General features: G+C 60.6%; 54 protein-coding genes and 1 tRNA gene (2 of these 55 cut by a window edge). 24 read left to right on the top strand and 31 right to left on the bottom strand.

Translation table 11 applies throughout. The features are described from left to right. From BSU04_RS39665 to cysS, 6 genes are all read right to left on the bottom strand, one after another. Positions 1-64 (bottom strand) — tRNA-Ser (locus tag BSU04_RS39665) (it extends 30 nt beyond the left edge of the window). A gap of 191 nt (positions 65-255) precedes the next feature. Further along, positions 256-1506 (bottom strand): aspartate kinase, encoded by a 1251-nt coding sequence (locus BSU04_RS39660; RefSeq protein WP_089165664.1) that lies wholly within the window; start codon positions 1504-1506, stop codon positions 256-258. A gap of 476 nt (positions 1507-1982) precedes the next feature. Then, positions 1983-3419 carry a tRNA lysidine(34) synthetase TilS gene (gene tilS, locus BSU04_RS39655; RefSeq protein WP_089165663.1) on the bottom strand — a complete coding sequence of 479 codons (1437 nt, stop codon included), beginning with the start codon at positions 3417-3419 and terminating at the stop codon, positions 1983-1985. 91 nt (positions 3420-3510) lie between these two features. Then, the gene (locus tag BSU04_RS39650; RefSeq protein WP_089165662.1) at positions 3511-4482 is read right to left on the bottom strand and encodes an acetyl-CoA carboxylase carboxyltransferase subunit alpha; all 972 of its coding nucleotides are present in this window, start codon (positions 4480-4482) and stop codon (positions 3511-3513) included. A 118-nt stretch (positions 4483-4600) separates the two neighbouring features. After that, positions 4601-5689, bottom strand: a complete 1089-nt coding sequence (locus BSU04_RS39645; RefSeq protein WP_089165661.1) for a DNA-3-methyladenine glycosylase family protein — start codon at positions 5687-5689, stop codon at positions 4601-4603. Positions 5690-5733: 44 nt separating this feature from the next. Further along, positions 5734-7152, bottom strand: a complete 1419-nt coding sequence (gene cysS, locus BSU04_RS39640; RefSeq protein WP_089165660.1) for a cysteine--tRNA ligase — start codon at positions 7150-7152, stop codon at positions 5734-5736. A 453-nt stretch (positions 7153-7605) separates the two neighbouring features. On the opposite strand from cysS, the gene BSU04_RS39635 reads away from it, so the two are divergent. The 4 genes from BSU04_RS39635 (at position 7606) to BSU04_RS39620 (ending at position 10620) form a co-directional block, all read left to right on the top strand. Further along, positions 7606-8472 carry a tetratricopeptide repeat protein gene (locus BSU04_RS39635; protein WP_089165659.1) on the top strand — a complete coding sequence of 289 codons (867 nt, stop codon included), beginning with the start codon at positions 7606-7608 and terminating at the stop codon, positions 8470-8472. 106 nt (positions 8473-8578) lie between these two features. After that, positions 8579-9160: a peptidylprolyl isomerase gene (locus BSU04_RS39630; protein WP_031363942.1), complete on the top strand. Its 582-nt coding sequence runs from the start codon at positions 8579-8581 to the stop codon at positions 9158-9160. Between the two features lie 150 nt (positions 9161-9310). Beyond that, on the top strand, positions 9311-9808 hold the full coding sequence (locus tag BSU04_RS39625) for a peptidylprolyl isomerase (RefSeq protein ID WP_031363941.1): 498 nt from the start codon (positions 9311-9313) through the stop codon (positions 9806-9808). 8 nt (positions 9809-9816) lie between these two features. Beyond that, positions 9817-10620 carry a UDP-2,3-diacylglucosamine diphosphatase gene (locus BSU04_RS39620; RefSeq protein ID WP_089165701.1) on the top strand — a complete coding sequence of 268 codons (804 nt, stop codon included), beginning with the start codon at positions 9817-9819 and terminating at the stop codon, positions 10618-10620. Between the two features lie 55 nt (positions 10621-10675). Here BSU04_RS39620 and cysE read toward each other — a convergent pair whose 3' ends face one another. Further along, entirely contained in the window at positions 10676-11464 is a 789-nt protein-coding gene (gene cysE / locus BSU04_RS39615) for a serine O-acetyltransferase (RefSeq protein ID WP_089165658.1), read from the bottom strand. 274 nt (positions 11465-11738) lie between these two features. Further along, complete coding sequence (locus BSU04_RS39605; RefSeq protein WP_089165656.1) at positions 11739-12554, bottom strand: RNA methyltransferase; 816 nt, start codon at positions 12552-12554, stop codon at positions 11739-11741. 337 nt (positions 12555-12891) lie between these two features. Here BSU04_RS39605 and BSU04_RS39600 point away from each other — a divergent pair, with 337 nt between their 5' ends. The 3 genes from BSU04_RS39600 to BSU04_RS39590 all read left to right on the top strand — a co-directional run bounded on the left by BSU04_RS39600 (position 12892) and on the right by BSU04_RS39590 (position 15759). Then, complete coding sequence (locus BSU04_RS39600) at positions 12892-13692, top strand: inositol monophosphatase family protein (RefSeq protein WP_089165655.1); 801 nt, start codon at positions 12892-12894, stop codon at positions 13690-13692. A 260-nt stretch (positions 13693-13952) separates the two neighbouring features. Further along, the gene (gene lplT, locus BSU04_RS39595; protein WP_089165654.1) at positions 13953-15251 is read left to right on the top strand and encodes a lysophospholipid transporter LplT; all 1299 of its coding nucleotides are present in this window, start codon (positions 13953-13955) and stop codon (positions 15249-15251) included. A gap of 139 nt (positions 15252-15390) precedes the next feature. Continuing rightward, the gene (locus tag BSU04_RS39590; RefSeq protein WP_089165653.1) at positions 15391-15759 is read left to right on the top strand and encodes a DUF883 family protein; all 369 of its coding nucleotides are present in this window, start codon (positions 15391-15393) and stop codon (positions 15757-15759) included. Positions 15760-16551: 792 nt separating this feature from the next. Here BSU04_RS39590 and BSU04_RS39585 read toward each other — a convergent pair. Further along, the gene (locus BSU04_RS39585; RefSeq protein ID WP_089165652.1) at positions 16552-17703 is read right to left on the bottom strand and encodes an IS110 family transposase; all 1152 of its coding nucleotides are present in this window, start codon (positions 17701-17703) and stop codon (positions 16552-16554) included. Positions 17704-18231: 528 nt separating this feature from the next. Between BSU04_RS39585 and BSU04_RS39580 the strand changes: the two genes are divergently transcribed. The 5 genes from BSU04_RS39580 to BSU04_RS39560 all read left to right on the top strand — a co-directional run bounded on the left by BSU04_RS39580 (position 18232) and on the right by BSU04_RS39560 (position 23398). Then, complete coding sequence (locus BSU04_RS39580; RefSeq protein ID WP_089165651.1) at positions 18232-18558, top strand: hypothetical protein; 327 nt, start codon at positions 18232-18234, stop codon at positions 18556-18558. Beyond that, positions 18555-18743: a hypothetical protein gene (locus BSU04_RS39575; RefSeq protein WP_089165650.1), complete on the top strand. Its 189-nt coding sequence runs from the start codon at positions 18555-18557 to the stop codon at positions 18741-18743. The genes BSU04_RS39580 and BSU04_RS39575 overlap by 4 nt, the downstream gene beginning before the upstream one ends. Further along, positions 18740-18937 carry a hypothetical protein gene (locus BSU04_RS46030; RefSeq protein ID WP_144021498.1) on the top strand — a complete coding sequence of 66 codons (198 nt, stop codon included), beginning with the start codon at positions 18740-18742 and terminating at the stop codon, positions 18935-18937. Before BSU04_RS39575 ends, BSU04_RS46030 begins: the two co-directional genes overlap by 4 nt. A gap of 404 nt (positions 18938-19341) precedes the next feature. Then, positions 19342-21963 (top strand): DNA mismatch repair protein MutS, encoded by a 2622-nt coding sequence (gene mutS / locus BSU04_RS39565; protein ID WP_179258603.1) that lies wholly within the window; start codon positions 19342-19344, stop codon positions 21961-21963. Then, a complete protein-coding gene (locus BSU04_RS39560) occupies positions 21950-23398 on the top strand; it encodes a hypothetical protein (protein WP_256983815.1) in 1449 nt (482 codons plus the stop codon). The genes mutS and BSU04_RS39560 overlap by 14 nt, the downstream gene beginning before the upstream one ends. 95 nt (positions 23399-23493) lie before the next feature. Here BSU04_RS39560 and BSU04_RS39555 read toward each other — a convergent pair whose 3' ends face one another. Next, complete coding sequence (locus BSU04_RS39555; protein WP_031363930.1) at positions 23494-24033, bottom strand: FKBP-type peptidyl-prolyl cis-trans isomerase; 540 nt, start codon at positions 24031-24033, stop codon at positions 23494-23496. A gap of 33 nt (positions 24034-24066) precedes the next feature. Here BSU04_RS39555 and BSU04_RS39550 point away from each other — a divergent pair, with 33 nt between their 5' ends. Continuing rightward, complete coding sequence (locus BSU04_RS39550) at positions 24067-25296, top strand: JmjC domain-containing protein (RefSeq protein WP_373452918.1); 1230 nt, start codon at positions 24067-24069, stop codon at positions 25294-25296. Positions 25297-25524: 228 nt separating this feature from the next. Beyond that, entirely contained in the window at positions 25525-25788 is a 264-nt protein-coding gene (locus BSU04_RS48300) for a hypothetical protein (RefSeq protein ID WP_075583450.1), read from the top strand. Between the two features lie 230 nt (positions 25789-26018). Here the strand turns inward: BSU04_RS48300 and BSU04_RS39535 are convergent, their stop codons facing one another. The 10 genes from BSU04_RS39535 to BSU04_RS39490 form a co-directional block, all read right to left on the bottom strand. Next, positions 26019-26792 carry an MBL fold metallo-hydrolase gene (locus tag BSU04_RS39535; RefSeq protein ID WP_089165647.1) on the bottom strand — a complete coding sequence of 258 codons (774 nt, stop codon included), beginning with the start codon at positions 26790-26792 and terminating at the stop codon, positions 26019-26021. 10 nt (positions 26793-26802) lie between these two features. Beyond that, on the bottom strand, positions 26803-27945 hold the full coding sequence (bamC, locus tag BSU04_RS39530) for an outer membrane protein assembly factor BamC (RefSeq protein WP_089165646.1): 1143 nt from the start codon (positions 27943-27945) through the stop codon (positions 26803-26805). Positions 27946-28109: 164 nt separating this feature from the next. Further along, positions 28110-29015 carry a 4-hydroxy-tetrahydrodipicolinate synthase gene (gene dapA / locus BSU04_RS39525; protein ID WP_089165645.1) on the bottom strand — a complete coding sequence of 302 codons (906 nt, stop codon included), beginning with the start codon at positions 29013-29015 and terminating at the stop codon, positions 28110-28112. A gap of 42 nt (positions 29016-29057) precedes the next feature. Continuing rightward, entirely contained in the window at positions 29058-29690 is a 633-nt protein-coding gene (locus tag BSU04_RS39520) for a class I SAM-dependent methyltransferase (RefSeq protein ID WP_144021497.1), read from the bottom strand. Between the two features lie 9 nt (positions 29691-29699). Further along, on the bottom strand, positions 29700-30902 hold the full coding sequence (locus BSU04_RS39515) for a tryptophan--tRNA ligase (protein WP_089165644.1): 1203 nt from the start codon (positions 30900-30902) through the stop codon (positions 29700-29702). Positions 30903-30906: 4 nt separating this feature from the next. Next, complete coding sequence (locus tag BSU04_RS39510; protein ID WP_031363922.1) at positions 30907-31572, bottom strand: site-2 protease family protein; 666 nt, start codon at positions 31570-31572, stop codon at positions 30907-30909. 171 nt (positions 31573-31743) lie between these two features. Continuing rightward, positions 31744-32382, bottom strand: coding sequence for an L-threonylcarbamoyladenylate synthase (locus BSU04_RS39505; protein ID WP_089165643.1), 639 nt, complete (start codon positions 32380-32382; stop codon positions 31744-31746). A 320-nt stretch (positions 32383-32702) separates the two neighbouring features. Beyond that, positions 32703-33533: a 3',5'-nucleoside bisphosphate phosphatase gene (locus BSU04_RS39500; protein WP_089165698.1), complete on the bottom strand. Its 831-nt coding sequence runs from the start codon at positions 33531-33533 to the stop codon at positions 32703-32705. Between the two features lie 98 nt (positions 33534-33631). Further along, positions 33632-34537: an alpha/beta fold hydrolase gene (locus BSU04_RS39495; protein ID WP_089165642.1), complete on the bottom strand. Its 906-nt coding sequence runs from the start codon at positions 34535-34537 to the stop codon at positions 33632-33634. Continuing rightward, positions 34534-35397, bottom strand: a complete 864-nt coding sequence (locus BSU04_RS39490; RefSeq protein ID WP_089165641.1) for a ferritin-like domain-containing protein — start codon at positions 35395-35397, stop codon at positions 34534-34536. The genes BSU04_RS39495 and BSU04_RS39490 overlap by 4 nt, the downstream gene beginning before the upstream one ends. A 358-nt stretch (positions 35398-35755) precedes the next feature. Between BSU04_RS39490 and BSU04_RS39485 the strand changes: the two genes are divergently transcribed. The 3 genes from BSU04_RS39485 (at position 35756) to BSU04_RS39475 (ending at position 37761) form a co-directional block, all read left to right on the top strand. Then, complete coding sequence (locus BSU04_RS39485) at positions 35756-36280, top strand: gamma carbonic anhydrase family protein (protein WP_089165640.1); 525 nt, start codon at positions 35756-35758, stop codon at positions 36278-36280. Positions 36281-36324: 44 nt separating this feature from the next. Next, positions 36325-37296: an Hsp33 family molecular chaperone HslO gene (gene hslO, locus BSU04_RS39480; RefSeq protein ID WP_256983812.1), complete on the top strand. Its 972-nt coding sequence runs from the start codon at positions 36325-36327 to the stop codon at positions 37294-37296. Positions 37297-37401: 105 nt separating this feature from the next. Then, positions 37402-37761, top strand: a complete 360-nt coding sequence (locus BSU04_RS39475) for a hypothetical protein (RefSeq protein ID WP_089165696.1) — start codon at positions 37402-37404, stop codon at positions 37759-37761. 133 nt (positions 37762-37894) lie between these two features. Here BSU04_RS39475 and ftsB read toward each other — a convergent pair whose 3' ends face one another. The 11 genes from ftsB to BSU04_RS39425 form a co-directional block, all read right to left on the bottom strand. Further along, the gene (gene ftsB / locus BSU04_RS39470; protein WP_089165639.1) at positions 37895-38350 is read right to left on the bottom strand and encodes a cell division protein FtsB; all 456 of its coding nucleotides are present in this window, start codon (positions 38348-38350) and stop codon (positions 37895-37897) included. Between the two features lie 131 nt (positions 38351-38481). After that, on the bottom strand, positions 38482-39765 hold the full coding sequence (eno, locus tag BSU04_RS39465) for a phosphopyruvate hydratase (protein WP_031363913.1): 1284 nt from the start codon (positions 39763-39765) through the stop codon (positions 38482-38484). Positions 39766-39795: 30 nt separating this feature from the next. After that, positions 39796-39978 carry a DUF1330 domain-containing protein gene (locus BSU04_RS49050; protein ID WP_373452919.1) on the bottom strand — a complete coding sequence of 61 codons (183 nt, stop codon included), beginning with the start codon at positions 39976-39978 and terminating at the stop codon, positions 39796-39798. Further along, positions 39953-40150 (bottom strand): DUF1330 domain-containing protein, encoded by a 198-nt coding sequence (locus BSU04_RS49045; RefSeq protein WP_179258599.1) that lies wholly within the window; start codon positions 40148-40150, stop codon positions 39953-39955. The genes BSU04_RS49050 and BSU04_RS49045 overlap by 26 nt, the downstream gene beginning before the upstream one ends. Before the next feature lie 75 nt (positions 40151-40225). Then, entirely contained in the window at positions 40226-41080 is an 855-nt protein-coding gene (gene kdsA, locus BSU04_RS39455) for a 3-deoxy-8-phosphooctulonate synthase (protein ID WP_047896479.1), read from the bottom strand. After that, a complete protein-coding gene (locus BSU04_RS39450) occupies positions 41077-42801 on the bottom strand; it encodes a CTP synthase (RefSeq protein ID WP_089165637.1) in 1725 nt (574 codons plus the stop codon). Before BSU04_RS39450 ends, kdsA begins: the two co-directional genes overlap by 4 nt. Before the next feature lie 164 nt (positions 42802-42965). Further along, positions 42966-43823, bottom strand: coding sequence for an alpha/beta fold hydrolase (locus BSU04_RS39445; protein ID WP_089165636.1), 858 nt, complete (start codon positions 43821-43823; stop codon positions 42966-42968). A 59-nt stretch (positions 43824-43882) separates the two neighbouring features. After that, on the bottom strand, positions 43883-46507 hold the full coding sequence (locus tag BSU04_RS39440) for a DNA internalization-related competence protein ComEC/Rec2 (RefSeq protein ID WP_089165635.1): 2625 nt from the start codon (positions 46505-46507) through the stop codon (positions 43883-43885). A 92-nt stretch (positions 46508-46599) separates the two neighbouring features. Next, on the bottom strand, positions 46600-47388 hold the full coding sequence (locus BSU04_RS39435; RefSeq protein ID WP_089165634.1) for a TatD family hydrolase: 789 nt from the start codon (positions 47386-47388) through the stop codon (positions 46600-46602). A 35-nt stretch (positions 47389-47423) separates the two neighbouring features. After that, positions 47424-48131, bottom strand: coding sequence for a lipoprotein-releasing ABC transporter ATP-binding protein LolD (lolD, locus tag BSU04_RS39430; protein ID WP_089165633.1), 708 nt, complete (start codon positions 48129-48131; stop codon positions 47424-47426). Beyond that, entirely contained in the window at positions 48124-49377 is a 1254-nt protein-coding gene (locus tag BSU04_RS39425) for a lipoprotein-releasing ABC transporter permease subunit (RefSeq protein WP_089165632.1), read from the bottom strand. The genes lolD and BSU04_RS39425 overlap by 8 nt, the downstream gene beginning before the upstream one ends. 423 nt (positions 49378-49800) lie before the next feature. Here BSU04_RS39425 and BSU04_RS39420 point away from each other — a divergent pair, with 423 nt between their 5' ends. The 7 genes from BSU04_RS39420 to BSU04_RS39390 all read left to right on the top strand — a co-directional run. After that, a complete protein-coding gene (locus BSU04_RS39420; protein WP_089165631.1) occupies positions 49801-50088 on the top strand; it encodes a type II toxin-antitoxin system RelE/ParE family toxin in 288 nt (95 codons plus the stop codon). A gap of 12 nt (positions 50089-50100) precedes the next feature. After that, a complete protein-coding gene (locus BSU04_RS39415) occupies positions 50101-50403 on the top strand; it encodes a HigA family addiction module antitoxin (protein ID WP_089165630.1) in 303 nt (100 codons plus the stop codon). Between the two features lie 305 nt (positions 50404-50708). Continuing rightward, the gene (locus BSU04_RS39410) at positions 50709-51818 is read left to right on the top strand and encodes a regulator (protein WP_089165629.1); all 1110 of its coding nucleotides are present in this window, start codon (positions 50709-50711) and stop codon (positions 51816-51818) included. A gap of 63 nt (positions 51819-51881) precedes the next feature. Beyond that, positions 51882-53588, top strand: a complete 1707-nt coding sequence (gene recJ, locus BSU04_RS39405; RefSeq protein WP_089165628.1) for a single-stranded-DNA-specific exonuclease RecJ — start codon at positions 51882-51884, stop codon at positions 53586-53588. Positions 53589-53717: 129 nt separating this feature from the next. After that, a protein-coding gene (gene prfB, locus BSU04_RS39400) for a peptide chain release factor 2 (RefSeq protein WP_144021496.1) occupies positions 53718-54822 on the top strand; the annotation gives its coding sequence in 2 pieces (ribosomal slippage) (positions 53718-53798 and positions 53800-54822; 1104 coding nt in all). A 289-nt stretch (positions 54823-55111) separates the two neighbouring features. Beyond that, positions 55112-56638, top strand: coding sequence for a lysine--tRNA ligase (gene lysS / locus BSU04_RS39395; protein WP_089165695.1), 1527 nt, complete (start codon positions 55112-55114; stop codon positions 56636-56638). Between the two features lie 341 nt (positions 56639-56979). Beyond that, positions 56980-57671: the 5' portion of a glycine zipper 2TM domain-containing protein gene (locus tag BSU04_RS39390; protein ID WP_089165627.1), read on the top strand. The gene runs 64 nt beyond the window's last position; 692 of the gene's 756 nt are visible here — the first part of the coding sequence; it begins with the start codon at positions 56980-56982; the stop codon falls past the right edge of the window.

The following is a 57671-nucleotide window of genomic DNA, read 5'->3' as shown; positions in this document are numbered from 1 at the left end:
TCCAGGTTTTAGCCCAGATGCTCCCTTAGCAGGGGAGTACCTTCAACCTCTCGGCCACGTCTCCTGCACTTTCTGTCACGCGGGAGTCAGCGCGACGAAGCCAAGATGATAGCGGGTTAGCCGCCGCGGGTCAATTTCATGAGACAAAATTTTTCGTCTCGTGAATTGCATCGAACAACGCTTTGCAGCTTATTTCGATTACAGCCCAAAAACACACTGCAAGCTGTCACACCCACGCCGTTTCCCGCCTGTCGTTCAGCCGCGATCGAGTTCGAACACCTTATGCAACGCGCGCACGGCAAGCTCGGTATATTTTTCGTCGATAAGCACCGAGATCTTGATCTCCGATGTCGAGATCATCTGGATATTGATGCCCTCTTCTGCCAGCGTACGGAACATCGTGCTCGCGATACCCACATGCGAGCGCATGCCCACGCCAACCACGGACACCTTCGACACCTTCGGATCGCCCCGCACCTGCTCGGCCTTCACGTGGTCCTTGACCTGGTTCGTCAGGATCTCCATGGATTGCGCATAATCGCCGCGGCCAACCGTGAACGTGAAGTCGGTCTTACCGTCCACGCTCGTGTTCTGGATGATCATGTCGATGTCGATATTCGCATCGGCCACCGGCCCGAGGATCTGGTACGCAATGCCCGGCTTGTCGGGCACGCCCATCACGGCAATACGCGCTTCGTCGCGCTGAAATGCGATGCCCGAGATAACAGCTTTTTCCATGGTCTCGTCTTCTTCAAAAGTAATCAGGGTGCCCGAGCGCATTTCGGTTTCGAGCGGAATCAACGGGTCCGTCAGGCTCGACAACACGCGCGTCTTGACCTGATATTTACCGGCGAATTCCACCGAACGGATCTGCAGCACCTTCGACCCGAGGCTCGCCATTTCCAACATCTCTTCGAACGTCACGCGATCCAGTCGGCGCGCTTCTTCGACCACGCGCGGGTCCGTGGTGTAGACACCATCGACATCGGTATAAATCAGGCATTCGTCCGCTTTCAACGCCGCCGCAATCGCGACCGCCGACGTGTCCGAACCACCGCGTCCCAGCGTGGCAATATGCCCGTCGGGATCGACACCCTGGAAGCCCGTGACCACCACGACCTTGCCTGCGTCGAGATCGGCGAGCACGCGCGTGCCGTCAATGTCGCTGATGCGTGCTTTCGTGAACGCGCTGTCGGTCTTGATCGGCACTTGCCAGCCGGCATAGCTGACCGCTTCCAGACCTTCCGCTTGCAACGCAATCGCGAGCAGGCCGACGCTGACTTGCTCGCCGGTTGAGGCGATCATGTCGAGTTCGCGCGGATCGGGGTGTGCGGTGATTTCGCGCGCGAGGCCGAGCAGGCGGTTCGTTTCGCCGGACATGGCCGACGGGACGACGACCATCTTGTGGCCGGCCTTGTGCCATTTCGCGACGCGCTTGGCGACGTTCTTGATGCGCTCGACCGAGCCCATCGAAGTGCCGCCGTATTTATGTACGATGAGTGCCATTGTCGTTTTGAACAGGAGGAAAAGCCGCGCTGGCGCGCCGTTTGATGCGCCGCGTACTGCACGACTGCACGTGTTTCACGTATTGCATCAGAAGCCGGCTTGAAGAAACACAAGCAAACTCTGGATCGGTGCGATCGACGACTTAAGCGTGACGACGAAGCGCGGTAGCCGCACGCGCGAGGTTGGCTCACGCGCAAAAGGCAAAAAAGGCAATTCAGGCGGCTAAAAACGCGTCTTCTGGACGGAAAAGCTGCTTGAAAAGCGTTGCGGGAAACCGGTAAACGTACCCGATCGAGGCCCAAAACACAAGCCGGAACGGGCGATTCGACGCTTTTGCGGGCTGTTTTCAGGCCGTTCGCAAGAAAAGTTGACCGGGATTTTGTCGCCGCGCATGAACCACTGAAAAATCGGGGCAGACTGAGTTTCGCGTGCCAGGACCGCCGCATATACAGTGCGTGAGCGCATCGGCTAGTCGTTCAGGCAATCATTAGGTCCGGATGCCACTCGATCCGCCTATACGTAAGCTCGCCGCCCTCACCGCTGACTTCGACGCATGCCCGATTGACACCAATGGACGGCACGAACAGCAAGATTTCGCCAAGAAACACCAGCGGGACGTCGCGTTTCCAACCCGGCACGCCGCGCTCTTGAAACAGGTTTTTCAAAGTCCGGCCGGGCCCATCCGCACTCAAACGCAAGCGTTCGCCGCCCGCGCGCGAACGCGCGCAAAGCGGCGCGGCGCGCAGCGTGGCTTCGGACACCGCGTCCTCATCGCCCCGTGCAGCGGCTTTGAACACGAACGTCCCGCGCCAATGCGGCAGGCGCCAGATACTTTCGCCGTCCCAGTTCAACACGCTCGCCATACGCGCGGGATTTGCGCCATCGTCGAGATCGGCGGGGTCCGCGCTATCGCCCTTTTCCCAAAAGATCGCGTCGCGATACGCCCGCAGGCAAGACCCCGCGTGATCGATGCGCAACGCGTGGCCGTCCCGCGAAACCGCGGCGTCGCGCAATTGCCGCAGCACCTCCCCAATCCGCGCCGCCGATGCCGCTTGCAGCCCGAGCGAGCGCATCCAGTAACGCAGCAAGTTGATCGCCCGCTCATCGTCGAAAGCGAGTACCGCTGACAAGGCCAGCGCACCCTCATCGTCACCTTGCGCCGATGTCATATCAATGCGTGCGAGTTCATCGAGCAACCTTTGCGCCGATGCTGCATGCGACGCGGTCCGCGCAAGCGCATCGCGAAATCCGGGAAAATGCACAGCGAGTGCCGGCAGCACGTCATGACGCAGCGCGTTACGGGCATAGCGGGTATCGGCGTTGGATTCGTCGTCGATCCAGCGCAGATCGCGCTCATGCGCGTAATGCTCGAGTTGCGCACGCAACAGATGCAATAACGGCCGCACGCGCGGCGTGGAGGCACCGTCGGCGCGTTGCGGCGCCATTGCGGCAAGGCCGGCCACACCCGCCCCGCGCAGCAATTGCAGCAACACGGTTTCCGCCTGATCGTCGGCATGATGCGCAAGCCAAAGCGCGCTTGCGCCCTGCTCGGCGCACAGCGCGTCGAGCGCGCGATAACGCGCATCCCGTGCCGCCGCCTCCAGACTCTCGCCGCCTTCGCGCACCACGTCGACCTGACGCGACGCGAACCTGACACCCAGCGCTTGCGCGAACGCGTGACAATGCGCAGCCCAGGCATCGGCATTCGGACTCAATCCGTGATGAATATGCAGCGCAATCACGCGTGATGACCCCACGCATCGAACTGCTGCATCGAGCAGCGCGGTCGAATCGAGACCGCCACTGAGCGCGACGGCGATGCAAGTTTGAGCAGAGGCCGACACATCGACGAACGCCGCGCGCACCGCATCGATCACGAGGCGGCTGGCGGGAGTGTCAGTGTTGGAGGTCACGGGAGTCGGCTTGTTAAGTTGCCTTCGAGGCAGCCTGTCACGGCACACTGCACGGAGGAACCCCGGGAACCATGGTCGCGGCGGTCAAGCTTCACGCACCCGGCAGGTTTTCCTTGAATTTTCCGTACGCCATCAGCTTGTCGAAGCGGCGCGCGCGCACGTCTAGCGCATTCATGCCGTGGAATTGGCGCAGCGTATCGGATAGTGCACGGCGCAGCAATGCAGCCATGCCTTTCGGATCGCGATGCGCGCCGCCCAGCGGCTCGTTGACGATCTTGTCGATCAGTCCCAACGCCTTAAGACGGTGAGCCGTCAAACCCAGCGCTTCGGCTGCTTCCGGCGCCTTCGCCGCGCTCTTCCACAAAATGGATGCACAGCCCTCGGGCGAAATCACCGAATACGTTGAGAATTGCAGCATCAGCACGCTGTCAGCAACGGCAATAGCCAGCGCGCCGCCCGAACCGCCTTCGCCGATGATGGTTGCCACAATCGGCGTTTTCAGTTCGGCCATCACATACAGATTACGACCGATTGCTTCCGACTGCCCACGCTCCTCTGCCCCGATACCAGGGTACGCGCCCGGGGTGTCGATGAACGTGAAGATAGGCAAGCCGAATTTCTCCGCAAGCCGCATGAGCCGCTCAGCCTTGCGATACCCCTCCGGGCGCGGCATGCCGAAATTGCGCGCTGCGCGCTCTTTCGTGTCGCGGCCCTTCTGCTGGCCGATCACCATGCAGGGCTGGCCGTTGAATCGTGCCAGACCGCCGACAATAGCCAGGTCGTCCGCATAAGAGCGGTCGCCGTGGAGTTCGTGGAAGTCGGTGAAAAGCTCGTTCACGTAGTCGAGCGTATAGGGGCGCTGCGGATGGCGCGCGATCTGCGACACCTGCCAGGGAGTCAGGTTGGCATAGAGATCTTTGGTGAGTTGCTGGCTCTTCTTCGACAGCCGCTCGATTTCTTCCGAAATATCGACAGCGGAATCGTCCTGAACGAAGCGTAATTCTTCGATCTTCGCTTCGAGTTCAGCGATCGGCTGTTCGAAATCCAGAAACGTGGTCTTCATATGTTCGAATCCTAAAGCATCGGGCAGCGCGTATTCTAACCGCGCCGGCCTCACTAATTTTCGGGTCGCAACTATCAATTATAAGATATCGATAGTCCGCTGGCTGCGACCGGCAATTTTAGTGATCGGCGGGGACGGGGTAAAGGCTGCGCCACATGTACCAGGTCGCGACGGTGCGCCACGGTTCCCAGTTGGCCGCGACTTCGCGCGCTTCACTGCGCGTCACGGGTTCGCCGCTGAAATAGTTGACGCTGATGGCCTGGATCAGGCCGAGATCATCGAGCGGCAGAACGTCCGGGCGCGACAAGTTGAAGATCAGGAACATTTCCGCCGTCCACCGGCCGATGCCGCGAATCTGCGTCAACTCCGAGATCACGGCTTCATCTTCCATCGATGTCCAGCTGTCCACGTGCAACGCGCCCGAAACGAAATGCTGCGCGACGTCGAGGATGTATTCGGACTTGCGCTTCGATAACCCGCACGACTGCAGCTTCGCCGGCCCCACCTTGATGAACTGCTGCGGCGCGAGCGTCGGGCACGTGCCCTCAACGCGTTTCCAAATGGCCTGCGCGGCCGTCACGGAAATTTGCTGGCCGACCACCGAACGCGCAAGCGTGGTGAACGGATCGTCGCGATTGATCAGATGCACCGGGCCGAACTTCGGAATCAGTTTCTTGAGAATACGGTCGCGCTTGACCAGGTCAGCGCACGCCTTGTCCCAATACTCGGGGCGAGCCGCTTGCGCCGACAAGCCAGGCGTCTGCACCGGCACGGTTTTCTCGGCCGTGATCGCACGCGACTTGCGGACAATCTCGCCGTCGTTCTGCGGAGCACGGACGAGCGCCTGCGTTGCGTCGCCGCTGATCTCGGTCTCATCGGCTTTCACGTCGAGCACGCCATGGGCGCCGCTGCTCACCTTCTTCAGCGACACCTTGGCTGACCCTGAAGGCGCAGTTGCCCGCACCGTCTTGCGTGCATGAACGAGACCGTTCGTTTTAGCAACGCCGTCATGGACCACGCCATTGACCGCACGTTTCTTCGATGCCGTCTTGCGTTCTCCGTCGTGGCCAGCACCATTGGCGAGCTTCGCCTCGGGCGTCGACACCTTCGACGTTTTCACCTGCGCGCGCCGCGCGACCTTGCTTGGCGGCGCTGCGATACTACCGGACGCGGCTCGTTTAGCCGGCGCCTTTCTGGCCGTTGCCATCATGCCTCCTACCTGGCGAGTCGATCAAAGGGAACGAGAGGCGCTCAAGCGCGACGCCATTCGGTCAACCCACCCGGTTTGTCTTCAAGTGCAATCCCGGCTTCGAGCAATTCGGCGCGAATCCGGTCTGCTTCGGCATAGTTCTTTGCCTGCTTCGCAGCAACGCGAGCGGCGATCTTCATGTCTATATCGGCAGGCGTGAGGTTTTCTGCACCCTCTTGACCAACCATATCTCGAGCGCTGCGCGGTGTGTCCTGAAGAAACGCACGCGGCTCACGTTGCAACAACCCGAGCACAGCGGCCAGTCCCCTCAATTGACGTGCGAGCACTGTGTCCTGCGAACGATTCACTTCGCTCGCCAATTCAAACAACACGGCGATCGCAACCGGCGTGTTGAAATCATCGTTCATCGCCGCGCGAAAACGTTGCGCATGCGCTTCGTTCCAATCGAGCGGCGCAACATCCGGGCTCACGTCTTTCAACGCTGTATACAAACGCGTGAGCGCCCCACGCGCATCTTCTATATGAACGTCGCTGTAATTGAGCGGCGAACGATAGTGTGCCCTTGCAATAAAAAAACGCACGACTTCCGCATCGAATTTTTCGAGGACTTCGCGGATGGTAAAGAAGTTGCCCAGCGACTTCGACATCTTTTCGCTGTCGATCTGCACGAAGCCGTTATGCATCCAGTAGTTCACGAACTGAATGCCCGTTGCAGCCTCGCTCTGCGCAATTTCATTCTCATGGTGCGGAAACTGCAGGTCCTGACCGCCGCCGTGAATGTCAAAACGATCGCCCAGCAAGGTGCAGCCCATGGCCGAACATTCGATATGCCAGCCCGGCCGGCCGCGTCCCCATGCCGAGTCCCAGCCGGTGTCCGGCGGCTCCCCTTCCTTCGCGCGCTTCCATAATACGAAGTCGAGCGGATCTTGCTTGGCGTCGTTTGCAGCCACACGCTCGCCCGCGCGCAGGTCTTCGATCGACTTGCCCGACAGCTTGCCGTAGCCCTCGAACTTGCGCACCGCATAGTTCACGTCGCCGTCTTTCCCCTGGTACGCGTAACCGTTCTGCACGAGCGTCTGGATCATGCCCAGCATCTGCGGCACGAAGTCGGTCGCACGGGGTTCGAGGTCGGGACGGGCCACGCCGAGCGCATCGAGGTCGTCATACATGGCCTGGATGAATCGCCCCGTCAGCGCCTTGATCGACTCGCCGTTTTCCACCGCGCGACGAATGATCTTGTCGTCGATGTCTGTGATGTTGCGCACATAAGTCACGTTGTATCCGAGCGTGCGAAGCCAGCGCTGGACAATATCGAACACGATCATCATGCGTGCGTGCCCGACATGACAATAGTCATACACCGTGATTCCGCAAACATACATGCGCACTTCTCCAGCACGGAGCGGCACAAAAGGTTGCTTGTCACGCGCGAGCGTGTTGTAGATGCGCAATGAGTTCATAGGCGATGGTGCGTGGGCCGGGACATCCGTGTTCGACTGCTGGCTAATGTTGTGACGGCTGTTGTGACGGCTTGTGCGGTTGTGACGGCGTGCTGCAGGTCAGCGTTCGTTCGCAATCGTTTCCGGCTGCCGATATCAATGGTGACAACGGTGCTTTGTGCACTGCTGCGACCCATGCTACAGGTAGCCGTGAGACGACAGCAACATCGAGAACGACAATGAGACCAGCAACGAAAACGACGTCGACGCGAACATCAGCGATATGACACGTTCCAGCAAGTTTTAGCACGTTCAACATGTTTGACCCGGCCCGGCTTCGAACTTGAAGCGCTGGGAACCGTGCGCGCCATCAAGAGAAACATGACGGTCACGCTGCGATCAAAACGGAGGCGGCCGCGAGTGGCGTAAAGACTGTCTGGACGTTCGGCGGAACGTTGCAGACGTTTTGTTAGAATGGGTCGGAGTATAACATCCAGACCAGAGCCTATGAAACCTTCAAGCGGCCGCGCATCAAGCGTTGCCAAGCTAGCGGCGACCGCCCTTGCAACCGTCACATTCGGACTTGGCGCGACTTTTTTGCCAGTTGCGCCGGTGCTCGCACAAGTCTCCACCGCCACCGCGGACGACACGCCCGCCATTGACCTGGCTATTGCGCAGAAGCAATGGCCAAGCGCGCTCGCGCAACTCGACGCACGCCTGAAGACCAATCCGCGCGACGTGCAGGCGAAGTTCAAGCGTGCGACCGTACTCGCGCGCTTGAACCGGGACGACGAAGCCATTGCCGCGTTCACCGAGCTCACCCAGGCCTACCCCGAACTGCCCGAGCCCTATAACAATCTTGCCGCGCTCTACGCCAAGAAGGGCCGCTACGACGAAGCACGCGTAGCCCTCGAAACAGCGACGAAGGCAAATCCGAGTTACGCGCTGGCGTTCGAAAATCTCGGCGATCTGTATTTGCGGCTCGCGAGCGAATCGTACAAGCGGGCGCAAGCGCTCGGATCGAAGAGTCCGTTGACGGCGCAACGTGTGGGCGACATCCAGAAGATCGTGTCGCCGCCGCCGCGACGTCGTCCGGAAGCCGCGGCTGCAGCGGCCGCGTCGGGTGCCTCGCATGTGTCCGCCGGTTCGGCGCCGGTGGCGGCGTCCTCGGCAACGGCCGCGTCTTCGTCGAGTACAACCTCTAATGACTGGACGGCGCCGGTGTCGGGCACCACGTCGGACACTACGTCCAACGACATGTCGTCGCCGCTTTACTCGCCGTTCGCCGGACCCAGCGTGCCGCTTTCGACCACGCCTTACTTCGCGCCCACGAATCCATAATTCGATGATCCGGCAGGATCGAACGTTCAGTCGGCCACGGACCTGGATGTTTGAACGTTCGACAAGTCTTCACCCGTAGCTGCTCCAACCAGAGGATCGATTACTCATGAAAAGTTTGTTGTTGGCGCTCGGCAGCGCTGCACTCATTGCCCAGGCGCCCGCCTTCGCTCAGTCGTCGCAGACTGCTGCTCACCCGACCGTACTGCTCAAGACCTCGCAAGGCGACATCAAGGTTGAGCTGTATCCTGAGAAGGCGCCGAAAAGCGTCGCCAACTTTCTCGACTATGTAAAGTCCGGCCAGTACAACGGCACGATTTTTCATCGCGTGATTCCGGGCTTCATGATTCAGGGCGGCGGATACACCACCAGCTTCGTCGAAAAACCCACCCGCGCGCCCATTCCGCTTGAAAGCAAGAACGGGCTGAAGAACGCGACCGGCACGCTCGCCATGGCGCGCACGAGCGATCCGGATTCGGCCACCTCGCAGTTCTTCATCAACACGGTCGACAACACCGGCCTCGATTACCCCAATGGCGACGGCAACGGTTATGCCGTGTTCGGCAAGGTGGTCGCGGGCATGGACGTAGTGAAGAAGATCGAAGGCACGCCGACTACGACGCGCGGCCCAATGGGCGATGTGCCGCAAACGAACGTCGTGATCCAGTCGGCTAGCGTCGTCGGGAAGTAAGCTGGGACATCAACCTGGAAGCAAGTATCAAAACCCAGGTCGGGAACAAGTCGTAGCCGCTCGCCTTCGTGGCGAGCACGCTTGAAGCAGGCATACGCCGTGCGCATCGCGTATTGCTCCATCTACTCTTGAAAAGGAAAGGAACTCATCATGGTCGAACTGCATACGAATCACGGCATCATCAAGATCGAGCTGAACACTGAGAAGGCTCCCAAGTCGGTCGAAAACTTTCTGAACTACGTAAAGAAAGGTCACTACGACAACACGGTGTTCCATCGCGTGATCGACGGCTTCATGATCCAAGGCGGCGGTTTCGAACCGGGCATGAAGCAAAAGCCGACGGACGCACCTATCGACAACGAAGCGAACAACGGCCTGAAGAACGAGCACGGTTCCGTCGCCATGGCGCGTACCAACGACCCGCATTCGGCCACCGCGCAGTTCTTCATCAACGTCGGTGACAACGAGTTCCTGAACCACTCGTCGCCGTCGCCGCAAGGCTGGGGTTACGCGGTGTTCGGCAAGGTCGTGGAAGGCCTCGATATCGTCGACAAGATCCGCAAGGTCAAGACGGGCTCGAAGGGCTTTCATCAGGACGTGCCGGTGGATGACGTCGTGATCGAAAAGGCTGTCGTCGCCGGGGAATGATCGACTCGATGCACAGCGTGATCGGAACAGAAAAAGCCGAAACAGCGGGCGCGAAAGATACAGCGCGCCCGCTGTTTTTCATTTCCGATCTCCATTTGAGCGACGCCATTGCGCACACGGTGGCGGCGTTCGAGCATTTCATCGAAGTGACGGCAAACGATGCCGACTCGGTGTTCATCCTCGGCGACCTGTTCGAATTCTGGGTCGGCGACGATGTGCTGGATGAATCGGTGCCCGGGCCACGCGCCGCGTTCGCGAGGCGCATGACGGCGTTGATGCATACCTTGTCCGACCGCGGTATTGCGTTGTACGTGATGCACGGCAACCGCGATTTCCTGCTCGGCAAGCGTTTCATGCGGGCCGCCGGGGCACTGCCGATGCCCGATCCATTCGTTATCACGGCGTTCGGCACGCGCATCGTGGTGGCGCATGGCGACGCGCTCTGCACCGCCGACCCCGCGTATCAGCGCTTTCGCCGGTTTGCGCGTAACCCGGTTGCGCAACAACTTTTCTTGAGCTTGCCGTTGAAGCTGCGCTTATCGATTGCGGAGCGCATGCGCTCGACCAGCGAAGACGGAAGGATGCGTCCGGCGCAGGCGAAATATGACGTGACGCGCGAAGCGGTGGCGCAGTTGTTCGCGAGCACCGGCACCCACACGATGATCCACGGCCATACGCATTTGCCCGCGCATCATCGGGAAACCGATGGCGTTCGCTGGGTCATGCCGGATTGGGAACTGGATCACGGCGAGCCACGCGGCGGATATCTGCGCGTGGACGCCGAAGGTATTCGGGCGTTGCCGCTGGAGTGAACTCAAACGGCCGGTTTCTTTCGTGCCAATGCCCGATGGAAACCCGCCCTTGCTTTCAGCGCCGTGCTACTTCGCCTTTCATTGCATCGGAAAGACGCTTCAGATCGATGAACGCGGCGTTCTCGACGCCGCTGATCGCATCTATGCGCGTGCCTAGTTTCTCAAGCGCCGCAACAATTTCGTCCACGCGATGCGCTTGCGTAGACGCGTGATCGATCAGGCCGTGGATGGCAAGCGACATGGGATCGTCGGCGTTCGGCGTGATGCCGTATGCGCAGAACGCCGCGCGCTCAGGCACGCCGGACTCTTTTTGCGCGGGTTTGACGGCTGCCGGCATGACCACGCGCGCCGGATTGCCCACCGCCGTTCCGCCCGCCGGAACCGACTTCACCACGACCGCGTTCGAACCAATCTTCGCTTGCGCACCAACCGTGAACCCGCCGAGCACTTTCGCGCCCGCCCCGACAATCACGCCGCGCTCAAGCGTTGGATGCCGCTTCGCGCCCCGCGCGAGCGACGTGCCGCCAAGCGTTACGCCTTGATAGATCGTGCAGTCATCGCCAATTTCCGCTGTTTCGCCGACCACCACGCCCATACCGTGATCGATGAACACCCGCCGTCCAAGCGTCGCGCCGGGATGGATCTCGATGCCCGTCATGAAACGCGCGAACTGTGAGACAAATCGAGCGAGCCAGCGCCAGCCCTCGCACCAGCAGGCGTGCGCAATCCGGTGCAGGACGACAGCATGAAAGCCCGGATAACACGTCACGATTTCCCAGGCGCTGCGGGCGGCCGGATCGCGCTCGCGGATGGCGGCGATGTCTTCGCGGAGTCGATTAAACATGGCAGTAGCTCTGTGGGTGACCAGGGTGCCGACTCTCGGAAGCGCGGCTCAGCACGGATTCGGGAATCGATAGTTCAATTTCCGCAGATTGTAGGGCGAGCCGTGAAAGTTCGCTGCGATGCCCCCGCTGGCAAAGCGGTCAGGGGTTGGTGTGTCGGCGTTGATGACCGGATGCGCGAGCGGCGAAACGCGGGCGGTGCGCGACTTGTCTTCGCCTTTGCCTGGTGGCATAAAACTACTGCCTCCCTACGATTTTGACGCGCTTAAGATCTTCCTATTGCTTGATCTTCAGAAGAATATGCTTGGCTATACCCCGCAGAATGTTCACCTCCTCGTGCTCCAGTCCCGAGCGTGAAAAAAGCCGTCGCAGCCGCGACATCAGTTTCTTCGGGTTGGCCGGGTCGAGGAAATCGAGTGTGACTAACGCCTGTTCCAGATGCGTGTACATCCCTTCTATCTCGTCGCTGGACGCGCTTGGGGCAGACGTTGCAGCGCCCGCCGTCGCGAAAATGGCTGGCATTGCGTCCGCGTGACCGAGTAGCGCGAGCCGCAGCTCGTAGGCCAGAACCTGAACCGCCTGCGCCAGATTCAGCGAGCTATAGGCGGGATTCGCCGGAATGTGCGCGAGCGCGCTGCAGCGTTCTACGTCGGCATTCGACAAGCCCACGCGCTCGTTACCGAACACCAGCGCAATGGCGCCCGAATTTCCGCCGCGCCCCTGCCCCACGAACTCGCAGGCTTTCTCTGCAGCGGCGCGCGGCGCCATCTGCGGCGGCCCATATTCCCGCGAACGCGCCGTCAACGCGATCGACCAATGCACGCCCGTCAGGGCATCGGCGAGTGTTTCGACAACTTGCGCCGACGCGAGCACGTCGTCGGCGCCGCTCGCCATCGCGATCGCTTCCGGCTCGCACGTGACGAACGCGATTTTTGGCGCGACGACGACCAGCCGGGAAAATCCCATCGTCTTGAGCGCGCGCGCCGCCGCGCCGACATTGCCGGGATGGCTCGGCTCGACCAGCACGAAGCGGGTTGACGCAAAAGCGTCGTCTGGGCGATCCGGGGAGTGTGATGAGGGGTTCAGGTCCAAGGGGAAACACTTGCCGGAAGGTTGAAAGAAACGTCATGGTATCGCCGCGCGGCCCATCCGGCGACCTATCCGACGACTTATCCGGCGACATAAGCTGCTCGCACGCCACGCGCCGGCGGCCGACTCGGGTAAAATAGCCCGTTCGCGCGTGTCCGCTGTTGCAAGTCGCTGTAATCCGGCGCTATTGCAGTTCAAAGAAGGCACGCGCCCCGCTCTTCTTCAATTCGTTGCCGTCGACACACGTCGTTTTTGCCCGCTGGCTGGGGCAGTTTTCCGTTCGGGGTTGAGACTTCACGCGCGTGCGTGGAGCGCAGCCGCCGGCCAAAGGACTATTTTCATGCATCCGATGCTCAATATTGCTGTCAAGGCCGCTCGCCGCGCCGGACAGATCATCAATCGCGCGTCGCTGGACCTGGACCGCATCCAGGTCAGCAAAAAACAGCATAACGACTTCGTGACGGAAGTCGACAAGGCTTCCGAGGCAGCGATTATCGAAACGCTGACCACCGCCTATCCGAAGCACTCCATCCTCGCTGAGGAATCCGGCGTGCAGGACAAAGACTCGGAGTTCCAGTGGATCATCGATCCGCTCGACGGCACGACCAACTTCATCCACGGATTCCAGTATTACTGCGTCTCCATCGCGCTGGCCCACAAGGGCATCATCACGCAAGCGGTGGTGTACGACCCCACTCGCAACGACCTTTTCACTGCGTCGCGCGGCAGCGGCGCTTATCTGAACGAGCGGCGCATTCGCGTGGCAAAACTGGATCGCCTCGGCGACGCGCTCGTCGGCACGGGTTTCCCGTTCCGCGACGGCGCGGGGCTTGACGCATATTGCAAGCTCTTCTCGCAGATGACCGAAGCCTGTGCCGGCTTGCGTCGCCCCGGCGCCGCCGCGCTGGATCTCGCGAATGTGGCCGCAGGCCGGCTCGATGCGTTCTTCGAGCAAGGCATCAACGCATGGGACGTGGCGGCGGGCAGCCTGCTGATCACCGAAGCGGGCGGTCTGGTGGGTAACTACACCGGTGAATCGGATTTCTTGCACAAGAGCGAGATCGTGGCGGGCAATCCGAAGGTCTACGCGCAGATGATCAAGATCCTCGATCCCTTCACCACCACGCGCCAAAGCGCCTAGGGGTTGAAAAAGCGGTTGAAAAACGATTGAAAAAGGCGGCTGCGGCCGCCTTTTTTGTTTGAGCAGGCGGAGCCCCATTCCGTACGCGGTGTCGCAGCGGCTTCGGCCTGGCTTTCGTACGCTTGCCGAAACGCGCTGCGGGCGTCCGAAAGCCTGACGCTCCCCGCGCATTTCTGCGCGCCGCCGCCGGCTCCGCTAAAGTGTCCTGCTCGCCGTTCGCGGTATTCCTCCCCCTTTCTGCCGCCGTTCCTCTCCGTCTAATGAAAAAAGGCTTCTATACGATCATTGCAGCGCAGTTCGTTTCGTCGCTCGCCGACAACGCGCTGCTGATCGCCGCCATAGCGATGCTTTCGGTGATGCATTCCGCGTCGTGGGTCACGCCGCTGTTGCAGATTTTCTTCACGGTATCGTATGTGCTGCTCGCGCCGTTCGTGGGTGCATTCTCCGATTCCATCCAGAAACGCTATGTCATGTTCGTCTCCAACGCGCTGAAGGCCGGTGGCTGCGCGCTGATGATCCTTGGCGTGCACCCCATGATCGCTTACGGCGTGGTCGGTCTCGGCGCCGCCGCGTATTCCCCAGCGAAATACGGCATCCTCACCGAGCTTTTGCCGCCCGAAAAGCTCATCCCGGCCAACGCGTGGCTTGAATCGGCAACAGTTGGATCGACGATTCTCGGCACGGTGATCGGCGGTGCGCTGGTCAGCCAGTACGTGCAGCACTTCATTGGCGGCGCACATTTCGTGCTGATCCGCTCGGCCGCAGACGCCGCCATGTTCGCCGTCATGATCGTCTATGCCGCGGCCGCGGTGATCAATATCGGCATTCCGGATACCGGCGCGCGATACCCTAACCGGCTGAAGGAACCGTCAAAGCTCGTCGGCGATTTCATCCATGCATTCAAGGTGTTATGGAGCGACAAGCTGGCGCAGATCGCGTTGTGGGTCACCACCTTGCTGTGGGGCGCGGCGGTTACCTTGCAACTGTTGGTACTCAAATGGGCGGCGGCGAACCTGGGTTTGTCGTTATCAAAAGCAGCGGTGCTGCAGGGTGTGACGGGGCTCGGTATTGCGATCGGCGCAAGTGCCGCCGCCGCGTGGGTGCCGTTGCGCAGTTCGCTCAAGGTCCTGCCGATCGGCGTGGTGACGGGTGCTGTGGCTGTCGGCATGGCGTTCTACAACAAGGACCTGTTTCCGTCGGGTTCAGGCGTGCATATCGGCCCGCTGTTTGTTCCACTTTATATTTTGGGCGCGTATCCGCTGATGATTCTGCTGGGTGCGCTGTCGGGCTTTTTCATCGTGCCGATGAATGCCATCCTGCAGCATCGCGGTGCGACGCTGCTGTCCGCCGGGGCATCCATCGCGGTTCAGAATTTCAACCAGAACCTCGCCGTTTTGTCGATGCTCGGCGCGTACGCGCTTCTGCTGACGACCAACCTGCCCGTGGAATGGATTATTGTGGTGTTCGGCGTCTTTATCTGCGTGATGATGTGGCTTGCCATGCGGCGCCATGCGCGCAATGAGCGGACGGTGGATCTGGGCGCGTTGGTTGAAGAATGACGGTGTGATCAGAGTGCGGGAATGAAATCTGCTGCATGCATTGTTCGGCCGGCAAACGAGGCGCGCTTCGCGGAGTGCTGGGTTGAAACGCGGATTGCGCGGGTTGAATTAAACAAACGACACGTCAAAGGAGCTGCAAATGGGTCTGTTCACACGTTCCACACTCGATAGCAACATCAATGGCGCGGCCAAAGTGGGCCATCGCGCGGTTCAGGGCGCAAGCGACGCGGTCGATACCGCGAGCACGCAGTTGCGCGGCCTGCTCGACGATCTCGACAGTTCAATCCGCGATGCGAAGGACATCGACGTGGACAAGCTGCGCAAAGACTTGCAGGCCAAGCTGAAAACGGCGCGTGCCCAGTTCGACGGATCGTCTTCGGCCATTGCCGGACGGTTGAACGACGCCGCCGGTTACGCCGACGAATTCGTGCACGACAAACCGTGGCATACGCTCGGCGCGGTGGCAGGACTCGCGCTGCTGGTCGGATTTCTGGCGGGACGATCCTGATCGGTATTGCGTTAAATTCGATGATCGATCTGAGGTAAAGCAAAAACGCCGGCATGCCGGCGTTTTTGCTTTTGGGCGTACGCCTTTTAACGGCCTCATAGTCGACGAAAAATTACTTCCGGCAAGCGTTAGCCATCCAGTCAGGGTTACCGCGTTGACCCAAGGCGGTAGGCTCATGTCCTGGCACTTCAGCGTTCGAACGACCACACGCCGGCAACACTTCAATACGTCCAATACTTGATCGGTCGCCCGTGGAAGCTGTCAACAACAATTTGCATGGTTAAGTAAAAAATTTATTTCTTCACACGTCGTAGTTTGACAGGCGAAGAATCCCCAACCAGCGTACGCTCCTGACGTCAGCACAGTAGGACTTCTATGGGGCATTGGAAGTCAAGCCCTTTGGTGATCTGTTTTCCGTGGGTCAGTCACCTCCATGTGAGGGTGCTGAGAGTTGCCCACGGCCGACCAGCGGGTCGCCTGTCACGACCACGACGCTGGCCGGCGGTGGACAACTCGCACAGCAAAGGATTTCTGATTCAAGTTCGGAATCCTTCTTATAAATAAAAACTTCAACACGAATCAGGTCGGAGTGTCTGATGTCCGGGTAACCGCCCCGGACCAACTTCTATCCGTGCCGGCGCCAGGCCGGTCACCTCATACCGCATGCGCAGAGCGCTGGAACCACTCCGTTACCGACGCGCCCCATCTAAAACTACGCTTGCCCGACGGGCAAGCCTCTTACTGTCCGGGCGCGTCGACCCTCAAGCCGTGTCATCGATCATCATTCGCCGCTCAGGTTGCAATCGTGTTGCTGCCGGGTGGCTTAAGTGTTGCCCCGAGCGGAATCTCGCCCTGTTCCAGATAGCGCCACAAGGCGATCGACAGACGACGCGCAAGCGCCACTATGCCGATGCGTCGCACGCGCTTGCCGCCTCCCGCGAAGCGCTCTTTGAACCACTGACTCAGCTGGCTGGCCGGCTGGAAGCGCAGCCAGCTCCACGCGAGTTCCACCATCAGCCATCGCGCCCGTTTGTTGCCGGCCTTGCTGGTGCCCTGTTCGACTTCGCTGGTGCCGCTTGCGTAAGGCGTGGGCGCCAGGCCCAGGCAGCCGGCGACTTCACGGCGGTTGTGAAACTGCCGCCAGCCGAACAGTTCCTTGACCAGGGTCCACGCACTTCCGGTGCCGATACCCGCAAGCCTCGACAGCACCGCGATCGCGGGTTGCGCACCGCTGTGGACCTGACGCTCCTGCAGCGTCTCAAGCGTCCTGATCTGCTTGGCAACAAGCGACAGCCGCTCGAACTCGCGTTCAATCTCGGAGCGCAAACCTTGTAACAGCTGCCCGGCCTGCTGAGCCCACCAGTGCGCCCATGCGCGCCCACCGATGCGCTCGACCCGCAAGTTGTGCAACACCAGCAGCGAACGGATCCGGTTGCTGTGGGCGGTGCGCTCTTGCCGCAGACGCCCGAGTTCCCGATGCACGCGCCGCTCATCCTCCTGCTCGGGCGTTGGGATCCTCGCGACCGCCCACACCCGCCGTTCACCCGCGTGGTAGCGCATCAGCATCGACAGCAGCTTGTCGCTGTCGAGCCGATCCGTCTTCGCACGGCGTGCCCGCCGGTTCACTTCGATACTGGCCGGGTCAACTACGAGGTTGGTGACCCCTTGTCCGCTCAGCCAGCGGTGCAGCCAGAAGCCGTCTCGCCCGGCCTCATAGCAACTGCACACGGGAGCATCAGCGCCTAGATGGCAGCGGGCTTTGGCTTTCGCGATCGCGGTCACGACCGCCGCCGTATCGCCGGCCACCACCGTACACCGGCTCGGCGCGCGCACACCGTCGCCCAGTGACAGCTTCCAGCTCTTATCGCCCAATTCGAAGGCGACGTACAGCCGCCCGATGATCGTTGTATGTTGCCCTTGAAGGGCCGTGACAGGCGCATCCATTTCCGTGCTCCTTTCGAAAAACGGGTATCCGAATCCTCCGTTTTACTCCAAGGGGCTTACTCTCGCTGACCTTCCATAGTATCTAATGAAAGCGATAACCCAACCAAAGACAGCGCAAATTTTTGACCGGATCAACGCGCTCCAGGCAACAACTTCGCACTACTTCAACTCATCGCAATTGACGCCTCTCGTGTGCGAATGGCGGGAGATCAAGAGCGAGATCGATTCATTGATGAAGGTGGACGCATGCGCTGCCTGGGAAGCAGCCGGCGCATGGAAAGGTCTCGCTGGAGACGTGGCAGGAACTGAAATCGCTTTTGCGAACAGCGTTCGACTGGGAAACTCGGGGTCAAACCGCGAAAACTGGATGATAAACCGGTTAAATCTAGGCAGGTTTTCAGTCGCGCAGACTCTTTATGCGGCTATAGGAAATCCGGAAACAGGTTACTTCACACTGCTGCTCGAGGCCGGCTCTATAAGGCGGGCGCGATTGCGCAAGCAGCCTCGTTCATCGAGAGGGCTAGAGAGATGCGCATCAAATGGGACGAGAATCAAGTTGAGGAAGTCATGCAGGCTAACGCCATTCTTCGTCATGCCGGAATGTCGGATCAGCAGATTGGGCGGCAGCTCGACGTAGCAGGCGTCGTCCTTCGGCGCCATGAAATCCCGCCGAACGGATCAGTGCTCGTAACGTCCGCGGACGATTTTTTCAGCGGCGTCACTTATTCTTTCGCGGTCCCCGTGGGGGCCAAAAAAGCGTTCGACATGAACGTGGAATTAGCGAGGGAAGAAGACAAAGCGGGCATCAACAAGAACGTCGCGTTCGACGTCGTCTTTGAAGCGGCGGCATCTTGAGTTCCACGCCCCGAGAACTGGTCGACTGCGCTGCTGAGTTGCTGAAGCAGGCCTTAGGCGAGCCGCAGTATCGCGCGGTTGCAGTCGCGCGTACTACGGCGCATTTCATGCTGCCAATGCGTTTCACAATGCCCTTCCCGCGCCAGGATCGGTGGGCACCGCGCGAGGACGCCATCAGCAGTTGATCGCGCAGTTAGCCAATCCGACCTGCAGCAAACAAATTGACAACTATTTTGTCTCCCAGGCGCTCAGTAAAAAACTCCGTCCACTGATCGATGCCCGCGTGAAAGCCGACTATCTGATCCATTCCGAGGTAAGCCTCGCGCTTGCGACGGCTACGGCAATTGGCGCCGAAGCGATAGTACAAAGGGTAATGTGACTCATGGCACAACGCCGCCGTTTCGACGAGCATCCCTTCCTTGGCGCTGCCGGCGGACCCGACCTGCGGGTCCGGGTCCTGGCTGAGCGATCATGATCGGTTTTGCACGAGGTCCCCGATAAAACAAAAACGCCGGCACATCCGGCGTTTTTGCTCGTCTGGACGTCATTTTGTAATGGGTCCCCGGTATTGGCTGCACAACTGGAAATTGCGCCCGGTCCCACGTTAGCCATTCTGCCGACATTCCCACGGCGAGCCGACGCGGTACACTCGTGCCCTTAGGACTTTCGCACATTCACGCACGCAAGATGGGTACGCATATCTCCGTTTCGTCTACCGCTCAAGACTTGGGCCCCGCCGCGCAGGAACCCGGCGCCGCTGTCGATCTGTCGCACCATACCCCCATGATGCAGCAGTATCTGCGCATCAAAGGAGAGCACCCCGGCACGCTCGTGTTTTACCGGATGGGCGACTTCTACGAGCTATTCTTCGACGACGCCGTCAAAGCTTCGCGCCTGCTCGATTTAACGCTCACACAACGCGGGGCGTCAGGCGGAAACCCGATCAAGATGGCCGGCATCCCCCATCATTCGTGCGAGCAATACCTGGCGAAGCTCGTGAAACTTGGCGAATCCGTCGCTATTTGCGAGCAGATCGGCGATCCGGCGACATCGAAGGGACCGGTCGAGCGCAAGGTCGTGCGCGTAGTCACACCAGGAACGCTGACTGATGCCGCGCTTCTCTCGGACAAAAACGACGTCTTCCTGCTCGCGCTCTGCCCAGCGCATAACCGCCGAGGCGTGGTCACGAGCGTCGGCCTGGCGTGGCTGAACCTGGCGAGCGGCGCATTGCGCCTCGCCGAAGTCGCGCCCAACCAATTGAGCGCGGCGCTCGAGCGCATTCGCCCGGCGGAAACGCTGATCGCCGACTCGTTTTCTACGACCAACGCGCCGTTTGAAGTGCCGAACGTAGGGGCGACAACAAGTGCGCCCGCGTGGCATTTCGATATCGACTCGGGCACGCAACGTCTGCGTGAGCAACTCGATGTCGCCAGCCTCGACGGCTTCGGTGCGCACTCGCTGACCTGCGCGTGCGGCGCCGCTGGCGCGCTGCTGCTGTACGCGGCCGCCACCCAGGGCCAGCAGCTACGGCACGTGCGCAGCCTGAAGGTGGAGTACGAGTCGGAGTACATCGGCCTCGACCCGGCCACGCGGCGTAATCTCGAACTGACGGAGACCCTGCGCGGCACGGAATCTCCCACCTTGTGCTCACTGCTGGACACGTGCTGCACGACCATGGGCAGCCGTCTGCTGCGGCATTGGCTGCATCATCCGCCGCGCGACTTCACTATCGCGCAAAGCCGGCAGCGTGCAATTGGCGCATTGCTCGACGCACCCGCAACCGCGAGTCTGGACGGTTTGCGCGCAGCTTTGCGGCAGATTTCGGACATCGAACGGATTACGGGAAGGCTGGCGCTGCTGTCGGCCCGGCCACGCGATCTCTCCAGCCTGCGCGATACCTTCGCGGCACTCCCCCAACTGCGCGAACGGCTTGCTGCCGTGAAGATGAATGCGGCATCGCTTGAACGTATCGATGTATCGCTTGAGCCACCGCCGGAATGCCTCGCGTTGCTGACCCGCGCAATCGCGGCCGAACCCGCGGCGCTGATTCGCGACGGTGGTGTGATCGCGCGCGGTTACGACACGGACTTGGACGAGCTTCGCGACATCTCCGAGAACTGCGACCAATTCCTGATCGACCTGGAAACGCGCGAGCGCACGCGAACGGGTATCGCGAACCTGCGGGTCGAGTACAACAAGGTGCACGGCTTTTATATCGAGGTTACGCGCGGCCAGACGGACAAGGTTCCCGATGACTACCGCCGTCGCCAGACACTGAAAAACGCCGAGCGTTACATCACGCCGGAGTTGAAGACCTTCGAAGACAAGGCGCTGTCCGCACAGGACCGGGCGCTGGCCCGTGAGCGTTTGCTTTACGACGCACTGCTCCAAACGCTGCTGCCGCACATTGGCGATTGCCAGCGCGTAGCGGCTGCGCTTGCCGAACTCGACCTGCTTGGCGCGTTCGCGGAACGGGCGCTCGCGCTCGACTGGATCGCCCCGGCATTCGCGGGCGACGCAGGCATCGATATCGAGCAAGGGCGGCATCCGGTGGTGGAAGCGCAGGTGGAGCAGTTCATCGCCAACGACTGCTGCCTGAATACCGAGCGCAAGCTACTGCTGATCACCGGGCCAAACATGGGCGGTAAGTCCACGTTCATGCGACAGACCGCGTTGATCGCACTACTGGCTTATGTAGGCAGCTATGTGCCCGCGAAACGCGCATGCTTTGGACCCATCGACCGGATCTTCACGCGTATCGGCGCCGCCGACGACCTCGCCGGCGGCCGATCCACATTCATGGTCGAGATGACGGAAGCGGCGGCTATTCTCAACGACGCCACGCCGTCGAGCCTGGTGCTCATGGACGAGATCGGCCGCGGGACGTCCACCTTCGACGGTCTCGCGCTCGCATGGGCTATCGCGCGGCATCTGCTCTCGCATAACGGCTGCCATACGTTGTTCGCCACGCATTATTTTGAACTGACGCAGCTGCCGGCGGAATTTGCTCAAGCAGCAAACGTGCATTTGTCGGCGGTCGAACACGATCACGGCATTGTGTTCCTGCACGCGGTGAGCGAAGGACCGGCGAACCAGAGCTACGGCTTGCAGGTCGCGCAACTGGCAGGCGTACCGCCGGCTGTTATCAAGGCTGCAAGGAAACACCTGGCTCATCTGGAGCAGCAGTCGATCGGCCAGCCGTCGCCGCAATTCGATCTGTTCGCCGCGCCTGTTGTTGAGATGCCTGACTCCCGCGAACGTGACGAACCGGTCGAAGCGCAGCCGCACCCCGCGCTGGACCGGCTGCGCGCAATCGATCCAAACGAATTGCGCCCACGTGACGCACTCGATCTGCTCTACGAACTACATGAGCTGGCGTCGAACGCTCCGGATGCGTCGCGCTAAGGCGGAGTTTGCCGCCGACTGGCCGGGCGCGCGACGCATGGTGCGCACCCGCGTCGTCGTTACTTGCTTAAGCGCCCTCTTCCTCTTGGCCGGAAGACCGCAGCGCGCCCAAGCTGAAGCGCCGCCGCTCGCGCCGCTTACGCCACTGACATTTGCAATCGCGTCGAATGTACTCGACAAGCCCGCAGGAGAAACTGCGCTCCAGCATCTGCTCGAAGCCATCGGACAAGAACGGAACACGTCGTTTGTCGTCTACGACGGCGACCTCAAGGGCGAAACGGAACCGTGCCGTGATTCGCTGTATGACACACGTCAGCAAATCTTCAATAGCTCCCGCAAACCGGTCGTCCTGCTCCCCGGCGGCAGCGACTGGGCATCTTGCGGTCTCGCGCAAGCGGGCAGTTACGATCCGGTCGAGCGACTGGATTTCATCCGCCAGTTGTTCTTTGGCGACTCAAGTTCGCTCGGGCAGGCGCCCATGAACGTGATCCGTGAAAGCGATGTCGCGCGCTTTCGGCCGTTCCGCGAAAATGTCAGATGGCAAACCGACGGTGTTGCGTTCATTGGCTTGAACGCGCCCGCGCCGAACAATCACTATTTGAGCGCGGGTGGGCGCAACGGAGAATTCGAGGACCGCTCTGTCGCCAACGCATTCTGGCTGGAACATGCAGTTGAAACCGCGAGACGTTCGGAGATGCGCGCGGTCGTCGTGATCCTGCAGGGGAACCCCGACTTCGCGCGTTACGAGCGTCGCGATCGTTTCGCGTGGCTGCACTTTGCTCGCGGCGACACGCCGCGAGATGGTTTCCTCGAACTCAAGCGCAGCCTTGTCAAAGCCGCCGAATTGTTTCGCGGACCCGTGATCGTGATCCACATGTCCGATACGCCGATACCCAAGGGCTTTCGCATCGACCAGCCGCTGCGCAACGACAAAGGCACCGTGGTGGCCAATCTGACGCGCATCGAGATCGGGTTGAAGAAACCGCAGTCGCAATGGCTGGAAGTGGAGTCCGATTTCGCATGGCGGCCGCCCTTTCGCGTGCGCGTACGCGACGTAATCGTGCGGCCGGTGGCACCCGGCCAGGCATCCGCCCCTGCCGTGTCCGCGTCTTCGTCGATACCATCGTCGGCACCTGCCCCTTCGTCTGCTTCATCGCCCTATCCGTCGCCCTATTCGTCGCCCTCCTCGCCTTCTTCGATACCCGGCGTTGAAAACGAGACCCCTGGGCCTTCATCGTTTTTCCAGCAGATGCAGCCAGTGCAACCCTCGCAGCAAATGCAACACTCCGCGCGGGTGCTTCAACCGGACACTGGCACGCCCGCGTCTTCAGCGCCGCCGACGCTGAACTTGAACTCGCCCGCGAACCTGCCGCCGATCCTGCCAATGCCGGCGAGTCCTGCGAGCAGTGCATCGGGTACAGGCACGGGCCAATAAACCCGCCCACGAATCAACCGGCGCGAAATGAAACAAGGCGCAGCAACCTGCCTGCGCCTTGTTTCACATCGCTTGACTCAACCCCTGCACACGCCTCAATGCAAGGTCGGGCCAGCGTCCTTGCCCGGCTCTTCGTCGTCCTCGTCGAGGACTTCAAGACCGTCGAGACCATGCGCGTGCTGATGTTCCTTCTCGTCCTCGGTGGCTTCGCGGACCTCCTGCACGTTCAGCGCGAAACGCAGAGCCATACCCGCTAGCGGATGATTGCCGTCGAGCACGACTTTATCTTCCGCCACATCGGTGACCGTGTAGATCAGCGAATCGAGTTCGTCCTCGCCGTCTTCCGGGGTACCTTCAAACTGCATGCCGACTTCGAGCGGTTCTGGAAACCGGCCGCGCGCCTCGACTTTCACGAGATCGGGATCGTACTCACCGAACGCATCCTGCGGTTCGAGTTGCAACTGGGTTTGATAGCCTGCTTCCTGACCGTCGAGTGCTTCCTCGATCTTGGGGAACGTGCCATCATAGCCGCCGTGCAGATAGACCATCGGCTCGTCGCTTTCCTCGATCAGATTGCCATGAGCGTCCGAGAGCTTATAGGCTACTGATACGACGGTGTCTTTTGCGATTTTCATTGGATTCTCCAAGATACAAGCCTCAATTATACGATGCCAGCGCGGTCCCCTAACGTTCCCTCCCGTCCTTTCGCGGTGCCGCTTCCCGACGAACCTGCAACCCTGCTCGGTAACCTCACGCCTGCGCAATTCATGCGCCGGTACTGGCAGAAAAAGCCGCTCCTGATCCGTCAGGCGATTCCTGACATTCAAGCGCCGCTAACCCGCGACGAACTGTTCGAACTCGCCGATAGCGAAGACGCAGAATCGCGCCTCATCACGCATTTTCGCAAGTCCTGGGCAATGGAGCACGGGCCTTTTGCGCCCGATGAATTGCCATCTGTGAAAAAGCGTGACTGGACATTACTCGTGCAAGGGGTGAACCTGCACGACGACCGTGCCCGCGCGCTGCTCGACCGCTTCCGTTTCATCCCTGACGCCCGCGTCGACGATCTCATGATTTCGTACGCCACCGACGGCGGCGGCGTGGGCGCGCATTTCGATTCCTATGACGTCTTCCTGCTTCAGGTGCACGGCAAACGGCGCTGGCGCTTCGGCGCGCAGCGCGATCTCTCGCTAAAAGAGGGGTTGCCGTTGAAAGTTTTACAGCACTTCGAAGCGGAAGAGGAGTGGGTGCTGGAACCGGGCGACATGCTTTATTTGCCGCCTCACATCGCCCATGACGGCGTCGCTGAAGGTGAATGTATGACCGCCTCAATCGGCTTCAGGGCGCCTTCTGCAAGCGAACTGTCAGGCCAATTCCTCTATCACCTCGCGGAGCGGCTGGACGACGCCCACAGCGCTGGTGCGAAGAGCGCCAAGGGTGTCCAGCGCTACCGTGACCCGGCTCAGCCGGCGGTCAGCCACCCGGCATTGCTGCCACCGCTCATGATCGAGCGGGTTGGCGCGATCCTTGCGAACATTGAATGGGATGAGAAGGACGTTGCTTCGTTTCTCGGAACGTACCTGAGCGAACCGAAGCCGAATGTCGTATTTGATCCGCCGCACCGCCCTTTGAATGAGAATCGGTTTATCGAACGCGCGAAACAGTCTGGTTTGAAGCTCGATAAAAAGACCGTGCTGCTTTATGACAAGCACGCTTATTTTATGAATGGCGAGCCGGATTTAATGTCGGGAAAGCTCAGGAAATGGCTTCCTGAACTCGCCGACAAACGTTATTTGGAGGGGAAACGCTTTGTAACACTCTCAGGCGATTCGTCAATGACAGTGCTACTACACGAGTGGTATTGTGCGGGCTGGATACAAGTCGACGCAAACGCCTAGTGTTTGGCCTGTCTTGCTGTTCCGTGGGTTGAAATGTATGAGAAAGACAACGTATTGGCCCCGCATTTATCGACGGTCGATACGAAAGTGCATATAATTTCCGCCCAAGCCGTAGGAAGTCTCACAGACATACATAATGTGAGTCCACAACGGCCCGGGTCGGTGTTGGAGCACACATTACCGGTACTTTGCGCTGTTGCTTACCTTTAACCATAAAAGGACGTGATCATGAAGAAATCTCTCCTCGTAGCATCCCTGTTGGCTGCTGTTGCTCTTGCTGCATGCAACAAGTCTAGCGATACGGCTGCTCCGGGCGCTGCTAGCGATACCTCGGCTGCTTCGGCACCTGCTGCTGCTGCTTCGGATTCTGCAGCTGCTGCTAGCGACGCAGCTTCGAGCGCTACGGCTGCTGCAAGCGACGCAACTGCGGCTGCTGCATCGGCAACCGACGCAGCTTCTGCAGCTGCTCCTGCTTCGGGCGCAAGCCAGTAAGCACCTAGTCAGGGGCCTAGTTTTCCGCTCTTTTTAGCTGGATCATTTAGTTGAAAACGAAGCCTCCGCAATAAGCCTCGCAGGAAGTCATTCTGGGAGGCTTATGAAAAAACCGGCCCTCGGGCCGGTTTTTTTACGTCTGCTGGTTCTTGATGTGAATACGCGGATTTGCCTAAATGCGGCGTGATGCAGCGCTTGGTGCAGCGCTTATAGGGAAACGTAGACTGATTTCATAACGACAGCCAGTCGAAGCCGTCGGCTTGCGTAGCGACCACGATATCGGCCGGAGTGCCGCCCAGCACGGCGGCGAGCGCTGCCTGGGCCAACTCGGGCAGGTTGTTCTCCCGACTCAGATGAGCGGCCACCAGATGACGCAGCTTCGATCGATCGAGCGCTGCGAGAATCCCTGCTGCGGCGTCGTTGTTCAGGTGTCCATGCATTCCGCCAATGCGCGCCTTGAGCGACGCCGGATAGCGGCTTGTCGCGAGCATCCCGACATCGTGATTCGATTCGAGTACCAAAGCATCGCAACCGCTCAATACATTCGTGATGTGGGCAGTAGCGCCCCCGACATCCGTCAGGACGCCCAAACGGCTCGCGCCGTCCGAGAACACGTACTGGAGAGGCTCGCGTGCGTCGTGGGGCACAGTGTAAGGGAGCACTTCCAGGTCCCCTACCATCACGCTCTCGTCGCCCCAGAGCACACGAAGGTCGACCGGCGCGTCATCGGCGCCGACTGCGCGTGCGGTGCCCCAACTCATGTGCAGCGGAATAGACCATTTGCGCGCCAGCGTCAGCGCGCCGCCAATGTGATCCGCATGCTCATGCGTGATAAGAATGGCGTCGATCTGGTCTGCCCGCACGTCGAGCCGCGCCAGGCGCCGCTCGACTTCCTTCGCGGAAAATCCACAATCCAGCAGCACGCGCGTGCTGGTCGTGCCGCTGACCGACTCGACCAGCAACGCATTGCCTTCGCTGCCGCTGCCGAGACTGGCAAAACGCATCGGCGAAAACCTAGTTCAACTGCGCGTGCAACAACGCGACAATTCGCTGCGCGTCGGTCGATGTATCCACTTGGCCGTTGGCGTCGACCACGGCAATCTGCGTGATCGTGTCGGCCTTCGGACGTACGTTGACCATGAACTCGCGCGCTGGCTTGGGCGTGCCGCCGCCAAAGAACTTGCCGAGCAAACCGTCCTTTTTCAACTCCTGCATGGAGTCCGAGAAGCGAACGTAATACAGGCCCTTCGCGCGATCCCGGTTGTCGACGGTAAAGTTGGTCCGGTCGAGTGCCAGGCCTACACGCAGCCAAGCGCTGTCGAATGGCTCGGAGAGATCGAGGGTGGACGAACCACCCGTCGGATCTACCGTGGCCGTTGCAGTCGCCGGACGTGCATCGGTCAACAGTTGCTTCGCCTGCGCGTCGGTGAGGCCGAACTTCTCCATCAGCTTCGCAAGAAACGCGGCTTCAAGTGCGGGATTGCGCGGCCGCTCGACCCATTTCGACGAGGTCTTGTCCTGACCCGTCAGCATTTCTTCCATCGCACTGTGGCTGATGGAGATGTCGGTGGAACCGCTCGCACCGCGCTCGACCAGCGTACGGAACTGATCGCGCGTACCCGATGAATAGGCGAAGTCGACCAGCTTGCCAATGCTCTTCCTGAACCAGTCGTCCGGAATGTTCGCGCGATTTTCAGCCCAGTCGGTCGTCATGATGCCGGTAGCAGCGGCATCAGTCTTGAGCGTGAAACCGTTCTCTTCCCAGAACTCCTGCAACTGCGGCCAGAGCTGATCGGGGGAACGGCCATCGACGACTAGCCAGCGGCGATCGCCGTCACGCTCCACGTGCATGCCGAACGGATCCTGCGGGCTCGGCACGCCTACTGTTGCATTGCCTGCGGGCGTAAGCGCGCGCGGAGCAGCGCCGCCAAGCGTATTCAGCTTGGGCGGTGCGGCATAGCGCTGGCTGATGTCCCCTGTGCTCAGGTCCGATGGGACGGTCAGCGTAGGCGCCGTTTCAGCACCCTTGTAATTGACCCGATCCGGCGCGAGCCAGTCGTTCAAAGTGTCACAACCGGCAAGCGAGATCAGCGTGCCGATTCCAAGCGACAGCACGCTCAGGGTGCGAGCGTGATTGAATAAGGCGGAACGTTTCATGAGGTCCTTCGTGATGCTGAATGCGCGTTGCCTGGAAGCTAAGCCGGGAACGGGTCGATGAACGACAGGTTGATGACACTCGCTGGCTGGCCAAATGGTAATAAGGCCGAAACCACTGCATTTGCAGTGGGGCGCGTGTTTTAAAGGCGCCCCGCCGCCGGCCGTCAGGCCAGAAGTCCTGTTTCGCGCAACGCGTCGCGTACGGCGTCGTGATAGCGCGCGTCGAGCGGCGTCAGCGGAAGGCGAATCCCGCTTTCCATGCGCCCAAGCGCAGCAAGCGCCCACTTCGCGGGGATCGGATTCGACTCGCAAAACATCTGCTTGTGAAGCGACAGCAAGCTGAGGTGAATCTTGCGCGCGGTGATCGCGTCGCCCGCAAGCGCCGCGCGGCAGAGTTCGCTCATTGCTCTTGGCGCGACGTTCGCGGTCACCGAAATATTGCCGTGGCCACCGAGCAGCATCAACGCGATCGCGGTCGGATCGTCACCGCTGTAAATCGCAAAATGCGCCGGCGCGTACTTGATCAGGTTTGCCGCACGGTCGATATTGCCCGTTGCCTCTTTCACGCCCACGATGCCCGGCACGTCGGCGAGACGCAGCACGGTGTCGTGGTTCATGTCGGCGACGGTGCGGCCCGGAACGTTATACAGGATGACGGGCAGGTCGACGGATTCGGCGATTCGGCGGAAGTGCTGGTACATGCCTTCTTGCGTCGGCTTGTTGTAGTAAGGAACTACTTGCAGCGTCGCGTCGGCGCCCACTTCCTTGGCCGCTTTTGCCAACTCTACCGCTTCGGACGTGGAGTTGCCCCCCGCGCCGGCGATAATCGGAAAGCGCTTGGCCGTGTGTTCGACAGCGGTTTTCACCATCAGGATGTGTTCGTCCACTGACAGCGTGGCCGATTCGCCGCTGGTGCCGACCACGACGAGGCCGTTCGTACCCTCTTCAACATGCCAGTCGATCAGTTTTCGAAACGCCGGCAGATCGAGACTACCGTCCTCGTGCATCGGGGTGACGATGGCAGGAATGCTGCCGCGGATCTGGATGCCGCCGTGTGTTCCGTTTGTCATGAAACGCTATGAAATTGGTCGGTAAACCGCGATTGTAGCGGATTAGCCCTGCAGTACGTAACGAACGGGACCTGCCGCATTGTTACGTTCCGTAAGGCCTGTTGGCATGGGCCGCAACGGGGCGGCAGCGACGATGCGCTGCACGCAGGATGCGCGCGGCACGTTGATAAATCCATCCTGATAAGCGATGACGCGCAACCGGCCCCGCACGGCGTCGAGCAGTTCGCCAGGATTGAGCAGGAAGTCCGGATTCGACGGCTTGCCAAAACGCTCGTTGCCCGCCGCGAAGGTCTCGTACAGCAGGACGCCGCCTGGCGCGAGGGCATCGAATAAAAGGGGAAATAAGGGACGATGAAGGTAATTCGTCACCAGGACCGCGGCGAATTTCTCATCCTCCCGCAGTGGCCAGCTTGCGTTTTCCAGATCGGCGCAACGCGTGCTCACATGCTGCACGGCAGCGAGGTTCGCCAAGGCGATTTCATCGCGATCCAGCGCCAGCACCGGATGCCCGCGTAACGCGAAATGACGCGCATGTCGGCCATTACCCGATGCAACGTCGAGCACCGCGCCGCCCTGCTCCACCAGATGCGACCATTTCTCGATCCATGCACTGGCGGTGGTGGGTGGCGTGGGCGGCGTAGGTGACTGCGTAGCTGACTGTTCAGGCGCTGACATCGCGTTTCATCAGTTATACGAGAGGCCCATCGCGTCGCGGACGTCGCGCATGGTCTCCACCGCGAACTTGCGCGCCTTGTCGCAACCGTCAGCCACGATCGCGCGCAACAGCGACGGATCGTCCATGTATTTCTGCGCGCGTTCCAGCATGGGTTGCTGCTCGCGCAAAATGCCTTCGATCACCGGCTGCTTGCATTCGAGGCAGCCAATTCCCGCGCTGCGGCAGTTCGTCTGCACCCACTTGTGCGTGGTTTCGTCGGTATAGACCTGATGCAGTTGCCACACCGGGCATTTGTCCGGATCGCCTGGATCGGTGCGGCGAACCCGCGCCGGATCGGTCGGCATGGTGCGCACTTTCTTCGTGATGGTCTCGGCGTCTTCACGCAGGCCGATGGTGTTGCCATACGACTTCGACATTTTCGCGCCATCGAGTCCCGGCATGCGTGACGCTTCGGTCAGCAGCGCCTGCGGCTCGACCAGGATGATCTTGCGAGCGCCTTCCAGATAACCAAACAGCCGTTCGCGATCGTTCATGGACAGACTCTGCGATTCCTGCAACATCGCCCGCGCCTGTTCGAGCGCTTCGTCGTCGCCTTCCTGCTGATACGCGACTCGAAGCTCGTGATAAAGCTTCGCGCGTTTGCCGCCGAGTTTCTTCGCGGCATCGAGCGCCTTCTCTTCGAAATCCGCCTCACGCCCGTACAGATAATTGAAACGCCGCGCGATCTCGCGCGTCATTTCCACGTGCGGCACCTGATCCTCGCCGACCGGCACGAGCGACGCGCGATACAACAAAATGTCAGCGGCCATCAGCACCGGATAACCTAGAAAACCGTACGTCGTCAGATCCTTTTCCTTCAGCTTCTCGATCTGCTCCTTGTAGGTCGGCACGCGTTCGAGCCAGCCAAGCGGCGTGCTCATGCCGAGCAGCAGCGCAAGCTCGGCGTGTTCCGGCACGCGGCTCTGGATGAAGAGCGTGGCTTGCGCCGGATCGATGCCGGACGCGAGCCAGTCGATCAGCACTTCCCAGACGTTCTTCTCGATGACTTCAGGCGTTTCGTAGTGGGTCGTCAGCGCATGCCAGTCGACGACCGCGAAGAAGCACGGGTACTCGGACTGCAGCCGCACCCAATTCTTGAGCACGCCGTGATAGTGGCCTAGATGCAGCGAGCCGGTCGGCCGCATGCCGGAGAAGATACGGTCAGGGAACATGGATTTATTGTAAAAGCGAGGCAAGGGGATTCAGGACGGCCGACACCGCGACATACCCGGCGCTCACCAGCGGCCCGAGCCAGAAACGCGTCAAAGTGCCGGTCATGACAAGCGCCATCACGATGAAAAAACCATAAGGTTCAAGCCGCGACAGCATGATCGACGCGCGCACGGGCAGCAGCGCCATCAGTACGCGTCCACCGTCGAGCGGCGGCAAGGGAAAAAGATTGAGCACGCCGAGCACAAGGTTCACGCCAACGCCGGCCGCAGCCATGCGCGTAAAAAACGGTTCGCTGACGTTAAACGATGCCAGCAGCACCGCGACCACACCCCAGATGAGCGCCTGGACGAAATTGCTGGCCGGTCCGGCAGCCGCAACCCACAAGCTGCCCCAGCGCGGATTACGCAGGTTGCCGAAAGCGACCGGCACCGGCTTCGCATAACCGAACATGAACGCGCCGCTGGTGACGAAATAAAGGATCAGCGGAATAGCGAGCGTGCCGACGGGGTCAATGTGGCGCATTGGATTGAGCGACACGCGGCCAAGCACGTAAGCTGTGTTGTCACCCAGCAGGCGGGCCGCATAACCATGGGCGGCCTCATGCAGCGTGATCGCGAAGATCACGGGGAGCGCGTAGACCGCAATGGTTTGTATCAGGGAGGAATCCATAGCTCGCTATTGTATCAAGCAGTTGTGGCGCCACTCGTTGGCGGACGGTTTGGCGTTCGCCCAGGGGCGATGGGGCGCGAGCGTCGAGACAATGAGTTCGCGCCCGGCGCTATTCGCCTGAACGCAACCTCACTGCCTACTCACTGCCTATTGTGTCATCGTGCGGGGTTTTCAGGCGTTTTCAGCGGTAAGGCCGAATGGCTCCAGACTGCCTCGGCCGGGTCGCACCAGCACAGGTTCATCTCCGGTCAGGTCAATCACGGTGGAAGGTTCCATCGCGCATGCCCCGGCGTCGATGACCAGGTCGATCTGTTTTTCCAGCCGCTGGCGAATCTCTTCGGCGTCGTTGAGTGGATGGGTGTCGGGCGGCAGGATCAGCGTCGAGCCGAGCAACGGCTGACCCAGCGCTTCGAGCAACGCGAGCGTGATCGCGTGATTCGGCACGCGCAGGCCGATCGTCTTTCGCGATGGGTGCGACAGGCGCCGGGGCACTTCCTTCGTCGCCTGCAGCACGAACACATAGGGGCCGGGCGTAACCGATTTAATCAGACGATAGTTACGGTTATCGACAACCGCAAAATTCGACAATTCCGATAAGTCGCGTACCAGCAGCGAGAGCAGTTGTTTCTCGTCAAGTCCGCGAATGCGGCGGATTCGTTCAACGGCGTTCTTGTCGTCGAGATGACACGCGAGCGCGTAGCTGGAATCGGTCGGCAACGCGACAATGCCGCCGTCGTTGATGATCTGTACCGCCTGGTTGATCAGGCGCGGCTGCGGATTGTCAGGATGAATTCGAAAGAATTGAGACATGACCAGATGACGTAGATGGGTTGTCCAGAGTTGCCTGCAAGCCGGCGCTGAACCGCCTGGCGCACACGTTGCATTTTTATGTATTGCGCATCGGGCATGCCGCCCGCGGCTTCACACCGGATTCAAGCTGCGGGATTCAAGCTCCGTCCAAGCCGAATATCAGCTAAAAAGCGCCGGGCGGCTCCCATGTGAACACGCGAGAATACCCGCAAATGCATGACGTTGCGCGACAAACAGAAGTGGATGCACGCAAGGAACGTGCGCAGCGTTTAAAGCGTCTCAACGCGCGGCCGGACTATGAACCGGCGCGAGCCCCCCGTTTAAACCAGGCATTCCCACACGGGCTTGAGATCGGCAGGAAGTGGCGGCAACTGGCCGAGATCAATACGCCCCTCGCCTGCCGCATGGAAATCCGAACCGCGCGATGCGAGAAAGCCGTAGCGCCGGGCGACTTCCGCATATTCGCGATACTGGTCCGGCGTATGGCTACCGGTCACGACTTCAATTGCGCGGCCGCCGAGCTGGATGAATTCATCGAAAAACGCGGCGAATTCGACCTGCGAGAAATCATAACGACCCGGATGCGCAACGACCGCTTCGCCGCCCGCCGCCTTGATCCACTTGATGGCGTCGGCCAGTTTGGACCAGCGATGACCGACATAACCCGGCTTGCCGTCGCCGAGATATTTCGAGAAGACGTCCGAGGTTGATTCCGCGTAGCCTTTTTCGACCAGATAGCGTGCGAAATGCGTACGCGAGATCATGGCGGGATCATTCACATAGTGCAGCGCGCCTTCGTAGGCGTCCGGGATGCCGATGTCAGCGAGTGCTTCGCCTATCGCCTCACCGCGCGCCTGGCGGCCGCTGCGCGTGGCTGCCAGGCCGTCGATCAGCGCCTGGTTTTCAGCATCCACGTTCAGCCCGACGATATGCACCGTCCGCCCCGCCCACGTCACCGAAATCTCCACCCCGCCCAGATACCCCATGCCGAGCGCTTGCGCAGCTTGCCGCGCCTCGCGCTGGCCGCCAAGCTGATCGTGGTCGGTGAGCGCCCACAGCGTCACACCGCCCGCGTGAGCCCGCGCGGCAACCTCGGCTGGAGCGAGTTGGCCGTCAGAAACGGTGGAGTGGCAATGCAGGTCGGCGTTCATCATGGAATGTCTTGAAATTATTAGTCATTCTACTGCAACGCGTCAAACAGGTTCTAGCGCCGACCGATCGTTCGATTGCACGATGCGCACCCCCGGGTTCAAGCGCAAAACGCCTCGATCAGCGCCGCCACCCGTTCAGGCTGGTCGTGATGAAGCATATGGCCGGCGTTGTCGACGATCTCCTCGCGCCAGTCGCTGAAAGCCTTGAAACGCTGCTTGAATTCGTCGATTGGAACATCGCCGGCGATCATCGCGAGGGTGGGCGAAGCCAGCGCTTCGACGTGCAGGACTTTCGCCTGAACCTTCGACCAGACGGCCATCACTTCGTCCAGCCGGTACAGCAACGGTCCGCGCATTTTGTGCGCGGGATCGGCGAGCAGATGAAAACGGCCGCTATCGTCGGGCTCAGCCCAGTGCTGGGCCAAGAACCGTGCTTTCGCCAGTGGCAGGCGCGAATTCGTGCGAATCAGCCGCTGGGCGACATCATCGAGCGTGGCGTACGTGTTGAGCGTGGGCGGAGCGCGCAAATCGTCCAGCCATTGCCCGAGCCGCGAGGGCGAACGCTCCGCTCGGGCGGCTGCCATGCCGAATCCCTCGAGATCGACCACCCGCCTCACCCGCTCCGGCCGCACGCCCGCGTACAGGCAAACAACGTTCGCGCCCATGCTGTGGCCGACCAGGTTCACCGGCTCTGCGCGCAGCGACCCGGACGCGTAGTGGTCAAGCAGCGCATCCAGATCCGCCAGATAGTCCTGAAACCAGTAATGGCCGCTCTTGCCCCGCGCGACGGGCCAGTCCGACAAGCCAAACCCCCGCGCATCAGGCGCGATCACCTGCCAGTCGTCGGCGAGAGCATCGACGACAAATTGAAACGATGCCGAAATATCCATCCACCCATGCAGCATGAACAGTATGGGCGCGCCGGGCGATCCCCATCGGCGCACGTGCAACCGCGTGCCACGCGTGGTGACGAATTCAGAAACAGGCGTTTTGAGAGGGGTCATCGGGAAATCGGGGAATTTTGAACGGAATCTATGTCGTCCAGACCCGCGAGCGCGCGTAATTCGGCTTCGTCGAAACCGGCGTCGCGGCGCGCTTCGAAGTTGAACGGACCGCGTAGCTTGGGCGCGTGATATTGCTCGGCGAGTTGCGCGTAGGCGGCATGCGGATCGGCCCCGGACTCGCTGCACAGGTGCCGGAACCAATGATTGCCAATCAGCACGTGGCCGATTTCATCATGGAGAATCACGTCGAGAATGGCCGCCGATGCGTGATCGCCCGCTTGCGCGAGGCGGCGGCGAATGGGCGGGGAAGCGTCCAGTCCGCGCGCCTCCAGCGTGCGCGGCACGAGCGCCATCCGTGCAAGCACGTCGCCACGCGTGCGTTGCGCCATCTCCCAAAGGCCGTCGTGCGCGGGAAAATCGCCGTATTGATGACCGAATTCCGCCAGACGCGTGCTCAGCAATGAAAAGTGGCGCGACTCCTCGGCGGCGACCTTGAACCAGTCGCGATAAAACGCGTCGGGCATTGAAGGGAAACGCCAGACGGCATCGAGCGCCAGGTTGATCGCGTTGAACTCGATATGCGCCAGCGCGTGCAGCAACACCGCACGCCCCGCGTCCGACTGCATGCTGCGGCGTTTCAGCGATGACGGCGCGACCAGTTCCGGCGTCGCCGGGCGGCCGGGAAGATCGAGTGGATCGGGAATGTGAGCTGTGGTGTCGAGCGTGGTCTCCCCCGACAGCAACCGCTCGTAGAACCGCTGGGCAGCGCTTGCCTTGGTGGCAGGATCGCGCTCCCGGAGTAACGCGAGCGCGGTCGGACGGACGCTGGTAGAGGCGCAATAATCGAGCTGTTCGGACATGATTGCGGGGTACTTTCGGTTACTTATGCGGTGCTTATAAACGGTAATGGCTGATGGGCGACGCCGCAGGGCGCGTCGTCGCCCGGGCGGCCCGGTTCAGAACCCGTCGATCAGGCCTGTAAAAAGCAGGAGCGCACGTCGCCTTGGCGCAACCGGCTAAAATAGCACTTTCCGCGGAAGATTTTTGGTTTGAGGCGCGCTCGGGCCGCAGTCTATAGCATCGGCAATACTGGCCTGGATTCGCTTGAGATTGAAATCTCGACCGATTTCGTCCAATTGGACCAGCCACACCCGCGCTCTCCGGCGGGTCGGCCAGTCCGCGCATCATGGCTCAAGTCAAGCCCTCATAGGAGACATAGTGGCAATCTATAAGCTCGGCGGTGCTGCCCCGACCATCCACGAAAGCGTATTTGTCGCTGATACGGCGACCATCATCGGCCGTGTGACGCTGGAAGAAAACTCAAGCGTCTGGTTCGGCGCCGCCCTGCGCGGCGACAACGAGCCCATCGTGCTCGGCCGGGGCAGCAATATCCAGGAAGGTGCGGTGCTGCATACCGACCCCGGTTATCCGCTGACCATTGAAGCCAACGTGACGATCGGCCATCAGGCCATGCTGCACGGCTGCACGATCAAGGAAGGTGCACTGATCGGAATTCAGGCCGTGGTCTTGAATGGAGCGGTAATCGGCCGCAACTGCCTGGTTGGCGCGGGCGCCGTGGTGACCGAAGGTAAAACCTTCCCAGACAATACCCTGATCCTCGGTGCACCCGCGAAAGCCGTGCGCGAGCTCACGGAAGCGGATATTGCCCAGATGCAGGCGGGGACGCGTGGTTACGCGGACCGCCGCGAATTTTACAAGGCGCAACTCGTGCGGATCGGCTGAACGCCGGTCGACACGCATTACGCCGTCGATCAAAGGACCCAAGCGTGGTTAACGACCAGCTGCAAAAATTCATGTTCAACGCGGCGCCGGTGCGCGGCGAGATTGTCTCGCTGCGTGACACCTGGCAGGAAGTGCTCACGCGCCGCTCGTACCCCACGCCCGTGCGCAACGTGCTCGGCGAAATGATGGCGGCGTGCGCCTTGCTGTCGGCGAATCTCAAGTTCGACGGCACGCTCATCATGCAGATTTACGGCGACGGGCCGGTGACGATGCTTGTCGTGCAGTGCAATTCCGACTTGTCGCTCCGGGCAACCGCCAAGCTGGCTGAATCCATTGAAGGCGCGAGCGAAGCACCCGTGCCAATCACGGACGACATGACGCTCCCCGACCTGCTCAACCGCAACGGCCAGGGCCGCTGCGTGATCACGCTCGATCCGCGCGACAAGAAGCCCGGGCAGCAGGCTTATCAGGGAATCGTACCGTTGAGCGGCGAGCATGGGCCGCTCGCGTCAATGGCAGAAGTGCTTGAACACTATATGCACCACTCGGAACAGCTCGATACGCGCATGTGGCTTGCCGCGAACACCGAGCGTGCCGTAGGCATGCTGCTGCAAAAGCTCCCCGGCGATGGCGGTATCGTTCCGCATCCAGGCGAACACGACGCCGATACATGGCAGCGCGTATGCCATCTCGGCGGCACGCTATCGAACGAAGAGTTGCTGAAGGAAGAACCGGAAGTGGTGTTCAAGCGGCTCTTCTGGCAGGAAAACGTACAGCATTTCGAGCCGGCGCAAGCGCGTTTCGAATGCACGTGTTCGCGCGAGAAAGTAGGCGGGATGCTCAAGATGCTGGGGCGCGGCGAAGTGGACAGCGTGGTTGAAGAACGCGGCAGCGTGGAGGTGCACTGCGAGTTCTGCAACCAGCGCTACGAGTTCGATCCCGTGGACGTGGCACAACTTTTTGTGGCTGGAGAACTCTCACAAGGTGTGAGTCCGGCGCCAGATCAACGGCACTGAAATCAACTGCGCTCTCTGTAACAAGAGGTCGCAGGAGGGCTCGCTGCTGTCCCGCGGCGTGGCATGATCCGTTTTCGCTTAGTGTCCGGCCCGCTGGAGGTCGAAATGAAACCCTTGGGATGGTTATCGAAGAAACTGACTGTAGCGTTGTCCGCCGCGACACTGCTCACTCTCAGCGGCTGCATGATGGACCCGCCTGGGCCCTCGCCTATTTATAGCCGCTTGCCGGCCGCGCAGAATCAGGCGCCGCAGCCACTTTCGCAGGCCGAGCAGCAGCGCTATAACCAGATTGACCGGCAAGTGCTGGCTGAGCAGCAGCAGGCAATGGCTGCAGAGGCGGCCGCCCAAGCCTACTCGCAGTACTATCGCCCGCCGGTTACCGTGTACGGCGGATATTCGAGCGGTGGCTGGGGTAACCGCTGGGGAACGGGCTTTGGCTACGGATACCCGGGATATTATTGGTAGCGCCTTGAGCCCACGTGGTTAGCGGCGCCGCGGCAGCGCCCAAGAAAAAAGCTGTTTCAACTCACGTTGAAACAGCTTTTTCTACATCCTTTGCGAGTCGATTATTGCGATTGCTTCGATTCACGAACCTGCGCTAACCGCCCTGTTTCTTCTTGGCCGCGTCCATCTTATCCTTCGTCGCTTGCCGTTCGAATGCCCTGCGCTCCTCCTTCGAACGCGATACCGGATTAGGCACTACGCGCAGCGGCGCGGCGGACACTTGCCCGCGCGTGGAGGCACTCGATTGCGCGTTGACCGAGTTGGCGGGAGCCGGCGAATTCGGCGAGACAAACTGCACGAAGACCTCGCTGTCCTTCATCATCCCCATCTCGTAACGCGCACGTTCTTCAACGGCCGATGTGCCGTTCTGCAAGTCCGCCACTTCACCCTGCACGCGTTCGTTACGCAGTTTCAGGTCGGCGTTTTTCTTTGTCTGGTTGACTAGTTGCTGCTGCAGTTCGTGGACACGTAACCAGCCGCCGTGTCCCCACCACAGCGGATACTGGATCATCGCCAGCAGCAGGATCAGAACAAAGGTGACAATCCGCATTTAAGAGGCGAGAAAAACGCTAGCACTGCAACTGTATTTGGCGCTGCCCCGGATTCAAAAGAACACGAGGCAGCGGACTGAATAAATCGGCGACCGTCCGGACTATCTAACGTCCCAATCCAGCCGAAGCTTTAGCGCAGATTGTAAAACGCGGATTTACCCGGATAACTCGCGATATCGCCGAGATCTTCTTCAATGCGCAGCAACTGGTTGTACTTCGATACCCGGTCACTACGCGACAACGAACCCGTCTTGATCTGGCCAGCATTCAAACCAACAGCAATATCCGCAATCGTCGAATCTTCCGTTTCGCCCGAACGATGCGAGATGACCGCAGTGTAACCCGCGCGCTTCGCCATTTCGATTGCTGCAAAGGTTTCCGTCAACGTACCGATCTGGTTGATCTTGATCAGGATCGAATTGGCGATGCCCTTGTCGATGCCTTCCTTCAGGATGCGCGTGTTCGTCACGAAGAGGTCGTCACCTACGAGCTGGATCTTCTTGCCGAGTTTATCGGTGAGAATCTTCCAGCCGTCCCAGTCGCTTTCGTGCATGCCGTCTTCGATCGAAACGATCGGGAATTTATCGGCGAGTGTGGCGAGGTAATCCGTGAATTCCGCCGACGACAACTGCAAACCCTCACCTGCGAGCTGATATTTGCCGTCGTGGTAGAACTCGCTTGCCGCGCAGTCCAGGGCAAGCAGGACGTCTTCGCCCGCACGGTAACCCGCCTTTTCGATCGCCTGGACAATGGTGGACAGGCACTCGTCGTTGCTGCCGAAGTTCGGCGCAAAACCGCCTTCGTCACCCACGGCCGTGCTCATACCGCGATCGCTCAGGATTTTCTTCAGCGCGTGGAACACTTCGGCGCCGCAACGCAGTGCTTCGCGGAAGGTCGGCTGGCTGACCGGGACAATCATGAACTCCTGGATGTCCAGGCTGTTGTTCGCGTGCGCGCCGCCGTTCACGATGTTCATCATGGGAACAGGCAATTGCATGGCGCCCGAGCCGCCGAAGTAGCGATACAGCGGCAAGCCGGCTTCTTCAGCTGCAGCCTTCGCCACGGCCATTGACACAGCCAGCATGGCGTTCGCGCCCAGGCGCGACTTGTTGTCGGTGCCGTCGAGTTCGAGCAGGGTCTTGTCAAGAAAGGCTTGTTCCGACGCATCGAGGCCCATGATGGCTTCGGAGATCTCGGTATTGATGTGTTCGACTGCCTTCAGCACGCCCTTGCCGCCGTAGCGGCCGGCTTCGCCGTCGCGCAATTCGATCGCTTCGCGCGATCCGGTGGATGCGCCCGACGGCACCGCGGCGCGGCCCATCGTGCCCGACTCCAGCAGGACGTCACATTCGACGGTGGGATTGCCTCGCGAGTCGAGAATCTCGCGACCGATGATATCTACGATAGCACTCATGGTTTCCTCAAGAAATGACGGTGAATCAGGTCAGACAGCAGGTCGGTTTTTAACATCCCGCCGGTGCGCGAACGCCCGGCTTGAGAGGCCTTCTACGACCATCATGTTCAGTTCTGCTGCGCCCGCTCGCACGTGGCGCGCCGCTTCGTATTGAGCGGAGTGATTCCATCTTTTGGCCGTCTCGAAGTCAGCGAATGGTGTCAGCGAAATCAAGTACGACCGATGGCGGGCTCGCGGATCCTTCAAACGCCTCGCTCCGTCCGCTGCGCACCAGAAACTTACCACCGTATGCTTCAATCGCGTGCATCGATAACGGCTGATAGGCGGTGAATTTATCGGGGTCAGTAGGATTCGCGCATGGAGACTTAACCCTTCGCCATGACACGCCCCTGCCGATACGTCGCGGATGGAAGCTTAAGCGAACGCCTGCGCTGAAATACAGGCAGCGTCCGCAGCGTCCTTAACTGAAATCGTCCTCGAGAAACGGCCCGCGCTTCACGGCCCGATCTAGCGCAACGAGTGTCTCCAGCAGTGCTTCCATTCTGTGCAGCGGTACGGCGTTCGGCCCGTCGGACTTCGCGTTCGCCGGGTCCGGATGCGTCTCCATGAACACGCCCGCAACGCCTGTTGCAATCGCGGCGCGTGCCAGCACCGGGACAAACTCGCGCTGACCGCCGGAACTCGTGCCCTGCCCGCCCGGCAACTGGACGGAATGCGTGGCATCGAAGACGACGGGTGCGTTGGTTTCCCGCATGATCGCGAGCGAGCGCATGTCCGAAACCAGATTGTTATAACCAAATGACACGCCGCGTTCGCACGCCATGAAACGGTCGTCGGACAAGCCGGCTTCGCGGGCAGCATCGCGGGCTTTATCGATCACGTTCTTCATGTCGTGCGGCGCGAGAAACTGGCCCTTCTTGATGTTGACCGGCTTCCCCGAACGCGCGCACGCGTGGATGAAGTCAGTTTGGCGGCACAGGAACGCGGGCGTTTGCAGCACGTCCACAACCGACGCAACTGCTTCAATCTCATGCTCAGAATGAACATCAGTGAGAACCGGCAGGCCGAGTTGCTTCTTCACTTCGCCGAGAATTCGCAGGCCTTCGTCCATGCCTAGCCCGCGGAACGACTTGCCGGAACTACGATTGGCCTTGTCGTACGACGATTTGTAGATGAACGGCACGCCGACTTTCGCGCAAATTTCCTTGAGGCGGCCGGCCACGTCGATGGTCATTTGCTCCGACTCGACCACGCACGTACCCGCGATCAGGAAAAACGGCTGGTCGAGACCCACTTCGAAATCACACAGCTTCATGCTTGCGCTCCGACGGAAACCGCCACGGCCGGTGCGGGTGCGTGTTCAGCAGCAGTGCCCGCCTGCCCGTTCGCCTTCAGCGCCAGATGATGCGCGCGAGCCGCTTCGACGAATTCCTTGAACAACGGATGGCCATCGCGTGGCGACGATGTGAATTCCGGATGGAACTGCACGCCGACGAACCACGGATGCATGGCTTCCGGCAGCTCCATCATTTCCGGCAGATCTTCACTTGGCGTGCGCGCGCTGATCACCAGGCCGCCCGCTTCCAGTTGCGGCACGAAGCGGTTGTTCACTTCATACCGGTGCCTATGGCGCTCGTTCACATCCGTACCGTAGATGCGTGCTGCCATGGTGCCCGGCTTGATCGGACATTTTTGTGAACCCAGGCGCATCGTGCCGCCCAAATCCGATTCTTCCGTACGCTTTTCAACGCGGCCTGCGCGGTCATACCATTCGGTAATGAGCGCAACAACCGGGTTGGTCGTCGACGAATCGAATTCCGTGCTGTTCGCATCCGACAGGCCGGCAACGTCGCGAGCGAATTCGATCACCGCGAGCTGCATGCCGAGGCAAATGCCCAGGTACGGCGTCTTCGATTCACGTGCGTAACGAATCGCCTTGATCTTGCCTTCTGTCCCACGCGCACCGAAACCACCCGGCACGAGCACGGCGTCGAGATGCTTCAGACCGGCTACGCCGTCTGTTTCGATCTGCTCGGAATCGATGTACTCGATGTTGACCTTCGTCGACGTATGAATGGACGCGTGCTTGAGCGCCTCGATCAGCGACTTGTACGACTCGGTCAGTTCCACATACTTGCCGACCATACCGATAGTGACTTCGTTCTGCGGGTTCTCAAGCTTCTTGACGAGCCCGGCCCACATGCTGAGGTCGGCGGGTTTCGCCGTGAGCTTGAGCTCTTCGCAAATGATGTTGTCCAAGCCCTGGTCGTGCAACATCTGTGGAATCTTGTAGATGCTGTCCACGTCCCACACTGAAATGACCGCGTCTTCAGGCACATTGGAGAACAGCGAAATCTTCGCGCGTTCGTCGCCGGGAATCGGACGATCCGCACGGCACAGCAGCACGTGCGGCGAGATACCGATTTCGCGCAGTTTCTGCACGCTATGCTGCGTGGGCTTCGTCTTGAGCTCACCCGCCGTCGCGATGTACGGCACAAGCGTCAGGTGCACGAAACACGCGCTGTTACGGCCGAGCCGCAGACTCATCTGGCGAGCGGCTTCCAGGAACGGCAGCGATTCGATGTCACCCACCGTCCCGCCAATTTCGACGATTGCCACGTCAGGCTCGCCGCACGTGGCCGCGGCCGCGCCACGTTGCAGGAACGCCTGGATTTCGTTGGTGATATGCGGAATGACCTGAACCGTCTTGCCAAGATATTCGCCTCGGCGTTCCTTGCGGATCACCGACTCGTAGATCTGACCGGTCGTGAAGTTATTGGCCTTGCGCATCTTCGTGCTGATGAAGCGCTCGTAATGGCCTAAGTCGAGGTCCGTTTCCGCACCGTCTTCCGTCACGAACACTTCCCCGTGCTGAAACGGGCTCATCGTGCCGGGGTCGACGTTGATGTAGGGATCGAGCTTTAAGAGGGTGACTTTCAGACCGCGCGATTCGAGGATCGCTGCGAGGGAAGCGGCGGCAATACCCTTGCCGAGGGAAGACACTACGCCGCCGGTGACGAATACATATTTGGTCATCGCTAGGTGCTCGCGGGAAAAACGGATTATACCCGAAAGGCGCCCCATAACCCAGAGCGGGAGGGGCCCGATTTACCGCGAGCGGCGAGTTTCGATCGCGCGTTTATTGGCGGCCTGAATGGGGTTTAAAGGCGTCCCGCCGTGGTATGCGCTACTGATATGCGTTACGCCCGTAGCCCATTAAGCGTGCGCTGCAACGCGCGCGCTGTTTCCACCGGGTGTTCCATTGGGAACAAATGACTGCCCTCGATCCATTCGAAATGCCCGCCCACAATACGCCGCGTCATATCCAGCCCCACGTGGCGGACTTCCTTCGAATGCGTCCCCGCAAGAAATCCGACCGGCACCGGCACGCCATGCGCGACCCGCGCACCCAGGGTGCGTGGCAACGTCTTGTAGATGCGGAATTCCACCTCGCGGTCGAAAGCGAGCTTGCGCTGGCGGTTACGGGCGCCGGCCGCTTCATCGATACCGCCGATGCCGCCTTCGATGCCGCCTCCGTTACCCGCCGCCGGAATCGCGAAGTCGATGTAATCCGACAGCATCCGCTCGTCCCAGCGGGCGAATGCGGATTTCACGTGAAAGTGACGCCACGCATCTTCACGGCTCGCCCAGTGCGTGCGTCGATTTTTAGTGGCGGCGGCAGGCGAGAGCCGAGTGTCGAGCCCCGTCCACTGCGATAAACGTAGCACACTGCTGCGCCAGCCGGCGATCACCGGCGAATCCAGCATCACGACGCCCTTCACCCATTGGGGCCGCTTGAGTGCCGCCATCAGCGAGAGATAACCACCCAGCGAATGCCCGACCAGCCACACTTTCGCATCGGCTGGACGTCTGGCGTCGATGTCTTCGAGCAGTTGATCCACCAGATGCGGCCAGTCGCGCGTAACGGGAAAACGCGGATCGTGACCAAACCGTTCGACGGCGCGAATCTCATAGTCGTCGGCGAGTTCGGCGAAGATCGTCCGGTATGTCGATGCCGGAAACCCGTTCGCGTGCGAAAAATGCAGGATGTCTTTCAAGCGGCGTGCCCTCCCTTTTTACAACGTCTCTTTCCAGCGTCTCATTTGCAACTTTCGATTCACCGTCCCATCCAGTAGCGCGCATGAGTCTGCCTGAAACGTTCGACGGACACCTGCGCCGACACTTCCATACGCGCCGCACCGTCTTCGTCGCTGCGCGATAACTCGATATGGCGTAATCGATACCGCTCGAAAACCGTCGGATGCGGGTGATTAAATCGGTTGCGGTAGCCTACCTGAAATACCGCGATGCGCGGCCTCACGGCGTCGAGGAAAGGCTCGGTAGACGAGGTCTTGCTGCCGTGATGCGGCACGATCAGCACATCCGCCTGAAGCCAGGCGGGCTCACGTTGACCGAGTTGCAACAATTGACGTTCGACGTCGGCCTCGATGTCGGCGGCTAGCAGCGCCGAGCGCCCCGCCGCGCTGGTTACTTTCAGCACGCATGAGGTGGCGTTCGGTTTGCTCGCGAGCGGCCCGGCCTGCGGCCACAGCACGTCGAACACCACGCCGTCCCACTGCCAGCGCTGCCCCGCGACGCAGCGCAACAAAGCGCTGCCGCGATCCTGCGCCGTTTTCCACAACGGTTCGCGTGGCTGCAGCGACGCCACGAATTGCCGGACCTGAATGCTCTCGAGCACCGCGGGCGCGCCGCCCGAGTGATCGGAATCCGAGTGGCTGATCATCAGCGTATCGAGCGTGGAGAGGCCGTGGGCGAATAGATACGGCACGACAAGACGCTCGCCCGCGTGCGTGGATTCGGGGCCCGGACCCGCATCGAAGAGCAAGGTGTGATGCGTAGTTTCGATGACGATGGAAGACCCTTGGCCAATGTCGAGCGCCGTCACGCGAAATGTGCCGTCCGTAGGCGCTTGAGAGACAGGAAACGCCAGCGGCAACCAGGTGAGCGGCGCGGCGAACCGCAGCGGCCAGCCGCGCGGTGCGAGCGCCCATAGCACGCCAAACGCTGCTGCCGTCAGAGCAAAACCATCCGGCTGCGGCAAACGCCAGAGCGTCCATGCGGATCCCGACAGGTGGGCGAGCGCGTCGAACATTGGGGTCAGCATGCTATGCGCCGCGCGGTAGGCGAAGCCATCGAGTGGTGCGGGCAACAACACGGCCACCAGCACGGTCGGCGTCACGAGGAAGCTGATCCAGGGAATCGCGAACGCATTGGCAAGCGGCCCCAGCAGTGGGATCTGGAAGAACCAGTATGCGGTGAGCGGTGCGAGTCCGAGCGTTATGGCGTACTGCACGCGCGCACTGGACGCGATCCCGCGGCCGATGCGCCGTGCCGTAGGTCTGAGCCACGCCAACGAGCGAACGCGGATTCGCCCAATCAGGTCGCCAAGCCGATCGCGGATGTGGCGGCGTGGTTGACTTCCAGCTTTATCGGCGGGTTCGCTCGCGGCAGGATCTTCATCTGCCTGATCGTCTGCCTGATCGTCTGCCTGATCGTCTGCCTGATCGTCTGCCTGATCGTCTGCCGGAGGCGCCGCGAACTCCTCCGCGAACCCGACCGATGCCCGCCGTCCGCGCGATGCGATTGCAAACAGGATGGCCGCCACCGCACAGAACGACAACCAGAATCCCGCCGCTGTCACCGCCCACGGATCGGCAAGCAGAACAAGCCCCAGTGCCCACGCGAGCACGAGCGAAGACGCCGGCCGGCGGCCGCTCAGCACCGCCAGCGCAACGAAGCACAGCATCCACATCGATCGTTGCGCTGGAACGTTGAATCCCGCGAGCGCCGCATAAAAGGCGGCTAATGCCGCCGCACCGCCTGCTGCCGCTTTCTGCGCCGATACGATCAGCGGCGCGGGCAACCCGCGCCAGCGCAAGCGCCGCCATAACCCGCCGCTCAATAGCGCTGCGAGCCCCGCGACAAAGCCAATATGCAGCCCGGAAATTGCCACCAGATGACTCGTCCCGGTCGCACGCAGCAAGGTCCAGTCGGTGTCGCTGACCACGTCCTGGGCGCCTGTTGCCAACGCTACGACAATGCCTTGATGCGCGGCGCCGTCGAGTGCGGTTGAAACCCGCTCGCGCAACCGAGCACGCCAACGATCGATAGTGAGCGCGAAACCGTGTGCATCCGTCGGCAAACGCCGAGCCGCGCCCGGCACGGAAACGTAACCGGTCGCACGAATGTTGCGAGCGAGCAGCGCCGCTTCAGTATCGCGGCCACGAAAATTGGCATTGCCATGCGGACGTTTCAATCGGGTGACAAGCGTCCAGCGTTGACCAGCCCAGAGAGACGGCGGCGGTGCGGCGGCAGGACCGCGTTTTGACGCATCCACCGCCATCCACGACAGTTGTACGACGCGCGGAAAGTTCGGCAACGCCACATCGTTCGATTCGACTTCAAACAGGAACCGCGTGCTGTCCGCGCCTTGCATGGGCAGTCCGCGCACGAATCCGGTCAACTCGATGTTGCGGTTCTCGAACGCCACGGGCAATGCGCGTTGCAATCGCGTGTCTGCCCGCCAGGCGGCGTAACCGAAGCCAATAACCAATGCAGCCGCAATCAGCGATACCGCGCGAAACCGCGGAAAACAAAACGCGAGCGCGCAGGCAAGCCCGAGCAGGAGCAAAAGTGCCCACCAAACAAGGGCGCCGGGCAACACAGCCTGCTGCTGCAAGCACGCGATTCCCAATGCAAAGCCGATCAAGATACCCCGCACGCCCGCTCCTCAAAAACTCGACGCGAGCGCAGAGGCATCGAAGGAAAGAACTGCCCTTCAATGCCTGCGAGCGAACGAATACGAAGAACTGATTATGCGGAGATACGGGAAAGGCGCGGCAGCGCGGCATGCGCGTTAGCCGTTGTGCCTAAGGAAAGCGTCTCTTCGTCAATACCGCGCAATTCTGCAAGTACCCGCGCGATGCCAGGCACCTGATCCGGCGTGTTGCGATGCTTGTAGAGCCATGAAGGCGCAATATCGGGCGCATCGGTTTCGAGCACGATCGCGTCCAGCGGTAATTCTGCAGCGAGACGTCGAATCTGGCGGGCGCGCTCGAACGTTAGATTGCCGCCAAAACCCAGGCGCATGCCATGCGCGATGAACGCTTCGGCCTGCTGAAAACTGCCATTGAACGCATGCGCAATACCGAGTTTGACGGAGAATACGCGCAGGCCCTTGAGCACCTTGTCTTGCGACTTACGCACATGGCAGATCACTGGCAACTCAAACTCGCGTGCGAGCTTGAGTTGCTCGTAATAGAAGAAGGTTTGGCGCGCATCGTCGAGGCCAGGTACAAAATAGTCCAGCCCAATCTCGCCTATACCCACAAACCTCGGGTCGTCCATACTCGCGGCAATCTGCTCGCGCAACACGTGCAGATCGTCCTCCTGTGCACGCGGCGTGAACAACGGGTGAATGCCGAGCGCATAAGCACCACCATCAATGCGATGCGCAAGCTCACGCACGCGGTCGAAATTCTGGCGCTCCACGCCCGGAATCACGATCCGCGAGACACCCTTTTTCAATGCGGACGCGGCAACGTCATCGCGGTCGGCATCGAACTCGGATGCATCGAGATGGCAGTGCGTGTCGATCCACATACAGCGCCTCCAGCATTCCAGCGATCATGCGGAAATTAAACAGGAACGACCGGTTCCTCGAACAATACGCCGTCACGCAAGCGCATGATGCGGTCGCAGCGCGCGGCGAGATCGGGATCATGCGTGACGATCACGAAGCTCGTTTCAAACGTCTGGGACAACTCCAGCATCAGGTTGAACACCGTGTCCGCAGTGGCGCCGTCCAGATTGCCGGTCGGTTCATCGGCAAGCACGCATGCCGGGCGCGTGACCAGCGCACGTGCAATCGCCACGCGCTGACGCTCGCCGCCCGACAATTCGCCCGGCCGATGTTTAGCCCGATGGCCAATCCCCACGCGTTCGAGCACGCCCATGGCCTCTTTGCGTGCGTCCACTTCGCTCATGCGGCGAATGCGCAGCGGCATCGCGACGTTATCGAGCGCAGTGAATTCCGCCAGCAAATGATGAAACTGATACACGAAACCGAGCGCACGATTGCGCAGTTCGTTGCGTTCGCGTTCACGCAATGCGGTGAACGGTTTGCCCAGCAGTGAAACCTTGCCGGCGCTGGGTTCATCGAGACCGCCGAGCACGTGCAGCAGCGTGCTTTTACCCGATCCCGATGCGCCGACGATCGCCAGTTTCTCGCCGCGCCGAACCTGCAATTCTGCGTTGTCGAGCACTTGCACGTTGAAGCCGCCCTGCACGAACGTCTTCGAAATCGCCGATGCTTCGAGCACGATGTTGCTGTTGTTATCACTCATAGCGCAGTGCCTCCGCCGGGCGAACCTTCGCGCCGCGCCAGCTCGGATAGAGCGTCGCGAGCGATGACAATCCGAATGCAATAAGGCCGATCCGCGCGACGTCGGCGGGGACGAGCTCAGACGGCAATTCGCTGATGAAATACACCGATGGCGGCAGGAACTGCACGCCAAGCAGATGCTCGATCATGGGCACGAGCCACGGAATGCTCCACGCGATGAGACACCCCAGCGACACGCCGAGCGCCGTGCCGATAAAGCCGATCGTCACGCCCTGGATCACGAAGATCTTCATGATCGAGCCGGGTTGCGCGCCAAGCGTGCGCAGGATGGCGATGTCCGCTTGCTTGTCGGTTACGGTCATCACCAGCGACGACACCAGGTTGAACGCCGCCACCGCAATAATCAGCGTCAAGATGATAAACATCATGCGTTTTTCGATCTGCACGGCCGAGAACCAGGTCTTGTTCTGCTGCGTCCAGTCGCGGATATAGAGATCGCCGGAGAGCGTTCGCGACAGTTGCCGCGCGACTTCCGGCGCCCGCTGCATGTCCTTCAGCTTCAGGCGCACGCCCGTGGGCGCCGGCAGCCGGAACAGCGCCTGGGCGTCGGCGATGGAAATCAGCGCCAGCGTGGAGTCGTATTCGTAGTGCCCCGACTCGAACACGCCGACCACGGTGAACTGCTTGAGCCGCGGCAGCATGCCCGCCGGCGTGATCGTGCCTTCGGGCGCGACCAGCGTGATCTTGTCGCCCGTGCTCACGCCGAGATTGGTCGCCAGATCCGCGCCCAGCACAATGCCGAAACTGCCTGGCACGAGATCAGTGAGCTTGCCGCCCCGCATCTCCTTGCCGATATCCGACACTTCCGGTTCCAGCGACGGCTCCACGCCTCGCAACGCCACGCCGCTGACCGCACCTTGACGCGTCAGCAGCGCCTGGGCGTCCACGTAGGGCGCCGCGCCGATCACTTCCGGATTCTTGCGCGCTTCCTGCGCGGTCAGTTGCCAGTTGGGCATGGACCCGGTCGGCGAAAATATTTCGACGTGCGCGAGCACGGACAACATGCGATCGCGAACCTCTTTCTGGAAGCCGTTCATTACTGAGAGCACCACGATCAGCGCCGCGACGCCAAGCGCGATACCTGCCATTGATACCAGCGCGATAAACGAGATGAAACCGTTGCCGGTGGTGCGTTTGCCGGCGCGGGTATAGCGCCAGCCGATCTGCCATTCGTAGGGAAGTTTCAAGCGATTCCTTTCAGCGTTCTAACGTTCTTCGATCTTTACATTGCGCATTCGGCGCACGGCCGGAACCTTGCGACTTGGCGCCGTTTTTCTAACCTGATCCTGTCAATCCGGGGTGGCAATAACAACGCCTTTTCAATCCTTACCGCATCAATCTGGCGCGAGCCGGACGTACCGATCCGTCTGCGATCAAACGCGAAGTTTGCCACACAATCCTTAGCCACTCCTTTAGCCCGGATGACGTGGCGGAGGGAAAAACGACGGCTCAAGCCACCATGCTGGCCATTCGGACGATTTCCCACGCCCACGCTGCAGCTCATACTCGCTTGGCTCACCCACACGGCACTATCCCCTTAAAAACTCAGCCTCAGCCGCTGCGACGGTTCACAGTCGTAACCATTGACGTATTACGCAAAACGTAATACGATGAACATAATGATACAAACGTTCCGATGCAAGGACACGCAAGCACTTTACGAAGGCGGAACACCGAAACGGTTTCGGGCAATCGCTGATGTCGCGATCAGAAGGCTCACGGCACTGGACGCCGCGGTGGAAATACGTGACCTGAAATCGCCGCCCGGCAACCGGCTGGAATCCCTTTCGGGTGACCGGCGCGGTCAGCTCAGCGTCCGGATTAACGGCCAATGGCGCGTTTGTTTCAAATGGACAACGAAGGGTCCTGTCGACGTCGAAATCATCGACTATCACTGAATAGGGAAGCATATGTCCAAGAACGGCATGCGTCCGGTTCATCCGGGCGAGGTCTTGCGGGAAGATTATCTGGTCCCGCTTGAAATGAGCGTGAACGCCTTGGCTATGGCGTTGAACGTACCCGCTACGCGGTTACATGAAATCGTGAAGGAACGGCGCGGCGTCACGGCCGACACAGCCTATCGCCTTGCACGCTACTTCGACTCAACACCCGAGTTCTGGCTGAATCTCCAAGCCATGTATGACCTGAAAACGTTGCCAACGCGCAGTGAAATCGATCGCAAGGTTGAACCTCGTGAGTTGTCGCGTACGTGATGCGTCAAGCCGGGGGCATTAAGGGGAAATGTGCTGCGCCAGGACACCGGGTCTCGTCGCAAAGCCCTGGGCCAAGGCCTTCGAGGTTGCGTTAGCGAACTTATCCGCGAGCGATGGAACCCGTGCCGGCGTACACACGCACCTTTACGCTTCAGTCCAGCCTCAGCGTTGACGCGGTCCAGGATCGACTTTCCGTGTCCGACAGCTATCCACGCATTACTTACTACTTTTTGCGCATATTAGTAACGTATAGCACGCGAGGCAAATGGCAAGCACCCGGAAAACACCGGGTTCTTTGCCCTACAATGCGCAGCATCATGCCCACGCCCAAGCTCCCAGACATTCACCTTCTCTTGCCGTTCGCGCTGCCATCGGCGGCCGACGCCGCATCCGCGCTGCACAAGCTGGATCGCCCCGCGCTCGACCGGCTGCTCGCCCGCGCGACGCTCAATGAGCGTGTGATCGGCGACGATTTCCAGCGCACGCTGCCGAACGAGCGCTGGATCGCGCGGCAGTTCGGCGCGGTGAGCGAAGCACCCGGACAGGCCGCCGACGAAGCGCCGCTCGCGCCCTATATGTTGCTCGCCGACGGCGGAACGCCCGGCGACACCGTCTGGGCATGCGTCGAACCCGTGCACGTGCGGATTGCGCGTGATCACCTGGTGCTGATCGATCCGGCGACACTCGGCATGGACGATGAAGAGGGCCGCATCTTATTCGATGTCGTCAAGCCGTTAATAGAAGACCTAGGGTTGACCATTCAGGCACCGCGACCGGCACGCTGGTACGTCGCCGGGCCGAATCTCGGCACGCTGGCGGGCGCATCGCCGTTGCGGGCGAGCGGGCGCAACATTGAAATCTGGTTGCCGCACGAAGCGGGCACCGGCGAACGCTCGCGTGCGTGGATGAAGCTGCAGAACGAAGTGCAGATGGCGTGGTTCGAGCATCCGCTTAACGAAGCACGTGAAGCGCGTGGCTTGCCCGCGATCAACTCGATCTGGCTGCACGCGCAAGGCACGCTTCGCAGCGTGACGAGCCCGTTCGCACAGGTAATGTCGAACGCGCCGGCCACGCGCGGCCTCGCGCTCGCCGCCAATATCACGCCGCAAGCGCCGCCGGAATCTTTCGCCGCTTTTATGGCTTCAACAATGACCAGCGACGGCCGCGCGCTTGTCGAACTCGACCCGTTTTCCGCGCCGTTCATCGAGCAGGATTGGGCGCGCTGGAACGACGCGCTCGGCACGCTGGAGCGCGACTGGTTTGCGCCCGCCTTGGCCGCATTGGAAAACGGAACGCTCGGCACGTTGCGCCTCACGTTGTGCAGCGACACCGGCTCCGTGTCGCTCACCGTCACGCGCCGCGCGTTGCGCAAATTCTGGCGGCGGCGTCCGATTGCGGCGCTGCTTATCGAATGACGAAGCAAATGAACGAAGCGAATAAGTGGATCGAATGAAACGAATCATCACCGGCCTGTCCGCATGACCCGGATCGTCACCCGCGCCCCGTCTCCCGCCGATGCCGCCGCCCTCGTACGGCATGGCGTTCATCCCGTCATTGCACGCCTGTACGCGTCGCGCGGCGTGTGTTCCCCGGAAGAGATCGAGACCGAACTCAAGAAATTGCACGCACCCGTCGGGCTGAAAGGTTGCGATGAAGCCGCCGCCGTTCTCGCCGACGCGCTCGCGGCGAAACGCCGCATGCTGGTCGTCGCCGACTACGATTGCGATGGCGCCACCGCATGCGCCGTTGCCGTGCGCGGCTTGCGGATGTTCGGCGCGCAGATCGATTACCTGGTGCCGAACCGGTTCGAATACGGTTATGGCCTGACGCCTGAAATCGTCGCGCTGGCCGCGAGCCGCGCGGGCGGGAAGCCGGATCTGCTGATCACCGTGGACAACGGCATTGCAAGCGTGGACGGCGTCGAGGCCGCGAATGCGTTGGGTATCGATGTGCTGGTGACCGACCACCATCTACCCGGCGATGTTCTGCCGCCTGCGCGTGCGATCGTGAATCCCAACCAGCCAGGCTGCACGTTTGAGAGCAAGTGCATCGCGGGCGTGGGCGTGATTTTCTACGTGCTGCTCGCGTTGCGCGCCGAGTTGCGTCGTCGCAATGCATTCACCACCGACGCGCCTGAACCGCGTCTGGACGGCCTGCTCGATCTGGTGGCGCTCGGCACGGTCGCCGACGTCGTGAAGCTCGATCCGAACAACCGCATTCTGGTCGCGCAGGGCCTGAAACGGATTCGCGCAGGACGGATGCAACCGGGCATCGCGGCGCTGTTTCGGGCGGCGGCGCGCGATGCACGCGCCGCGTCGGGATTCGATCTCGGTTTTGCGCTGGGCCCGCGGCTGAATGCAGCGGGACGGTTATCGGATATGTCGCTCGGAATTGAATGCCTGATCACCGATGACATCGGCCGTGCATGGGAATTGGCGCAACAACTGGATTCGATTAATCGCGAGCGGCGGGAGATCGAAGCCGGCATGCAGGAGCAGGCGCTCGAGGAACTGGCGAGTATCGATCCCGCAGATTCCGCCACCTTGACGCTGTTTAATCCGGCGTGGCATCAGGGCGTGATCGGGATTGTCGCAGGGCGGCTGAAGGAGAAGTTTCACCGGCCGTCGTTCACGTTTGCTCATGCCGATGACAGCGGAGTTTTATCGAAGGGATCGGGGCGCTCGATTCCAGGATTTCATCTGCGTGATGCCGTCGATCTGATTTCGAAGCGCGAGCCCGGGATGATCGTGAAATTCGGCGGCCACGCGATGGCGGCCGGGATGACGATTGTTACCGCTGACATTGCGCGGTTCACCGCGGCGTTTGAAGCCGTCGGACGCGAGTGGTTGACGTCGGACGCGTTGTCGCGGGTGGTCGAAACCGACGGCGAGCTCGAGGACGCTTATTTTACGCCGCAGTTTGTTGAATTGATCGACGGCGCGGTGTGGGGACAAGGTTTTCCGGCGCCTGTGTTTTCCGGGGAGTTTGAAGTGGCGTCCCAGGCGCTCGTCAAGGACAAGCATTTGAAGCTGCAATTGCGGCGCGGTCAGCAACGGTTCAACGCCATCTGGTTTAACCACACGGAAACGCTGCCGACGCGCACCGTCGTGGCCTACCGGCTGGTTTCCGATACCTGGAATGGCGTCGCGCGGGTACAGATGATCGTGGAGCATGCGGTTGGGTGAGCGGACGTAGGGGTGACCCCAAGCGGCAGCCAAGGCGCTCGGGCAGCCACCGGCCCCCATGCCTCGCCAATGCTCCCCTCTCGCTAAGCTATAATTTCGCTCTTAGCCAAAAAACCTGAAAATGATCAAATGGAAGCGGAACGTCTAAACGCAATCGAGAACCTCCTCGCCGACCTGCGCCGTCGCGCTGGCGAGCTCCGGGGGTATCTTTGACTACGACGCCAAGGCCCTGCGTCTGGACGAAGTCAACCGGGTACTAGAAGACCCGAACGTCTGGAACGACTCGAAAAACGCCCAAGCCCTGGGCCGCGAGAAAAAGCTGCTGGACACCGTCGTCACGACCATCACGGACCTCGATAACGATCTTCGCGACACGCAAGATCTCTTCGACATGGCCCGCGAAGAAAACGACGAAGACACACTCGTCTCATGCGAAGTGGACACGGCAGCGCTCGAAAAACGCGTTGAAGACATGGAATTCCGCCGGATGTTCTCGAACCCGGCCGACCCAAACAACTGCTTTATCGATATCCAGGCCGGCGCAGGCGGCACGGAAGCGTGCGACTGGGCAGCAATGCTGATGCGCCAGTACCTTCGCTACTGCGAGCGCAAAGGTTTCAAGACTGAAGTTCTCGAAGAATCCGACGGTGACGTTGCCGGTATCAAGAGCGCGACCATCAAGGTCGAGGGCGAATACGCCTACGGCTTCCTGCGCACGGAAACGGGCGTTCACCGCCTCGTGCGCAAATCGCCCTTCGATTCATCGGGCGGACGCCATACGTCGTTTTCATCGATCTTCGTGTATCCGGAAGTCGACGATTCCATCGAAATCGATATCAATCCGGCCGATATTCGCACCGACACGTATCGCGCATCCGGAGCCGGCGGACAGCACATCAACAAGACCGATTCGGCCGTGCGCCTGACTCACGCACCCACGGGAATCGTCGTGCAGTGCCAGAACGATCGATCGCAACACCGCAACCGCGCCGAAGCCATGCAAATGCTGAAAGCGAAGCTGTACGAGTTCGAAATGCGCAAGCGCCAGGTCGAGAAAGACAACCTGGAAAACAGCAAGACCGATGTGGGCTGGGGTCACCAGATACGCTCGTACGTGCTCGACAACAGCCGCATCAAGGACTTGCGCACGAACGTGGAAATTAGCAACACGAAAGCCGTGCTGGACGGCGACCTGGACGACTTCATCGGCGCAAGTCTTAAACAGGGCGTATAAGCAAAAGTCGAGCAACAGTCGAGCAACAGTCGAGCAGACGTCGAGCACACGGCGCGGCTTCAGCAACACGCCGCCGCGCCAACCGCATCGTTTCGACGGCGCTTCATTCATGGCAATCCATCGCAGCATTGCATCGCTAATATTTGCGACCATCCGTGTGGCCTGTGTTCCTGCGCTAGGTTTCAACGTTTAGGTTCACGCAGCTAATGCGAACAGCACGCAAACAACCTGGATGCAGCATCAGGCCCACGACCAAGCCGCATTCATCGCACTCAAAGCCAAACACATCATGACCGAACTGACTCAGCCGGACGCCGCTCCCGAACCGGAAGAAAACCAGATCCTCGCCGAGCGTCGCGACAAACTCCGTGCGCTGCGCGAGCTTGGAATCGCGTATCCGAACGATTTCCGCCCGACGCACCAAGCCGCCGCGCTGCAATCAGACTACGCCGATAAAGACAAAGACGCGCTCGAAGCCGAACCGCTGCAAGTCGCGGTCGCAGGCCGGATGAGGTTGAAACGCGTGATGGGCAAGGCGAGTTTCGCAACGGTGCAAGACGGCAGCGGCCAGATCCAGTTCTTCATCACGCCCGCCGACGTCGGCCAGGAAGTCTACGACGCGTTCAAGAAGTGGGACTTGGGCGACATCATCGCGACGAAGGGTGTGCTGTTCCGCACGAACAAGGGCGAGTTGTCGGTTCGTTGCACGGAACTGCGCCTGCTGACCAAAGCGCTGCGCCCTCTTCCCGATAAATTCCACGGCCTCGCCGATCAGGAAATGCGCTATCGCCAGCGTTATGTCGACCTGATCGTGACGCCGGAAACGCGTCAGACGTTTATTGCGCGCACGAAAGCGTTCGCGTCGATCCGCAGCTTCATGGCGAAGGCGGATTTCATGGAAGTGGAAACGCCGATGCTGCACCCGATTCCCGGGGGCGCCACCGCGAAGCCGTTCGTCACGCATCACAACGCGCTCGATATGCAGATGTTCCTGCGTATCGCGCCGGAACTGTATTTGAAGCGGCTGGTGGTCGGCGGCTTCGAACGCGTGTTCGAAATCAACCGCAATTTCCGTAACGAAGGCGTGTCGCCGCGACACAACCCTGAGTTCACGATGATGGAGTTTTACGCCGCATACACGGATTACACGTGGATGATGGACTTCACCGAAGCGCTGATCCGTCAGGCGGCCGTCGATGCGCGTGGCAACGCGAACATCGTCTATCAAGGGCGTGAACTGGATTTGTCGAAGCCGTTCCATCGGCTGACGATCTGCGAAGCGATCCAGAAATACGCGCCGCAATACACCAACGAACAACTCGCCGATGCCGCGTTCCTGCGCACTGAGTTGAAGAAGTTCGGTGTCGATGCATCGCAGCCGCAGTTCTTGAACGCGGGCGTCGGTTCGTTGCAACTTGCGTTGTTCGAGGAAACGGCCGAATCGCAATTGTGGGAGCCAACGTTTATTGTCGACTATCCGCTGGAAGTCTCGCCGCTGGCGCGAGCATCCGATACGGCTCCAGGCATCACGGAACGCTTCGAACTGTTCATTGTGGGCCGCGAAATCGCGAACGGCTTCTCAGAGTTGAACGATCCGGAAGATCAGGCAGCGCGGTTCCAGAAACAGGTCGACCAGAAAGATGCCGGCGACGAGGAAGCCATGTTCTACGACGCCGACTACATTCGTGCGCTGGAGTACGGCATGCCGCCCACAGGCGGCTGCGGAATCGGTATCGACCGGCTGGTCATGCTGCTGACCGATAGCCCGAGCATCCGCGACGTCATCCTGTTTCCCCATCTGCGCCGCGAAGACTGACGAGTGTTATTAGCCGTGCGATACCGGGATGGTTTGTAAAAAAGGCGCGAAAGCGCCTTTTTTTTGTACCGAAGAACGTCAGGTTTTGTAACTTTCGGTAAAAGCCGCCGGCCAAGGCTACCGCTCGACGCGGATCTGACCTGGAAAACCCTTATAAAACAAGGCTCCCCAGCACAATGTCATTCCGGTGCGTTTCTTGCATCTGATGGATGCCTGAAAACGTTACAAATTGATAAACCTTACGCTTCAGATTGCTCGACACTGCTCTCGTGAGCAAGCAACGTCACGAACAACGTCACACCGGGTAACGCCACACTCTGCCTTGAGACGGAGGTCCAAAAATGGATAACAGCAACAACAACATGACCACATCGAATTCACCGAATCCCGACGCCCCGCGTCAACGCAAAATTCATCCACTGGTGGCAACCGCCGCGGGCGCGGTGATCATTGCTAGTCTTGCTGCCACGGCAGCGGTCACTGGACTGTTCCCGAAAGCGTCGAGCACCTCGCCGACCAACGACCAGACCCAGGCCGCGCAAGTTGCGACGCAACCTGCCGTGGCGCAACCAGCTGAGCCTACTGCTGCCCAGCAACAGCAGGCGCAGCAGGACCAGCTTGCTCAGCAGCAAGCTCAACAGCGAGCAGCAGCCCAAGCCGCCCAGCAGCAACAACAGCAACCGCCGGCGCCTCAGGTGGCGCAGCAGCAACAGCCTGTACAACAACCCAACTACGCACAGCAGCAGCCCGCCCAACCCGCCTATTGCTCAACTTGCGGTACGGTAGAAGCAATCTCCACCGTACGGCATGAAGGCCAGGGAACCGGCATTGGTGCGGTAGGCGGCGCGGTCGCAGGCGGTCTTATCGGAAACCAGTTCGGACGAGGAGGCGGTCGAACAGGCATGACGATTCTCGGCGCGCTCGGCGGTGGCCTGGGCGGCAATGCGGTCGAAAAACATTTGCGCAGCGAAACCGATTATTCGGTACGCGTGCGGATGGAAAGCGGCAAGACGCGTTACTTCACGTATCGCCA

Source organism: Caballeronia sordidicola (genome assembly GCF_002220365.1).
GTDB classification, from domain to species: Bacteria; Pseudomonadota; Gammaproteobacteria; order Burkholderiales; family Burkholderiaceae; genus Caballeronia; species Caballeronia sordidicola_C.
The sequence above is the reverse complement of the archived record's forward strand: the minus strand, read 5'-3'. Positions and strand labels throughout refer to the sequence as shown.

Coding starts and splice junctions, on each gene's coding strand:
- BSU04_RS39660 (WP_089165664.1), bottom strand. CDS start 1,506: ATGGCACTCATCGTACATAAATACGGCGGCACTTCGATGGGCTCGGTC.
- BSU04_RS39650 (WP_089165662.1), bottom strand. CDS start 4,482: ATGAAGACCACGTTTCTGGATTTCGAACAGCCGATCGCTGAACTCGAA.
- BSU04_RS39645 (WP_089165661.1), bottom strand. CDS start 5,689: ATGGCAACGGCCAGAAAGGCGCCGGCTAAACGAGCCGCGTCCGGTAGT.
- cysS (WP_089165660.1), bottom strand. CDS start 7,152: ATGAACTCATTGCGCATCTACAACACGCTCGCGCGTGACAAGCAACCT.
- BSU04_RS39635 (WP_089165659.1), top strand. CDS start 7,606: ATGGGTCGGAGTATAACATCCAGACCAGAGCCTATGAAACCTTCAAGC.
- BSU04_RS39630 (WP_031363942.1), top strand. CDS start 8,579: ATGAAAAGTTTGTTGTTGGCGCTCGGCAGCGCTGCACTCATTGCCCAG.
- BSU04_RS39625 (WP_031363941.1), top strand. CDS start 9,311: ATGGTCGAACTGCATACGAATCACGGCATCATCAAGATCGAGCTGAAC.
- BSU04_RS39620 (WP_089165701.1), top strand. CDS start 9,817: ATGCACAGCGTGATCGGAACAGAAAAAGCCGAAACAGCGGGCGCGAAA.
- cysE (WP_089165658.1), bottom strand. CDS start 11,464: ATGTTTAATCGACTCCGCGAAGACATCGCCGCCATCCGCGAGCGCGAT.
- BSU04_RS39600 (WP_089165655.1), top strand. CDS start 12,892: ATGCATCCGATGCTCAATATTGCTGTCAAGGCCGCTCGCCGCGCCGGA.
- lplT (WP_089165654.1), top strand. CDS start 13,953: ATGAAAAAAGGCTTCTATACGATCATTGCAGCGCAGTTCGTTTCGTCG.
- BSU04_RS39590 (WP_089165653.1), top strand. CDS start 15,391: ATGGGTCTGTTCACACGTTCCACACTCGATAGCAACATCAATGGCGCG.
- BSU04_RS39585 (WP_089165652.1), bottom strand. CDS start 17,703: ATGGATGCGCCTGTCACGGCCCTTCAAGGGCAACATACAACGATCATC.
- BSU04_RS39580 (WP_089165651.1), top strand. CDS start 18,232: ATGCGCATCAAATGGGACGAGAATCAAGTTGAGGAAGTCATGCAGGCT.
- mutS (WP_179258603.1), top strand. CDS start 19,342: ATGATGCAGCAGTATCTGCGCATCAAAGGAGAGCACCCCGGCACGCTC.
- BSU04_RS39560 (WP_256983815.1), top strand. CDS start 21,950: ATGCGTCGCGCTAAGGCGGAGTTTGCCGCCGACTGGCCGGGCGCGCGA.
- BSU04_RS39555 (WP_031363930.1), bottom strand. CDS start 24,033: ATGAAAATCGCAAAAGACACCGTCGTATCAGTAGCCTATAAGCTCTCG.
- BSU04_RS39550 (WP_373452918.1), top strand. CDS start 24,067: ATGCCAGCGCGGTCCCCTAACGTTCCCTCCCGTCCTTTCGCGGTGCCG.
- BSU04_RS48300 (WP_075583450.1), top strand. CDS start 25,525: ATGAAGAAATCTCTCCTCGTAGCATCCCTGTTGGCTGCTGTTGCTCTT.
- BSU04_RS39535 (WP_089165647.1), bottom strand. CDS start 26,792: ATGCGTTTTGCCAGTCTCGGCAGCGGCAGCGAAGGCAATGCGTTGCTG.
- bamC (WP_089165646.1), bottom strand. CDS start 27,945: ATGAAACGTTCCGCCTTATTCAATCACGCTCGCACCCTGAGCGTGCTG.
- dapA (WP_089165645.1), bottom strand. CDS start 29,015: ATGACAAACGGAACACACGGCGGCATCCAGATCCGCGGCAGCATTCCT.
- BSU04_RS39520 (WP_144021497.1), bottom strand. CDS start 29,690: ATGTCAGCGCCTGAACAGTCAGCTACGCAGTCACCTACGCCGCCCACG.
- BSU04_RS39515 (WP_089165644.1), bottom strand. CDS start 30,902: ATGTTCCCTGACCGTATCTTCTCCGGCATGCGGCCGACCGGCTCGCTG.
- BSU04_RS39510 (WP_031363922.1), bottom strand. CDS start 31,572: ATGGATTCCTCCCTGATACAAACCATTGCGGTCTACGCGCTCCCCGTG.
- BSU04_RS39505 (WP_089165643.1), bottom strand. CDS start 32,382: ATGTCTCAATTCTTTCGAATTCATCCTGACAATCCGCAGCCGCGCCTG.
- BSU04_RS39500 (WP_089165698.1), bottom strand. CDS start 33,533: ATGAACGCCGACCTGCATTGCCACTCCACCGTTTCTGACGGCCAACTC.
- BSU04_RS39495 (WP_089165642.1), bottom strand. CDS start 34,537: ATGACCCCTCTCAAAACGCCTGTTTCTGAATTCGTCACCACGCGTGGC.
- BSU04_RS39490 (WP_089165641.1), bottom strand. CDS start 35,397: ATGTCCGAACAGCTCGATTATTGCGCCTCTACCAGCGTCCGTCCGACC.
- BSU04_RS39475 (WP_089165696.1), top strand. CDS start 37,402: ATGAAACCCTTGGGATGGTTATCGAAGAAACTGACTGTAGCGTTGTCC.
- ftsB (WP_089165639.1), bottom strand. CDS start 38,350: ATGCGGATTGTCACCTTTGTTCTGATCCTGCTGCTGGCGATGATCCAG.
- eno (WP_031363913.1), bottom strand. CDS start 39,765: ATGAGTGCTATCGTAGATATCATCGGTCGCGAGATTCTCGACTCGCGA.
- kdsA (WP_047896479.1), bottom strand. CDS start 41,080: ATGAAGCTGTGTGATTTCGAAGTGGGTCTCGACCAGCCGTTTTTCCTG.
- BSU04_RS39450 (WP_089165637.1), bottom strand. CDS start 42,801: ATGACCAAATATGTATTCGTCACCGGCGGCGTAGTGTCTTCCCTCGGC.
- BSU04_RS39435 (WP_089165634.1), bottom strand. CDS start 47,388: ATGTGGATCGACACGCACTGCCATCTCGATGCATCCGAGTTCGATGCC.
- lolD (WP_089165633.1), bottom strand. CDS start 48,131: ATGAGTGATAACAACAGCAACATCGTGCTCGAAGCATCGGCGATTTCG.
- BSU04_RS39420 (WP_089165631.1), top strand. CDS start 49,801: ATGAACATAATGATACAAACGTTCCGATGCAAGGACACGCAAGCACTT.
- BSU04_RS39415 (WP_089165630.1), top strand. CDS start 50,101: ATGTCCAAGAACGGCATGCGTCCGGTTCATCCGGGCGAGGTCTTGCGG.
- BSU04_RS39410 (WP_089165629.1), top strand. CDS start 50,709: ATGCGCAGCATCATGCCCACGCCCAAGCTCCCAGACATTCACCTTCTC.
- recJ (WP_089165628.1), top strand. CDS start 51,882: ATGACCCGGATCGTCACCCGCGCCCCGTCTCCCGCCGATGCCGCCGCC.
- lysS (WP_089165695.1), top strand. CDS start 55,112: ATGACCGAACTGACTCAGCCGGACGCCGCTCCCGAACCGGAAGAAAAC.